Genomic DNA, 51474 nt, shown 5'->3' with positions numbered 1-51474 from the left:
GGATCGGGCACTTCACGCACACCCCGTGGGCCTCCACGGAGTTCATGGACATGCTCCCGGACGACATCCGGACCCAGCTGGTCTGGGGCGGCTTCGCCGCCGGAGGAGGAGGGGGCGGGGGCGGAGGTTACGCCGATTCGGCGGAAGAAGGCTGCGGGGGCGGGAGCGGGTGCGGCTGCGCCGAAGGCGGTGGGCGGGAAGAAGTCGACTGCGTCGGGGGCGGGGGCCGCCGGGGCCGGTACCGGTGCCGGGGCTGCGAAGAAGTCGACGGCTGCCGCCGCCGCGAAGAAGAAGGCCGCTACGGCGGCCGCGAAGAAAACGGCCTCGGCCAAGGCCGCGGAGGCGAAGCCGGCGCGGGGCGCCGCGAAGAAGGCGGTGACGCCGCGCAAGCGGAGCTCCGCTTGAGGGGTTCCGTGCGCCTGGGTGCAGGGCTCCGTGGCCCTGCGGCCCTGCGGGGCAAGTCCCCTACCCGCCCTTCCACCGTTCCCCGGGCACCGCCCGGACCCGCACCTCACACGCCGGCGGGGCTGGGAGATGCCCGGGCGGGCTGGAAAGGGTACCGGGCTGTGCCCGGACCGGCCCTGGGGCTCAGATGCCCGATCGGTGAAGTGGCCCCGCTCCTCGGAGGTCGGCCGGCTGGGCCGGGACCGAGGTGTCCCAGGCGCCGGGCGCCGGGGCTGGACGGCGTCCGCGCCTCGGGCCTCCGGCTCCCGGATCCGGCGCCGGGACCTCCCGCGGCTGTGGAGGGGCGCTAACGCCAGGTTCGGCGGTCTCTGGCCTTGGTGTGGAGGGCTTCCATGTCCGGGGGTTTGAGGGTCGTGGGGGTGCTCGTCAGGAAGGTCGCGGTGGTGGGCGGGGTGAGGATGCGGACGTCCCGGAGGGTGGGGGCGATTTCCAGGCGGGTCGCGTCCACGACGGCGAGGACCGGGGTCACCTGCGTGGAGAGGGCTCTGGTCGCGTGGGCCGCCGCGCGGCGGGCCTCGCGGGGGTCCGGGGTGGGGGCCGCGCGGCCCACCGTGAGGAGGAGGTCCCCGATCACCACGCGCTGGCGGCGGCCCTGGACCGTGCGGATGCAGAAGACGCCGGGCGGGCCGAGGAGCAGGTGGTCCGCGATGCCGTGGATCGAGTGCAGGACCTGCCAGTCCTCCGACTCCGCCAGGGCGTCCAGTACGTCGCCCATCCGCTGTCTCACCGTGAGCTCCTGACGGAGCCGGTGCCGGGCGCGGGCGCCCGCGGTGCCGTACGTGAGGGCGCCGAGCAGGGCCTCCCCCGGGCGGTTCGGGGCCAGGTCCTCGTCGGGCGGGAGGGACAGGCGCAGGAGGTCCTCGGCCGTGGGGACGGGGGGCGGGCCGATGGCCACGGTTCCGGTGAGGTAGGGGCGTAACGCCGTGAGGATCTCCTCGCGGCGCTCGTCCGCCAGCACGCTGATCCGGTTCGCCCGCCGGTCGTACCAGGCCACCGCCCGGCCGTCGGGCAGGTTCACATACAGCCGGCCGCGGCCCGGTCGGCCGCTCGGCAGTACCTTCAGTCCCCGCGAAGCCGAAGCCATCGCCCTCACCCCCGGCGTCCATGGGAGCAGCCCGCGCGCCCCGCGGCAATCCCCCGGCGGGGTCACGTGGCCCGTATGGCGTGTAACGACTCCGCCGGGTCGCCGAGGCACGGCTGTTACAGAAGCAACGGCTTACCGCAACGGCCGGTGCATACGTTTATCCCACCTGGACGGCCCAGGGCCTGACCAGCACCGAAGGACCTCCCGTGAACACCATCAGCCGCAGCCGACGCCCGCTCGTACGCGCCGCCGCCGTGGCCGTGGGTGCCGGCACCCTGCTGGCGCTCCCCGCGGCGGCCGCGCTCGCCGACGGGGTGCCGCCGGCCACCACCGCGCAGGGCGTGAGCGCCCCGCGGACCCTGGTCAAGACCCTGTCCCTGGCCGACGGCGTCTCCACCGCGCACGTGTACCGCGTGGCCAAGGACGCCTACCAGGCCGATGTCCTCAACCCCGACGGCTCCACGGCCGCCACCCTGACCAGCCGCGACGGCAGCACCGGCTTCGGCGATGCCGGGCAGATGCACCTCGCGCTGCGGTCCGACGGCCGGCTCACCTCCTGGGCCGGGGGTGAGGGCGGGAGTGGAAGTGGAAGTGGGAGGCTCGCTGAGGACTCCGTGTACAAGACCGCGCACCGTGACGGGCGGGTCCTGCCCGCCGCGGCCCCGCGCGGGGGTGCGGGGACCGTCGAGGCACTGGGGCTGAGCACCCTGGCCGACGGCCCGGGTGACGGCGTACTGCTGCTCGCCGCGGGCGGCGGCATCGCAGCGGTCGGCGCCGCCGGGCTGGGCTTCGCGATGCTGCGCCGCGGGCGTACCGACGCGTAGGCGTACCGACGCGTAGGCGTACCGATGTGTAGGTGCCCTGGCGCGTGGACCCCCGGGCGAGCTCATGGGCGGAAACCGTGCGGCTCTGCCTACTGTGGACGGGCACATGCTCATGGGAGAGGAGGGTCGACGGGTGATCCGGTCCGTTCCCTCCGGCGGCCCCCGGCGACGGCGTGTCCGGGCCGGTCTGCTGGCCGTGCTGGTGCTGCCGCTGGCGAGCGCCTGCGGTGACACCGGCGGGCTGACCAGCGCCGGGTCGACCCCGACCGCGAGCGGGCCCGTACATCTGTGGCCGGGGCGCGCGGGGGCCGTCGTACCGCCGGCCGATCCGGGGGGTGCGCCGCCCGAGTACGTACCCGGGATCGCGCCCGTCCCCGACCAGAACGTGCACGCGATCGACCCCGTCGACCTGGTGCAGGCGGAGCTCCGGGCGCACCCGAACGTGGCGACCGGTCCCGACGGGATGCCGCCCGAGACCGTCGCCGCGATCCGGGCATGCGGGGCGGAGAGGTCCGATCCGAAGAAGTGTCCGGTGCTGACGCCGTACTACCGGGACCTCACCGGCAACGGCATGGACGAGCTGATCGTCGGCATCGAGTATCCGGAGCGGCAGATGTCCGTACGCGTCTACACGGCGGACGCCCAGGGCCGGCTCAACCGGATCATGGCGACGACCGACACCGTCATCAGCGTCGAGCTCGCCGGACGGGACGTGATCCTGCGCGTCCCGAGCGCCAACGCCGGCTACGAGGTGAACACCACCTGGTCCTGGGACGCGACGCAGCGCTCGATGCTCCCGACGTGGGAGCAGATCGTACGGGTGCCCGGCAGCACCGGCCGCGGCAAGACCCCGGGGCCCTCGCCCGGCTCCGGCTCCGGCTCCGGCTTCGGCTCCGGCTTCGGCTCGCCGGGAGCGGCGCGGTGAGGCCCCGGCTGCCCTCGTGGACGGCGACGCTGACCTGGAAGTCGGCGTGCTTCATCGTGCTCATGTGCTGCTCGCTCGCGGCGGTGCTGGGTGTGCTCGTGCACGTGGAGGTGACCCGGCAGACCGTCGCGACGGCCCGCGAGAAGGCGCTGGGCAAGCTGACCGAGGCCTCGCGCGCCTACGAGGCGGGCGAGGTGCTGCCGCCGGAGTCCGGGCTGGATCCGGCCGGGCTGCCGGACCGGCTGCGCGCGCTGGCCCTGTCCGGGCAGCGCGGGACGCTGGTGGCGGAGTACGGGGGCCGGCAGCTGATGTGGGCGGCGGCCCCGGCGGACGGCAAGGCGCTGGCCACGGCCGTGGACTACGGGCAGAGCGCACGCACCATCAGCGGGCTGGACAACGCGATCATCGGCTCGTCGGTGCTGGCCATCGGCGGGACGCTGCTGGTGGGCGCCTTCGCCGTGACGCGGGTGACGCGGCGGCTGCACCAGACGGCGACGGTGGCCCGCCGGATCACCCAGGGCGACCTGGACGCACGGGTCGGGGATCCCCGTACGAAGGACCCCTCGCGGCACCAGGACGAGGTGGCGACGGTCGCGGCGGCCCTGGACACGATGGCGGGCAGCCTGCAGACGAAGCTCCAGCGGGAGCAGCGGTTCACGGCGGACGTGGCGCACGAGCTGCGCACCCCGCTGACCGGTCTGCAGGCGGCGTCGGAGCTGCTGCCGCAGGGGCGGGCGACGGAGCTGGTCCAGGAGCGGGTCCGCACGATGCGGACGCTGACGGAGGACCTGCTGGAGATCTCCCGGCTCGACTCGGGCAGCGAGGTGGTGGAGAGCGACCTGCACCAGCTCGGGCGCCTCGCGCGGCGGGTGGTGCGGGCGTCGGGGACGGACACCGAGGTGGTCGTGGTCCGGGACGCGCACGTGGAGACGGACCGGCGGCGCCTGGAGCGGGTGCTGGGGAACCTGGTCGCCAATGCCCACAAGCACGGGCGGGAGCCGGTGGTGGTGACGGTGGACGGGCCGGTGGTGACCGTACGGGACCACGGCGACGGCTATCCCGAGTACCTCGTGACCCACGGGCCCCAGCGGTTCCGCACCGGGGGCGGGAGCAAGGGGCACGGGCTGGGGCTGACGATCGCGGCGGGACAGGCGGAGGTCATCGGGGCCCGGCTGGTGTTCCGGCAGGCGGCGGGCGCCGGCGGCGGTGCCGAGGCCGTACTGACCCTGGTGGAGGCCCGGCTGCCGTGAGGGGACGCCCGGCCGCCGTGAGGTGACGCCCGGCGGCCGTCACTCCCCCGGTGGGGTCTGCGGTGGGGTCTGCGGGGTCGGCTTCGTCCAGGGCCAGCGGAGCTTCGGCTTCTGGCCGCCCGGGGCGTAGACGTACTTCCACCCCCGCTGGAGGCCCAGGCGCTTGGAGTACCCCGCGGGGACCCGCTCGTAGAGCAGCACGGTGGGGGCGCCGCCGTCCGGGGCGGGGACCGGGATCTCGTACCACTTCGAGGGGTGGCCGGTCGGGCCGAGGAGGATCGGGAGGGTCCGGCCGTCCATCGGGCCGCCCTCGAAGGGGGTGGGTTGGCTTCTCACCCCTCCAGTCTCACAGCAGGTGGGCCGCCTCGGAGACCACGGGGATCACCCGGCGTGCCAGCACCCCCACCGGGCCGTCCGCCGATTCGAGGGCGAGGGCGGCGCGGGCCGCCGCGGCCGTCTCCGGGTCGGTGGCGGCCGTGGCCGTCAGGAGGGCGATGAACTGGTCCACCAGCCAGTCCCGGAGCGAGTCGGTCCCCGGCTGCTTGCCCTCGTCGATCCAGATCAGCGAGGCCGCCTCGACCGCCGTGATCCACGTGCGCACCATCATGCGCAGGCGCGGTCCGGGGGCCGGCACGCCGAGGTGGAAGAGGATCGCCTCGGCGGCGGCCCGGCGGATGCCGTCGACGGTGGCGGTGGTGCGGGAGGTCTCCACCACGCTGCCGCCCTGGAGGAGGGCGGAGAAACCGGCGTCGTGCTCGTCGACGAAGGCGAGGTACCGGTCCAGGGCCCGGGAGAGCCGCTGGGTCAGGGGGCCGGCCTGGGCTTCGGCGAAGCAGAGCCGCAGGACGTCGGCGGCCGAGCCGAGGGCGGCCTCGTAGAGCTGCTGCTTCCCGCCGGGGAAGTAGCGGTAGACCAGGGGGCGCGAGACGCCGGCGGCCTCGGCCACGTCGTCGAGGGAGACGTCCTCCGGCGCCCGGTGTGCGAACAACGTCAGGGCCGCGTCGAGCAGCTGGGCCCGGCGCTCCTCGACGCTCATCCTGCGGTACGCCCGTACGGCTGTCATGTCCGCAGGGTAACCCCACCCCGTGGCCCTGGGGTGGGGGTGACCGGACATGGCTCGGACGAGATCCGGGCAGAGTCAGGGCTATGCCCGGGCGGAGTCAGGGCCGGGCCCGGGCAGAGTCAGGGCTGGGCCCGGTTGGGGCTCAGGCGAGGAGGCCCGAGCTCTTCCACAGCCTGCGGCCGGCTCCGCGCAGCACGCCTATGTCGTCCAGGAAGTCGGTGAGCCGCTTGGCTCCGGTCTGCATGACCTCCCGGCGGTGGCCGCTCGCCTTGACCTGGGCGAGCGCCTCACGGCGGTCGAGGCCGATGTTGTCGTAGACCTGGGGGTTCACGAAGGCCTGCGAGAAGACGCGGGCGGCCTGGCCGCAGCTCACGCGGGTGAGTTCCTGCTCCCAGCGCGGGGCGGTGAGCATCTGGCGGCGCAACTCCTCGCGGGCGTACCGGACGTGGCGCGCCTCTTCGATGACGTGGATGCGGGTGACTCCGCGCACGAGGGGCTGGATGCGCTCGTCCGGGAAGGTCAGGCGCTGCATCCAGTCGAGGACCTCCTCGCCGAGGAGGGTGCAGGCGAAGGAGCCGGGGGTGGTGGAGACGGTCTTCAGGATCCGGGCGAGGTTGTGGTTGGTCCGGGAGACCGGGTACTCGGGGGCGCCACCCGTCGTGATCATGCGGGCGAACATCATCGAGTGGCGGCACTCGTCGGCGATCTCGGTGAGCGCGTACCGGACGTGATTGCTGGTCAGGGACTTGTCGTAGACGTGCCGGGTGAGCAGCTGCATCAGGATGATCTCGAACCAGATGCCGAGCGAGCTGAGGGCCGCCGCCTCGTGGCGGGAGAGTTCGATGCGCTGCTCCTCGCCCATCTTCTTCCAGAGCGGGGTGTCGAAGAGGGAGAGCAGCTCGGGCGGCCAGTAGTACTTGCCGTCGATGGGCGGGGCGTCCCAGTCGAGTTCCTTGTCGGGGTCGAAGGAGTGCTTCGCCGAGGATTCGAGCAGCCGCTCGGCGATCTGCTCGCGGTCCTTGAGCAGGCCGAGGGCGTCGCGGAGCTCGGCTCGTTCGGTCACGGTGGTCATGGCTTCGGACACCTCGTCGTCGAGTTACCGGCGGTCACCACTTATGAGACTGCTTGTCAGCAAGGCCGTCAATCCCCCGCACGCGACTTGTTGACCGCGCGTCTACCAACGTGTGACGCTGCCAACTGTTCGGTCCCGTACGGAAGTACGCGCAAGTACGCGGCTACGTGAGACGAGGGGGCGTCAGTGTCGACGCACGAGCTCTACACCAACGATCCGGGTGAGACCGTCTGGCCGGTCCCCGCAACCGGCAACGCCCGTTTCAGCTGGGAGTACGACGGCGGCCGCGAGCGGCTGCTGGCCCTGTACCAGAAGGGCAAGGACAAGCAGTGGGACGGTGCCAAGCGCATCGACTGGGGCATCGAGGTGGACCCGTACGATCCCCTGGGCACCCCGGACGAGGCGCTTCCGCTGCACGGCACCCGGCACTGGGCCAAGCTCACGGAGCGGGACCGCGGCGAGCTGCGCCGGCACTACAGCGCATGGAACTTCAGCCAGTTCCTGCACGGCGAGCAGGGCGCGATGGTGTGCGCGGCGCGCATCGTCGAGTCGGTGCCGGACCTGGACGCGAAGTTCTACTCCGCCACCCAGACCATGGACGAGGCCCGGCACGCGGAGATATTCGGGCGGTTCCTGCACGAGAAGATCGGGATGCTCTACCCGATCAACGACAGCCTCCAGGGACTGCTCGGCGACACCCTGCGCGACTCCCGCTGGGACATGCCGTACCTGGGCATGCAGGTGCTCATCGAAGGGCTGGCGCTGGCCGCCTTCGGGATGATCCGCGACACCACGAACAAGGCGCTGCCCAAGCAGATCCTGGCCTACGTGATGCAGGACGAGGCACGGCACGTGGCGTTCGGGCGGATGGCCCTGCGCGACTACTACAAGCAGTTGTCGGACTCCGAGCTGCGCGAACGCGAGGAGTTCGTGATCGAGGGCTGCTACCTGATGCGGGACCGGCTGCGCGGGGTGGAGGTGCTGGAGAACTTCGGCATCGCGCGCGCCGAGGCCGAGGATCTCAGCGAGCGCTCCGAGTTCCTGGCGCTCTTCCGCAAGCTGCTGTTCAGCCGGATCGTGCCGTGCGTGAAGGACATCGGGCTGTGGGGCGAGCGGCTGCAGAAGGCGTACCTGGACATGGGCGTCTTCGAGATGGGCAACTCCAACCTGGACCTGCTGATGAGCCAGGACGAGGAGATCGCCGAGGCCCTCGACCGGGAACGGTTCGCGGCCGAGGAGGAGCAGCGGGTGGCGGAGGTGGCCGAGGCCGTCGCGGAGGGCACGGAGGGCGCGGCAGGATAGGCCGCGCCCAGCGGGGCCGCCACTGGCAGCGGGGGGCCGGTGGGACGGCACGCACCCCGCGCCCGCTTCACCGGGTGGCCAGCGCGGCCTCCATCACGGCCCGGGCGATCGGCGCGGCCGCGAGGTTGCCGCTGATGTCCCCGCGGACGGCCGACGCGTCCTCGACGACCACCGCGACCGCGACGGCCGGGGGGCGGCCGCCCTGCGGCTTGGCCCAGGAGATGAACCAGGCGTACGGGGTGCCCGCGTTGCCGACGCCGTGCTGGGCCGTGCCGGTCTTGCCGCCGACGACGGCGCCGGGAATCGCCGCGTTGCGGCCGGTGCCGTTCTCCACCACCTTCACCATGAGTTCCTGCATCCGCATCGCGGTCAGCGGGGTCATGGCCCGGCCGAGGCTGTGCTGGTCGGCCCGGCGGACCGGGTCGCCGTCATCCTGGGTCGTACGGTCCACCAGGTAGGGGGCCTTGAGCTCCCCGCCGTTGGCGACGGCCGCCGCCACCATCGCCATCTGCAGCGGGGTGGCCTTGGTGTTGAACTGCCCGATCGAGGACAGGGCCAGCTGGTCGGGGCTCATGTCGGTGTCGAAGTTCGACCGGGACACCCAGGCCGGCACGCGCAGCCCGGCGTCGTTGAACCCGAACCGCCGGGCCGCCTCGGTCATCCCGCGCAGCCCGACCTGTACGCCGATCTTCGCCATCACCGTGTTGCACGACCACTGCACCGCGTCCGCCATCGAGGCGTCGGCGCAGCCCGTGCCGGCGTTCGGCAGCAGGGTGCTGGTGCCCGGCAGCGGGTACGGGTCCGGGGTCTCGGTCGGCGCGTCCACGTCGGTGACCACGCCGGCGTCGAGGGCGGCGGCGGCCGTCACGATCTTGAAGGTGGAGCCGGGCGGGTACGTCTCGCGCAGCGCGCGGTTCAGCATCGGCTTGGCGGGGTCCGCATTGAGCCTCTCCCAGGCCTCCTTGACCTTCGGCCCGGTGCCGGAGAGCACCGCCGGGTCGTAGGAGGGGCTGCTGACCAGCGCGAGGATCCGGCCCGTGGCCGGCTCCACGGCGGCGACCGCGCCCCGCTTGCCCGCGAGCCCGGTGTACGCGGCGAGCTGCATGTTCGCCCGGATCGTGGTGGCGGCGTTGCCGCCGCCGGGGCGGCCGCGCGAGAGCTCGTACCAGAGCGGGAAGGCCGAGAGCCCGGGATCGGTGCCGGAGAGGACCGGGTCCTCGGCGCGTTCCAGGAAGCTGGTCCCGTAGGTCTGGGAGGCGAAGCCGGTCACGGGAGCGTAGAGCGGGCCGTTCTTGTACGTGCGCTCGTAGCGCAGGAGTTGGCGGCTGTCCCGGGAGCCGGTGACGGGACGGCCGTCGACGGTGATGTCCCCGCGCGGTTCGGCGTACCGCGCGATGGCGGGGCGCTTGTTGGCCGGGTTCGCGCCGTAGCCCGCGGCCTCCCAGACCTGCACGCGGGCGACGTTGACGAGCAGGGCCACGAGCAGCAGCGCGCAGAAGTACGCGCACCAGCGGATGTAGCGGATCACGCGCCGGCCTCCTCGGCCGGTCCGGGCCTGCGGGCGCTGTCGCTGAGCCGGACGAGGAGGGCGACGATGATCCAGTTGGTGACCACGGAGGAACCGCCCTGGGCGAGGAAGGGCATGGCCATGCCGGTCAGCGGGATGAGGCCGGTGACTCCGCCGGCGATGACGAACACCTGGAGCGCGAGGATCGAGGCGAGTCCGGTGGCGAGGAGCCGCCCGAAGGGGTCGCGCAGCGCCAGCCCGGCCCGGAAACCGCGGGCGACGAGGAGCCCGTAGAGGAGCAGGATCGCGGTGAGGCCGACGAGGCCGAGCTCCTCCCCGGCGGTGGCGAGGATGAAGTCGGACTTGGCGGCGAATCCGATGAGGAAGGACTGGCCGTGGCCGAGCCCGGCGCCGAGCAGTCCACCGGCCCCGAAGGAGAAGAGGGACTGGGCGAGCTGGCCGGGCCCCTCGCCGCGCTCGATGGAGGCGAAAGGATTCAGCCAGTCGTCCACCCGGCTGTTCACGTGCGGCTCGAACGTCCCGACGGCGTACGCGCCCACGGCCGCGAGGAGCAGCCCGATGGCGATCCAGCCGATCCGGCCGGTGGCCGTGAACAGCATGATCACGAAGAGGCCGAAGAAGAGCAGCGAGGTGCCGAGGTCGCGCTCCAGGACGAGCACGCCGACCGAGAGCAGCCAGATCGCCAGGATCGGGCCGAGCACCCGGCCGGGAAGCAGCCTCAGCTTCCAGAAGAGGGTGCGCCCGGTGAGGGCCAGGGCGGTGCGGTTCGCCGCGAGGTAGGAGGCGAAGAAGACCGCGAGCAGGATCTTGGCGAACTCCCCCGGCTGGAAGGAGAGCCCGGCGAACCGGATCCAGATGTGCGCGCCGTTCACGGCCGGGAAGAAGACGGGCACCAGCATGAGCGCCAGCGCGGCGGCCACGGACAGGTACGCGTACTTCTGCAGCCCCCGGTGATCGCGCAGCAGCGCGACGGCGAGCACGAAGAGCACCACCCCGAGGGCGGACCAGCGCAGTTGCTCACCGGCGGTGGCGTTGCCGGGGGTGGTGGCGTCGAGGCGCTGGATGAGGACGAGGCCGAGGCCGTTGAGCAGGACGGCGATCGGGAGCAGCAGCGGATCGGCGTACGGGGCGAACAGGCGGACGGCGAGATGGGCGACGAGCGCGGCCACGGCGAGGCCGGCGGCGTAGTGGGCGGCGGGTGCGGGGACCCTGCCGGTGGTGGCGAGTCCCACGTAGAGGTGACCGAGGACGGCGATGAGCACGGCGCCGAAGAGCAGCGACAGCTCGACTCCGCGACGCTTGGGTGCGAGGGCGTCGGGTGGCGGTGGCGGGGCGGGTTCCGTCACCTTCGCCGTCAGAGCGGTCATACGGGGAAACGTAGCAAGGAGGCGGGCCGTATGTCCGCTTATGTCATAGTGTGCCGAAGAGTCGTCAGAACTGGTCGGAAATGAAGTAACGGATCAGGAGCCTCCTCGCATGGGACCTGCGGAGTTCATCGTCCTGGCCTTTCCGGAAGAACAGCTGCGGGTCGCGGCGGTCGAGGCGGTGATGGGGCTGCGCAAGGCCGGGGTCGTGCGCCTGATCGACGGGCTGGTGGCCACCAAGACCGCGGGCGGCGAGGTGCTGTCGGCGGAGTTCGACGAGTTCGTAGAACTCCGGGGCCTGCTCGCCCACCGGGAGGCGGCCCCGCTGATCGGCCCGGAGGACGTACGGGAATCGGCCGAACTGATGGACCGCGGCAGCTGCGCCCTCCTCCTGGTCGTCGAACACGTCTGGGCCGAGGACGCCGCCATCGCCGTCCGCGCGGCGGGCGGCCGGATCGCCGGAGCCGTCCGCCTCCCGGCCGACCGGCTGGGGGCGGCCTGATGTTCATCCGCCCCATCGGTTCCGTGGTGAACCCCTCCCAGCGCCCCTCGGGCCACCCCCTGCTGCGCGGCATCCTGGCGCGCGGGGCCTACGTCTGGGACGCGGCCCAGCACCCGGCGGCCACCGCGGCCCCCCAACCCCAGGCCGGCCCGGTACCGGCCACGGCACCGGGCGCCACATCGGGCACAGCACCCGGCACGGCATCGGGCGCAGCACCCGGCACGGCCCCGGCCCCGGCACCCGGCGCGACCCCGAGCACACCTCCCGGCCCGGCCCCCTCGCCCCCGGCGGCCCCCTCGCCCCCGGCGGCCCCCTCCTCCCGCCGGGAGCCCGCAGCCGGCCGCCCGGCTCCCCACACCGGCCAGGGCACCGCGGAGCCGGCCTCCCCCGGGGCCGATCTGACGGACCGCCTGACCCAGCTGGCCGCCCTGGCCCGCGAAGGGCTGCTCACCCCGGAGGAGTTCTCCGCGGCCAAGGCACGCCTCCTGGCCGGCTGACCGGCCCGGTCACCCCGTCGGCCCGGGCCGCGCGGGGGACATCCGGCCGCCTACTCCTGGGGAAGGCCCTTCAGTGCCCCCGGCTTCCGCGGCGCGATCAGCCCCACGGCCGCCCTCACCCGCTTCGCCGCCCTCGCCCGCTTCGCCACTCTCGCCCGCTTCGCCACCGGCGCCGCCTTTGCCACCGTCACCGCCGCCACCACCTGCGCCGCCGACCCGACGGCGGTCCGTATTCGTGGTCGCCGGGCAGACCGGCCGGCGAGGAGGTCCACCCCTCCCCCGGAGTCGGCCCGGTCGGCGGCTATCGCCACGAGCTCCGTCCTCAGACGCTCCTCGAACGCGGTGGGCCTGGTGCTCATCGTGCTACCTCCAAGTTGTGCCCCGCAGCGGGAACGGTGGGATCGGCCGGGGTGCGCAGCGCACGCCGGGCACGGTGCAGGCGGACCCTGACGGTGGCCTGGGTGACGCCGAGGGCCTGGGCGGCCTCGGCGGGGGTGAGGCCGTCGATCACGACCAGGTCGAGCGCGGCCCGCAGCGGCTCCGACAGGGCGGCGTGCCGCTCGGCCAGGTCGCGGAAGGCCCGCTGTGCGTCTATGCGCTCCTCCAGGGCCGCCACGTCCTGGTCGTCGAGCAGCCTTCGGCCGCTGAGCCGTTGCATCGCACCGCGCTCGCGGGCTCCCGCACGGGCGTGGCTCGCCAGGACGTTGCGCGCGATGCCGTAGAGCCACGCGATCGGCACCCCCTTGTCGGGGCGATAGCCGGCCGCGTCCTTCAACGCGGCGAGGAAGATGTCGGCCGTGAGGTCCGCCGCCAGGTGGGGGTCGCAGACCCGCCGGGTGACGAACCCGAGCACGGCATCGATGTGCTCCTCGTAGAACGCACCGAACCCCTCCGGCGTCCGGAGATCCCGTGGCCGTTGGTCCCGTGGGCGCTGATCCCGTGGGTGCTGATCCCGTGGGTGCTGATCCCGTGGGCGTTGATCCCGTGGGTGTTGATCCCGTGGGTGTTGATCTAGTTGGCGTTGATGTCGTGGGCGTTGATCCAGTTGGCGTTGATGTCCGGGACTTTGATCCCGTGGGCGCGGCTCCGGTGGCCGCAGGTCCGGTGGCCCTGCCCCCGCCCACCCGGAGCCCTTCCCCCTGCTCGCCGCCCGCGAGCCGCCCGCCCCCGCGCCGTCCTCGTATGCGCCGCTCATCCGGTGCCTCCCCTGGTCTGCGGGACCCCGTCGGCCCCTCACCCGGTACTTGGCGAAAGCCGCGCCAAGCGTTTCATCGGGTGCGGCCGGCGGACGTACGCCGACCGGGTGAGCGGTGCGGCAGGGCCGCCCCGGGTGGGTGATTTGTCATACCGCGCGTGGCAGCATCGGCCGCCTGGAGGTGATCCCATGTCACGACGACGCCAACGTCGGCTGCTTCGCGCCGCGTGCCTCGCCGCAGCCCTCGTCACGGCCGGCCCGCTCCCCCTCACCCACGCCGAACCCGCCGCCCCGGTGGCCCCCGAGACGCCCGCGACACCGGAGGCACCCACGGCACCGGAGACGCCCACAGCACCCGGCACCCCGGACGCCCCCGGCACCCCCGCAGCACCCGGCACCCCGAACGCCCCGGACGCCCCGGAGGTCCCCACCTCCCCCACCGCCCCCACAGAGCCGGTCGGAGTGCTCCTCACCCGCCTCCAGGGCCTCTACCAGCGCGCCGAGCAGGCCACCGAGGCCTACAACGCCGCCGAGACCGCCCTCACCTCCCGCCAGCGCGAGGAGAGCCGGCTCAGCACCGAGCTCGGCAAGGCCCGTACCGCCGTCACCGCCGCCCAGACCACCACGGGCCGGCTGGCGCGCGAGCAGTACAAGGGGGCCCGCGGCTTCTCCCCGTACGCCCGGATGCTGTTCGCCGGCGACCCCCAGGGCGCCCTGGAGCAGCGCCGGGTCGCGAAGCGCGAAGGGGCCCGGCGGGCCGCCGCGCTGGAACGGCTCGTCCAGGGCGAGAAGCGGGCCGACGGCCTGGCCACCGCCGCCCGCAAGGCCCTGGACTCCGAGCTGAAGCTGGCCACCGACACCAAGGCGCGCAAGGAAGAGGCGGCCAAGCAGCTCAAGGAGGTGGAGCGGATGCTGGCCTCGCTCACTCCCGCCCAGCTCACCGAGCTCGGCACCCGCGAGGCCGAGGAGACCGCCACCGCGCAGCGGGAGCTGATCGGTTCGGGGAAGCTGGGCAGCGCCGGCCCGCAGTCGCGCAACCCCACCGCGGCCGGCGGCACGGCCCTCACGTACGCGACCGCCCAGATCGGGAAGCCGTACGTCTGGGGCGCGGAGGGGCCGGCCTCCTTCGACTGTTCCGGGCTGACCTCGCAGGCCTGGGCGCACGCCGGCCGGGAGATCCCCCGGACCAGTCAGGAGCAGTGGGCCCGGCTGCCCCGGGTGCCGCTGGACGAACTGCGCCCCGGCGACCTGGTGGTGTACTTCCCGACCGCCACCCACGTGGCCCTGTACGTCGGCGACGGCAAGGTCATCCAGGCGCCCCGCCCGGGCGCGAAGGTGAAGGTCTCGCCGATCGCCGCGAATCCGCTGCTGGGCGCGGTACGGCCGGACCCCGACGGGTCGCCGCTGCGCGCCTTCACCCCGCCGCCGCTGCCCGGGGGCGCGACGGCGGGGGACGACACGGGCTACTCGGAGGCCGAGGCGCCCGACGCTTCGGCGACGTCGGAGAGATAGTCCGCGGCGTCCTCGGGGTCGTAGAAGTACGCGTCGAAGTCGGCCGGGTTGTCGAAGCCGTTGGCGAAACGATCCGCCACCGGCTGGAGCTGCCCGGCCGCGCCGATCAGGTTCAGCACGTGCTCCGGCGGGACGCCGAGCATGGCGTTGGTCCACTGGGTGGCGGGCTTGCCGCTGGTGAACCAGTACTTGTCGAAGGTCGCCTTCATCCACGCCTCGTCGAACGGGTTGTCCCCGTGCATGAGGATCGACGAGAGGTACGAGGCCGCGCACTTGGCGGCGGAGTTCGAACCCTGCCCGGTGATGGGGTCGTTGGCGACGACCACGTCCGCGACACCCAGCACCAGCCCGCCGCCGGGCAGCCGGCCGACGGGGTTGCGCACGACGGGGGCGTAGCGCCCGGCGAGCGTGGCGCCCGCGTCCGTCAGCTCCACCTTCGTCGCCCGCGCGTGCTCCCAGGGAGTGAACTTCTCCATCAGGTCCAGCGTCAGGGCGAGGTGGTCCGCCGGGTTCTTCACTCCGCCGAAGACGTCCAGCGGTCCGCCCGGGATGCCCTCCCAGAACAGGATGTCGGCCCGCCCGGAGGTGGTCAGCGTCGGCATCACGAACAGCTCGCCGACGCCCGGGACCAGATTGCAGCGCACGGCCTCCGTCTCCGGGTGCTCGGGGCGCGGAGCCAGCCCGTGCACGTACGACACGGCCAGCGCGCGCTGCGGGGCGTCGTACGGGGAGCGGGCCGCGTCCCGGGCGAACAGCGAGACCAGCTCGCCCTTGCCGGCCGCGACGAGCACCAGGTCGTACGTCCGGGAGAAGAAGTCCAGGTCGGAGACGGACGCGCCGTGGATGACGAGCTGGCCGCCGCGCTGCGCGAAGGTGTCGAGCCAGCCGGCCATCTTCACACGCTGGTCGACGGACTGGGCGAAGCCCTTCAGCCTGCCGAGCCAGTCGATGGCGCGGCTGCCGTCGGGGGCGGGGACCGAGACGCCCAGGCCCTCGATCCTCGGGGCCTGCCGCTCCCAGAAGTTCAGCTGGAGGTCCCGCTCGTGCTGGAGCGCCGTGTCGAACATGACCTGCGTCGACATGACCCGGCCGGTGCGGATCTCGTCCGCCGTCCGGTTGGACATGAGGGTGACCTCGTACCCCTTCGCCTGGAGTCCGAGGGCGAGCTGGAGACCGGACTGGCCGGCTCCGACGACGAGTATCTTGCGCATGGGCACGTTCTCTATTCCGGGGTCGAGTCGAGGGCGTGGCCCACGAGGGTCATCAGGGATTCCAGGACCGTCGCCCGGCGCCGCGCGTCCATGATCACGACGGGTACGTGCGCCGGTATGGTCAGCGCCTCCCGCACGTCCTCCGGTTCGTACGCGCGCGTGCCCTCGAAGTGGTTGACGGCGACGGCGTACGGCAGCCCGCAGCTCTCGAAGTAGTCGAGCGCCGGGAAGCAGTCGCGCAGCCGCCGCGTGTCGGCGAGGACGATGCCGCCGACGGCGCCGCGCACCAGGTCGTCCCACATGAACCAGAAGCGCTCCTGGCCGGGGGTCCCGTACACGTACAGGACGAGGTCGTCGTCGAGCGTGACGCGCCCGAAGTCCATGGCGACGGTGGTGCTGTGCTTGTCCGGGGTGGCGGACAGGTCGTCGGTCGGAGCGGCGGCCTCGGTCATCACCGCTTCGGTGCGCAGCGGCCGGATCTCGGAGACGGAACCGACGAACGTGGTCTTGCCCACCCCGAAACCGCCCGCCACCAGCACCTTCACGGCGACGGGAGCGCGCGAGCGGTCGTACTGCCAGGGCTGTACGGACTCGTCCGGTTCGACGTCCGGGCCGGAGGCCAGGCCGGAGTCCGGGCTGGCGGAGAAGAGACCGGATTCAGAGACGGCGGAGCCCACTGAGCACCCTTTCGAGCAGAGCGCGGTCGGGACGGCCGCTGCCGTGGCCGGTCCCGTAGACACGGATCCTGCCCTGGTCGGCGAGGTCGCTGACCAGGACGCGGACCACGCCGAGCGGCAGCTTCAGCAGGGCGGCGATCTCGGCGATCGTCCGCATGCGGCGGCAGACCTCGACGATCGCCGGCATCTCCGGCATGCGGTCGGCCTTGCGCGGCCCGGACACCTTGGTGTCGAGGGCCGCGACGAAGGTCTCGACGTGCAGGACCTGCGTGAAGCGGGTGCGGCCGCCCGTCAGGGAGTACGGGCGTACACGGGCGGGGCGGCGGTCGGCGCCGCGTATCGGCAGCCGGTCGGAGGCCGGACTCCTCACGGGGTGTTCTCCATCGACTGGCGCAGCTCACTGCGGACTTCGGGGGTCAGGACGTGGCCGGCGCGGCCCACGAACAAGGCCATGTGGTACGCGACGACGCTCATGTCGCAGTCCGGCGTGGCGTGCACGCCGAGGAGCGAGCCGTCGCTGATGGCCATGACGAACACGGAACCGTGCTCCATGGCCACCATCGTCTGCTTGACCGAGCCGCCGTCCATGAGGGCGGCGGCGCCCGTGGTGAGCGAGCCGAGGCCGGAGACGATCGTCGCGAGATCGGCGGAGGCTCCGCGGGGGCCGCTGGGCCGGGAGGGGGCGGCCGGCGTATCGGGTGCCACCGGATCGGAGGACAGCAGGAGGAGCCCGTCCGAGGACACGACGGCCACCGAGTTGACCCCGGGTACCTCCTCGACGAGGTCGGTCAGCAGCCACTGAAGGTTGCGGGCCTGGGTGCTCAGTCCGTACGTACTGGACGCGTTCATGTGCGTGCCTCCTGTGCGGTGTCCCCCCGGTCGGTCTGCCCCTGGTCGTGCGACGGGTCCTGCCGGTAGTCCTGCTCGGAGTCCTGCGCGAGCTCGGCCTCCGCGACGCGGCGCCCGTCCTGGGCGCCGCGGTAGAACCCGCCGAGACGGCGGCGCAGCTCGTCGGCGTCCACCCGGCCCGGCGCCGGACGCGCTTCCTCCCCGCGCCCGGCGGTCACCGTGCGCGGGCTCCGCTTGGGCAGCCCCTTGTCGGTGAGGACCTCCCGCGGCTCGCTCCCCTGCGGGGCGGCCGCCCCGGCGGGGGCCCGGTCCCGGCGCGGCAGCCCGGCGGGAGCCTCGGCCTGCGGCGGTACGCGGAACACCTGCTCGGCGGGTACGTCCCCGGGCGCCTCGGCGGGAGCCGGGGCCTCGGCGGGAGCCGGGGCCTCGGCGGGAGCCGGCGCCTCGGCGGGAGCCGGGGCCTCGGCGGGAGCCTCGGCGGCTTCCTGGGCCTGCGGTCGTACGCGGAACACCTGCTCGGCCGGCACCCCGGCCGGCGCCTCGACCGGCACCTCGACCGGTGCCGGTACCCGGAACACCTGCTCCGTGGGCGGCAACTGCCCGGCCGGAGGCGCGAACGCCGCCGGAGCGGGCTCCGCAGCCACCCGGACGGGCGGCTCCGCGGCGCCATGCGCGGGCTCCGGCTCGGGGAAGCCGGCGGGCGCCGGGTCCACGGCCGGGGCCGGCTCCGCCGGGAGCCCCGGCTCCGCAACCACTTCAGCGACCGGCTCCGGGCCCGACTCCGCGTCGAAGCCCGACTGCGCGTCGAAGCCCGCCTCCGGCCGGGCCGGGGCCTGCGGGGCCGCTGTCGGCTCCGGCGCCTCCGGGCGCTGCGGCGCGGGCGCGGCAGGGCCCCGTAGGCGCGAGGGGAGGGTGTTCTCGTTGGCCTCCGCGATCACCCCGGGCAGGTGCAGCGCGGGGGCGCCCGGTGCGCCCAGGCTGTGGACCGGCGAAGCCGGCGGGGTGGCGGGCAGCAGCGCCGCCGGTACGACGACCAGGGCCTCCGTGCCGCCGTGCCGCTGGACGCGCAGCTCCGCGCCGACCCCGTGCCGGGCCGCGAGCCGGCCCGCGACGTACAGGCCGAGGCCCAGGCCGTGTTCGGACTCGGGCTCCTCGTCGTACGCGTCGGGCGTGGCCAGCCGCGCGTTCAGGGTGGCCAGCCGGTCGCCGGTGATCCCGATGCCCTCGTCGACGACGGAGAGCACCACGTCGCCGGATTCCAGCAGCCGGCCGGACACCTTGACCTTGGCGTCGGGCGGCGAGAAGGTCGTCGCGTTCTCCAGCAGTTCCGCCAGGACGTGCGAGATGTCGTCGGCGGCGTGCCCGGCGACCTGCGTGTACGAGGGCAGCGCCCCGAGGTCGACGCGCTCGTAGCGCTCGATCTCGCTGACCGCGGCCCGCATGACGTCGACCAGCGGCACCGGCAGGCCCTGCCCGTGGCCGTGTTCCTGGCCGGCGAGGACGAGCAGGTTCTCGTTGTGGCGGCGCATCACGGTCGCCAGGTGGTCGAGCTTGAAGAGGGTGGAGAGGCGGTCCGGATCCGGCTCCTCGGACTCCAGCTCCTCGATGACGGCGAGCTGGCGCTCGACGAGCCCCAGGGTCCGCAGGGACAGCGACACGGACGTGGTCGACATGATGCGGCGGTGCTCCTCCAGCCCCGCCCGCAGCTCCGCGAGCTCTGCCTCCAGCGCCTCCCGGCCGGCCGAGAGCGCCTCGTTGCGGCCGATGAGGCGGCGCCGGTCGGCGTCGAGCCCGGCGATCCGGGTGTGCAGGGAGACCGTCTGGTCGCGTACCGCGTTGAGGTGGCGCACCACTTCGGCGAACTCGTCGTTGCGGCCCGTGAACCGGACCGGTTCCACCGAGCCCTCCGGCGTGGCCAGCCGGGCCGCGCCGCGCCGCAGGACCGACAGCGGGCGGGTGAGGGAGCGCGCGATGGCGGTGGAGATGCCGACGGTGACGAGGAACAGCACGCCGAGGAAGGCGACCATGAGCTCCAGCGCGGTCACGTCGTCGTCGCGCAGTGCGGCGAGCGCGGTGGCGCGCTGGCCGGCGAGGGTGGCTTCGACCGAGCGCATCCGGTCGACGCGGGCGGTGAGGGCCGGTCCGACGGCGCCGGGATCGAGCTTGCGGTCGGCCGGAGAAAGGGTCGGCCGGTCGGTGAGCCGCTTGAGGTAGTCGTCGGCCGACTTGACCTCGGGTCCGGTGACGGTGGCGGTCAGGCTCTGGCGCACGTCGGGACGCGCGGCCCGCGCGAAGTCGTCGAGCGCGCCCTGCTCCCGTACGCGCGAGCGCTGGGCGGCGGCGGTGAGTTCGTCCACGAAGGCGCTGCCCGGCTGCCGGTCGGCGCCGGGCACGGACAGGGCGGCGAGCAGCAGTCCGCGGGTGGCGGCGGCCTGCTCCACGGCCTGGCCGAGGGCGGCCAGCGGGCGGGTGGTGACGAGGGCGTCTGCTGCGCGCGGCGGGGTCAGCTCGGTGAGCCGGCTGCCCGGTGCGAGGAGTTCGGCGATGACCCCGGAGTAGGCCTGGTGGGCGGTGAGGGCGCTGTCCTTGCCGTCGATGGCCTCGGTGCGGACGGCGCCGACCCGGCCCAGGGCCTCGGCGAGTTCCTCGTCGGCCTCGGCCTGCACCTCGGCGAGCTGGCGGTCGGTGCCCGCGGCGCGTTCCCGGACCGCGGCGGCCTGCTTGCCCCGGGCGCCGCCGGGGCGGCCCTTGGCCACGTAGGCGGTGACGGCGTCGCGCTCGTCCCCCAGCAGGTGGGCCAGGGTGAGGGTCTGCCGGCTCCGGTCGGCGAGGGTGACCAGCTGCTGGGAGTCCTTCAGGTCCGCGGAGGCGGACAGGACTGCGGGCGCTCCCGCCACGAGCACGGCGAGCCCGGCCACGGCGACCCCGATGACCAGCCTGCGGCGCACGCGGACGCGGCGTCCCGCGGGAGCGGGAGCGGCCGCGGCGACCGGGCCGCCCGGGGCCCGCCGGCCGGGTGCGGTGCCGTCGGGTGCGGTGCCGTTCGCGACGGTGCCGTTCTTCCGAGGCCGCTTCTTCTGCACCGGTGCTCGCAATCCTGTTTACGTGTGCTGCTCGTGCTCGTTGCCTGATGCCCGTACGTGCCACCGGATACGCGCTGCTCGCACGCGTCCGCCGCCGTACCGCCTCAGACCCTCGCAGTGAGTTGGGAAGAGGGCCGCACATCGCCCGCCCGGCCACACGAAGGAGTGAACAGCACGGAGGAGTGGGCGACCAACTCGGCGATCGGCTGTCAGAGCCCCGCCGTGGACGGGTGGTTGAAAGATCGATGCGGCTTTTGGCAGGATGCCCGCCCACATCGCCCGGGGCCGCCCGGCGGATCCCGGGAGACCCTCCCCTCCCCGCCCGCCCCGCCCTGGTCCGGACCTTCCCCGGCTTTTCCCGTCCCTACGGAGTCCCGTGCGGGCAGAATGTCCGCATGCGCATCGATCTCTCCTCCGCCCCCGGCCATCCGGAACGCCCCAACGAGGACTGGCTGTCGGCCGCGATCCCCGCTTCCGGAGGCGGAGTTCTGGTCGCCCTCGACGGGGTCACCCCGCCCGCGGGCGAGGTCGGGTGCGCGCACGGAGTGCCGTGGTTCGCAGCCCGATTGGGCGGCCGATTGACCGAACTGTCCGGATCGCGCCGGGACATGCCCCTCGACCGCGTTCTGGCGGAGGCCATCCGCGTCACCGCGGACGCCCATCGCGACACGTGTGACCTTTCTCACGTCCGGACGCCGCAGGCGACGGTGGTCGTGGTCCGCTGGGACGCCTCCTGGGTCGAACACCTGGTGCTCTCGGACTCCGTGCTCCTCCTCCAGGCACCCGGGGGCGAGGTGCGCGCCGTCCTCGACGACCGGCTCGACCGGATCCCGCGCGAACGGCTGCGTACGGAGGCCTCCGCCGACCTGCTGCGCAATGCGGAGGGCGGCTTCTACACCGCGGCCGCGGACCCGGAGGTGGCGGCGCGGGCGGTGACCGGGCGGACGCCGCGCGCGGAGGTGCGGGCGGTGGCGGCGCTCACGGACGGGGCCAGCCGGTGGACGGACACGTTCGGGGAGGGCGACTGGGCCGAATGCCTGGCGGTGCTGCGCAAGGAAGGGGCGCAGTCCCTGATCGACCGGGTCCGCGCGCTGGAATCGGACCCGGACCGGGCGCACCGCCGCGACAAGCGCCACGACGACGCGTCGGCGGTGTACGCGGAGCTCTAGGCGGGCCGGGGGTTCGGGGGGCCCGGGGATTCGGGGGGGCGGGGGGCTCGGGGATTCGGGGGCCGCGGGACCCCGGACCCCATGCACCCCGGAACGCCCCGGGTGCTATTCGCCGCCCGCGTTCAACTGGTTCAGGAGCCGGGCCAGTTCCGCGACTTCCCCGCGGTCCCAGTCCGCGAGCTTGCGCATGTACTGCTCGCGCCGGGCGCCCCGGACCCGCAGGAAGCGCTCCCGGCCCTCCTCCGTGAGCCCGACCAGGAAGGCCCGCCCGTCCGCCGGGTCCGGCTCGCGGGCCAGTAGGCCCAGCACCTCCAGGGCCCGCAGCTGCCGGCTCATCGTGGCCTTGCCGACCCCGAAGTACGCGGCGAGCTCGGTCGCGCGCTGCCGCCCGGCGGCTTCCAGCCGTACGAGGAGCCCGTACGCGGCCGGTTCCAGCTCCGGGTGCAGCTCGCGCGCCATCTCCCCGGAGGAGGCGCGGGCCCGCCGGAGGAAGACGGACAGCTCCCGCTCCAGGGCAAGGAACTCCTGGTCTTCGGTCCCGTGCACGGCCCGCTCCTTCGCTGGTGGGTGGGCCACCAGTATTTCGCAGGGGGTGCGCCGGGGGCCCGGGGCCCCGCCGGAGCGGGAAACCCCGGGGCCCCAGGCCGTCTCTTTCGGATCTTGCGGGCCCGGCAAGATCCGAAAGAGCCGGCCTGGCCCGCGCGGAGGCCGCACTGCCGGCCGCTCCGTCGGCCCGCGCCCGGATCAGGCGGCGGCGACCGCCGGGACCCCGTCCGCGGCCAGGGCCAGCTCCAGGACCTGCCGTACGTCCGTCACCGGGTGCACCGACAGCCCGGCCAGCACCTCCGCGGGAACGTCGTCCAGGTCGGCCTCGTTGCGCTTGGGGATGATGACGGTGGTCAGCCCGGCCCGGTGCGCGGCCAGCAGCTTCTGCTTGACCCCGCCGATCGGCAGGACCCGCCCGGTCAGCGAGACCTCGCCGGTCATGGCCACGTCCGTGCGGACCTGGCGGCCCGACAGCAGCGAGGCCAGCGCCGTCGTCATCGTGATGCCCGCGCTCGGGCCGTCCTTGGGGACCGCGCCCGCCGGGAAGTGGATGTGCACGCCCCGGTCCTTCAGGTCGGCGACGGGGAGTTCCAGCTCGGCGCCGTGGGAGCGCAGGAAGCTGAGCGCGATCTGCGCCGACTCCTTCATCACGTCTCCGAGCTGGCCCGTCAGGGTGAGCCCGGCCGCGCCCGTCTCGGGATCGGCCAGCGAGGCCTCGACGAACAGGACGTCGCCGCCCGCCCCGGTCACGGCGAGGCCGGTGGCCACGCCCGGTACCGCGGTGCGCCGCTCGGCCGGGTCCTGGGCGGACTCCGGTACGTGGTGCGGCCGCCCGATGAGCCCGCGCAGGTCCTCCGCGCCGATCCGCAGCGGCAGCTCCCGCTCCCCCAGCTCGTGCTGGGAGGCCACCTTGCGCAGCAGCCGGGCGAGGGAGCGCTCCAGGGTTCGCACGCCCGCCTCGCGGGTGTACTCCCCGGCCAGCTTGCGCAGCGCGTCCTCCTCCAGGACCACTTCCTCCACGGCCAGGCCGGCGCGCTCCAGCTGCCGGGGCAGCAGGTGGTCGCGGGCGATGACGACCTTCTCGTCCTCGGTGTAGCCGTCGAGGCGGACCAGTTCCATCCGGTCGGCGAGGGCCTCGGGGATGGCTTCGAGCACGTTGGCGGTGGCGAGGAACACCACGTCGCTCAGGTCCAGTTCCACCTCCAGGTAGTGGTCCCGGAAGGTGTGGTTCTGGGCCGGGTCGAGGACTTCGAGCAGCGCCGCCGCCGGGTCGCCCCGGAAGTCGGAGCCCACCTTGTCGATCTCGTCGAGCAGGACGACCGGGTTCATGGACCCGGCCTCCTTGATCGCCCGGACGATCCGGCCGGGCAGCGCGCCCACGTACGTACGCCGGTGTCCGCGGATCTCGGCCTCGTCGCGGACTCCGCCCAGGGCGACGCGGACGAACTTGCGCCCCATGGCGTGGGCCACGGACTCGCCGAGGGAGGTCTTTCCGACGCCGGGAGGACCCACGAGCGCCAGCACGGCCCCGCCCCTGCGTCCGCCGACGACGCCCATCCCGCGCTCGGAGCGGCGCTTGCGCACCGCCAGGTACTCGGTGATCCGGTCCTTCACGTCGCTCAGCCCGGCGTGCTCCGCGTCCAGGACGGCGCGGGCTCCCCGGATGTCGTACTCGTCCTCGGTCCGCTCGTTCCAGGGCAGTTCGAGCACGGTGTCGAGCCAGGTGCGGATCCAGGAGCCCTCCGGGGACTGGTCGCTGGAACGCTCCAGCTTGTCGACCTCCTTGAGGGCGGCCTCCCGTACCTTCTCGGGCAGGTCGGCGGCCTCGACGCGGGCGCGGTAGTCGTCGGACTCCTCGCCCTCCTTCTCCCCGCTGAGCTCGCGCAGTTCCTTGCGCACGGCGTCGAGCTGCCGCTTGAGCAGGAACTCGCGCTGCACCTTGTCGACGCCGTCCTGGACGTCCTTGGCGATGGACTCGGCGACGTCCTGCTCGGCGAGGTGGTCGCTGAGGGCCTTGACCGCGAGCTTCAGCCGGGCGACGGGGTCGGCCGTCTCCAGCAGTTCCACCTTCTGCTCGACGGTCAGGAACGGGGAGTACCCGGAGTTGTCCGCGAGGGCCCCGACCCCTTCGATCTGCTGCACCCGGTCCACGACCTGCCAGGCCCCGCGCTTCTTGAGCCAGCTGGTGGCGAGCGCCTTGTACTCCTTGACGAGCTCGGCGACGGCCCCGGGCAGCGGATCGGGGACGACCTCGTCCACCGTCTCGCCCTCGACCCAGAGCGCGGCTCCGGGCCCGGTCGTCCCCGCCCCGATACGCACCCTTCCGCGCCCGCGGATCAGCGCCCCGGGATCCCCGTCGGACAGCCGCCCCACCTGCTCGACGGTCCCGAGCACGCCGGTGCCGGCGTACGTCCCGTCGATCCGGGGCACGAGCAGCACCTTCGGTTTACCGCCCCCGGCCGCGGCCTGAGCGGCCTCCACGGCACCGCGCACCTCGGCGTCGGACAGGTCCAGCGGAACGACCATCCCGGGCAGCACGACCTCGTCGTCGAGCGGCAGCACGGGCAGGGTGAGCGTTACGGACGTCGAAGCCATGATGTTCCCTCCGGCAGTGAAGTTGAGCTATGCCGACTCAATGCACGTGAGCCCACCAATGTTCCCCAACGCCCGTTCGCCGGGGGCGAACAAGGGGCGGGGTGGTTCCGGGGCGCAACTGGGGCGCATCACCGGCCAGGCGACGGCATCACCGGAAATGCCCAGGTCACGAGGGGCGAAGACCGGCTCCGGGGAGGGCCTCGGGGAGGGTTCCGGGGAACTCGCGGAGTACGGGCCCGGCGGGCCCCGTGCCGACCTGCCCGACGTACCGGGGGATGTTCCGTACGAGGCCGTTCGAGGACTGGCAGGTCGCCGAAGCCCCGCATCCGGACGGGCGCCGGCCCGCGGGACGCGGCGGCTCACGCCTCCGAGACGGTGATGTCGCCTGAGGATGTCCGTACGGCGAGCCGGGCGGTCGCGGACGGGTCCGCGGGGACGGTGATGCTGCGCTCTCCGGACGTGCTGGAGACGTCGAGGGCGTACGGGGCCGCGGGAACCTTCACCCTGGCGTCGCCCGAGCTGGTCTCCACGGCGACCGAGGACGGTGTCTTCGCGAAGGCCAGGCGGATGTCGCCGGAGTCGGATCGGGCGTCCGCGTCAGGGCCGGCGAGGTTCTCGGCCGCGATCGAGCCCGAGGACGTACGGATCTTCAGCGGGCCGGCGATCCGGTCCGCCCGGACCGAGCCGGAGGACGTCCTGACGTCGGCGGCGGCCACCCCCGCCACCGTGACGCGGCCACTGCTGCTCCCGGCGGTGACCGTGGCGGAGGCGGGCACCTCCAGCCGGTAGTCGATGGAACAGCGGCCGGAGCAACTGCCGTGGGAGAGCGTCAGCACGCCGCCGGACAGCCGCTGGGCGGGCTCGGGCACGGTGTCGCCGTGGTAGTGGACCGTACGGCGGACGGTGACGCCCGGGCCGGAACCGGCGACCACCTCGATGGATCCGCTGCCCGCGTCCGCCACGTCGACCGCGGTGACGGCGCCGCCCACCGTGGCATCGGCGCTCGCGGTCTTCTCCGGACCCCCGCGGGTGACGAGCGCGCCGACGGAACAGCCCGTCAGCAGCAGCCCCGCGGCGAGGGCCGCGGCGGCGTACCTGGCGGTGGTGGTGGAGGTGAAGGTGACGGTGGCCCTGGTGCCGCGCGTACGCGTCTTCGTGGTCATACCGCCGATCGTGCCCGCGCGGTGGCTGCGGGGGCATGGGGCGTGTGCCCGGATCGGGGGTGGGGTTACCCCCCGGCGGCGGACGGGGGCGGGGGCCTGCTGGGGGGGCAGGCCCGGGTGGCGATGGCCCGCGTGACGGTACTCCAGGTCCCCGCGGCCCGGGTACTGGGCGTCCGGGGCCGGGGTCCGGGGCCGGCTCCAGGCCCATACCAGGCCAGGATCCGGTGCCGGTGCCGGTGCCAGGGGCCGGTGCCAGGGGCCGGGGCCGGGGCCGGGATCCAGGGTCCGGGGCCAGGGCAGGGGCAGGGGTCGCTGCCAGGGGCCGGGCCGGGGTCCGGGGCCGGCTCCAGGCCCAGACCAGGCCAGGGGCCGGGGCCGGGGCCGGGGTCGGTACCAGGGTCGGGTGCGAGGGTCGGGTGCCGATGCCGATGCCAGGGGCCGGGACCAGGGCCAGGGCCGGGATCCCGAGTCCGGGTCCGGGGCCGGACCCAGGGGTCGAGACCAGGGCCACGGGCGGGATCCAGGGCCAGGGGCCGGGTCCGGGGCAGGGGCCAGGGGCCGGGGTCCAGGGTCCGGGGCTGGGTCCGGGGCAGGGGCCAGGGGCCAGGGCCGGGGCCGGGGCCACGCCAGGGCCAGGGGCTGAGGTCCAGGGCCAGGCCAGAGCCAGGGCCAGGGTCCGGGGCCGGTGCCAGGGGCAGGGCCAGGGGCCGGTGCCAGCGCCAGGGGCCAGGGGCGGGGTTCGGGGCGGGGCCGCCGCTCCTCAAACGCCGGCGGGGCTGAATCGAGCCGGTGCCGCCGGACGTGACCGCCGCCGGCGAGAATCCGGCACCGAGCCGCATCCAGCCCCTCCGGCGTTTGAGGAGCGGGGGCCCGGGGGCCGGCCCCCCGGCAACGGCGCCGCACGCGGCAACGGGTCCGGGCAGCGCCCGGGGAACGGTGGAAGGGCGGTTAGGGGACCCAGCCCCGCGCAGCAGCGCGGCACCGGCCAGCGGCTCCACGGGGGGGCGGAGCCCCGGATCTCGGGCGGGGCGTGCGGCCCGCCGGGGCGCCGGGCTCCAGAACTCGCGCCCGGCGCCGGAAGGGGGCGGCCGGGCTAGCTGCCCTGCACCACCGGCCTGTCCGGGGACGGCACGCCCCACTCGCTCCAGGAGCCGTCGTACACGGCGAGGTTCTCGTACCCCGCGAGGTCCGCACCGAGCGCGAGCACGCAGGCCGTGACCCCGGAGCCACAGCTGAAGTACAGCCGCTCCCGCTCCCCCGCCACCGCCCCGAAGGCGGTACGGAGTTCGGCGACGGGCCGCATCAGGCCGTCGGATGACTGGAGTTCGCCGAAGGGGAGGCTGACCGCGCCCGGCATGTGCCCGCCGCGCAGACCCGGGCGGGGTTCGGGGGCGGTGCCGGCGAAGCGTTCGCGGGTCCGGGCGTCGAGCACCGCGGCGGCCGGATCGGCCAGCGCCGCCGACACGGTGGCCGCGTCGACCACCAGCCCGGCGCGGGGCCGGGCCGCGAAGGAGCCGCGCGGGCCCTCGTACCCCGGCGGGCGCTCCTCCACCGGCAAGCCCGCGCCGATCCACGCGGGCAGTCCGCCGTCGAGGACGGCGACCCGGTCGAAGCCCATGCTGCGCAGCATCCACCAGGCGCGGGCGCTGGAGTAGATCCCGGCGCCGTCGTACGCGACGACCGTGCTGCCGTCGTCCACGCCGAGCGCACGCATCGCCTCGGCGAAGGCGGCGGGGCCGGGCATGGTGTGCGGGGCGGTGGCGGTGTGGTCGGACAGGGCGCCGTCGAGGTCGAAGGGGCGGGCCCCCGGAATCCGCCGGCCCGCGTCGCGGTGCGCTCCGACGGAGGCGTCGAAGACGACGAGTCCGGGCGTCCCGAGCCGCTCCGCGAGCCAGTCCCCACCGACGAGCGGACCGGGCGGCACCAGGCCGTGCGGGTGGGGGTGTTGGCGGGCTGCGTCCATACGGCACCTCCGGCAGAAGTAGGCGGGCCCGGCGTGGTCGGCGGCCCGCCGCCCATCCTCCCTCCCCCGCCCCGCCTCCCGAGACCGCACCCACCCCGAAGGCCCGCAGCCCCCGGCAGACCCAGCCCACCCCGGAGCCCGGCCCGACCAGCCAACACGGGCCACACGGGCCACACGGACACGAACACCGAAGCCCTGGCTGAGCAGCCCGCCGCCCATCACCTTCCCGCCCAAGCATTCACTCCGAGGCAGGCGGACCCGCGGGCAGGCAGCCCCCGGCAGACCCACCCCGGAGCGCGGCCCCCACCAGCCAACACGGGCCACACGGGCTTGGACACCGAAGCCCCGATCGGGCTGCCCGCCGCCCATCCCCACTCCCGCGCACGCATCCACCCCGAGGCAGGTAGCCCCCGGGCGCGGCCCGCCCGGTCGGCGCGGGCCACACGGGTGCAGATACCGAAGCCCCGGCCGTGCAGCCCGCCGCCCATCCCCACTCCCGCCCACGCATGCACCTCAATGCACGCAGCCCCGGGGCAAGCAGCCCCTGGCAGGCCCACCCCCGGAGCCCGGCCCGACCAGCCAACGCGGGCCACGCGGACACGCACACCGGAGCCCGGGCCGGGCAGCCCGCCGCCCATCGCCTCCCGCCCACGCATCCACCCCGGAGGCACGCGGCCCCCGGCAGGTCCACCCGGGCCGCGGCCCGACCAGCCGACGCGGGCCACGGGTGTGGACACGGACGCGCGCTACGGGCAGGAGCCCGGCCTGGCGAAGAGGGCCACGCGGGCGCCGCGTACCTCCGTCACGGAGCACAGGTCGAAGTGGGAGACCAGCGTCTGGCGTTTCACCGCCTCCGCCGGGTAGCCGTCCAGCGGCTGCCCCGCCGGGTCGAGCAGGGCGATCACCCGGTCGACGGCCGGGTCCAGCAGGGCCGCCCGGATCTCCTCCGGGCTCCGCTCCACGCCCTGGAGGCTCCGCGAAGCCGCCGGGCCGCGGGACAGGGCGAGGTCGCGCAGGGAGCCGTAGACCTCCGGCGAGGACAGCAGCCATTCGCGCCGCCGCGAGGGGAGGAACAGCACCTCGTCGCCCGGGCGCGCGATCTCGCGTACGGCCGCCGCCACGGCCCGCGCGTCGTCCTTGCGGCTCTCGGGGGTACGCAGCCACGCGGACCAGAACCCGACGGGCACGAGCAGGGCCCCGACCAGCGGCCAGACCCACCACGCCCGCGCCGTGGCGAGCCGCGCCCCCACGAGGAGGGCGAGGCCGGCGAGTGCGTAGAGGACGTACCGGTCCACGTACCAGGGGTGCACCAGCGAGACCGCGAGCAGCAGCCCGGGCGGCAGCAGTGCCAGCGGCAGGGCGACCCGTACGAGTTCCCGCGCGGCCCCCCGGGCCAGGAGCAGAGAGGCCGCCACGAGGACCCCGTACGCCGCCCAGTCCTGCCAGCTCGGCCGCCCGAGCCAGCCCAGCTGCTGCTGCGCCTGCCGCGCGCTGACCAGGGCGAGCGGCAGCAGCGCGGCCACCACGCCCCCGGCGGCGAGCCGCCAGCCGCGCGAGCGCCACGCGGCGAACGCGTGCGCGGGCAGCGCCAGTACGGCGAACTCGTGCAGCCAGCACCCCAGCACGAGCACCACGGCGTAGGCGACCCAGCGCCGGCGCAGCATCAGGTACGTGGCCCAGACGACGGCCGCGGCGACGAACGCGTAGGACCGGCCCTCCTGGGCGTACATCTGCACGGGCGGCAGCACCGCATACGCGACCCCGGCCAACAGGGCGACCCGCCCGGGGGCGGCTGAGCAGTCAGTACGGTCTTGCCGGCCACGGCCACCGAACTGCCCGGGGCGGCCAGGGACGCCGGAGCCGTCGGACCCGTCGGATCCGTCGGAGCCACCCATGTGGTCGGGCCCTCTCGACCCGTCCGACATGTCGGGGCGTTCGGAGCCCTCGGACCCGCCCGACGGCTCGGGGCGGCCGGGGCGGTCGAGACGGCCAAGGCCGCCGGGCCGCTCGGTGCGGCCGGAACCGCTCAGCCCGTCGGTGCGGCCGGACTGGGCGAAGCCGCCGGACCGGCCCGGGCCGCCCGGGCCGCCGGAGCCGTCGAGGGGGGCGGGAGCGCTCGCCCCCTCCGACATGTCGGGGCGTTCGGAGCCCCCGGACCCGCCCGACGGCTCGGGGCGGCCCGCGCGGTCGAGACGGCCAAGGTCGCTGGACCGGCCGGTGCGGTCGGAACCGCTCAGCCCGTCGGCGCGGCCGGACTGGGCGAAGCCGCCGGACCGGCCCCGGCCGCCCCGGCCGCCGGAGCCGCCGCGGGGGGCGGGAGCGGTCGACCCGTCGGGCCCCGCCGCGCGGCCGGGGTGGTCAGGGGTCTCGGGGTGGCCGGGGCCGGCGGGGGGTGCGGGGTGGCGGTCCGGGGGCGCGGTTCCGGTGCGTTGGGCGCTCGCCAGGTGGTGGGCCACCGCCGCCACTCCGGATGCGGCGAGGGCCGTGGCGGCCACCGAGGGGAGGCGCAGGGCCCACAGGGTGGCGAGGTCGCCGGTGGCGCCCGTCGCCGCGAGCAGGGCGAACACCCCGTGCATCAGCAGGTAGTAGAGGCCGTGGACGGCGTCCACCTGGCCCAGCAGTTCCCAGAGTTCCCCGAGCGGGCGGTGCGCGACCTGCCATGTGACGGACTCGTCGCGCCACAGGGAGCCGCCGCGCGAGAGGCCCCAGAGGCCGAGTGCGAGGGCGGTGAGCGGCGGCAGCCAGCGCCAGGGGGCGAAGCGGCGGATGTCGGCCTCCGGGTGCTATCCGTGCGGGTGGTGCTGACTCCATACTCGGGGTTCGAGCCGGATACCTGCGGGGGTGGGGCGTGCGAGCACGTGGTGGGCGAGTGGGCTGGGCGACGGCGGCTGTGGTGCTGGCCGTGGCGGCGGCCCTGGGCGGATGTTCCTCCGACGGGTCGAAGGACGGGGCCTCACCGAAGCCGGGCACGAGCACGGGCGCGAGCACCGGCAGCGGCAGCGGCACCAGCAGCGCCACGAGCGCGCCCTCCGGGACGGCGGCGGACGGCGGACCGGGGACTGCGTCCCCCGGTCAGAGCGCCGGCCAGAGCCCGGGCACGGGTACCACCGGTCCCGCACCGCAGCCGGCGCCCAGCACCTCCGCGCCCGCCCCCGCGCCCAGCGCCTCGCCGCCCGGCGCCGGCGAGACCCTCGTCACGGTCACCCGCAGCGGGGGCATGGCCGGAAAGACCAGCACCTTGATCATCAAGGGTGACGGATCGTTCCTGCGGCTGAACGCCAAGGCCGAGACGGTCGATCACGACAAGCTCTCCGCGGCCGCCCTCGCGAAACTGCGCACCGCACTCCAGCAAGCGGACTTCCCCCGGCTGCCCCGCATCTCGATGCCCGCCCAACCGGTCTTCGACGCGTTCACGTACGCCTTCCGGCACGCCGGCTACGAGGTCGCCGCCGACCAGACCACGCTGCCGCGGCCCCTGGAGGGGGTGCTCGGCGCCCTGCCGTCGTTCGAACCGCGCTGAGCAGGAAGCCCCGCTGAGGCGCTCGTCGAGGCGCTCTTCGGGGCGCCCGTCGAGGCGCTCTTCGGGGCGCCCGTCGGGGCGTCGTTCCAGGCATCCCCCGAAGCGCCGCCGAGGCGCCGCGCCGCCGCCACCGACGCGGTCACCGCCCCGTTCCGGCCACCGCGATCTCCCGCAGCCGCCGGTCCAGGTAGCCGCGGAGCAGGAGCGCCATGTCCACGCCCTCCGGGTCCAGCACCCACTGGATCTGGAACCCGTCCATCACCGCGATGATCTCGCGGCCGACGGCCTCGCAGTCCGTGTCCGGCCGCACCTCTCCGCGCGCGACGCCCGCCCGCAGCAGGCCGACGCTGTAGCCGAGGACCCTTTCGTAGCGCTGCCGGAAGTAGGCGTGCGCGGGGTGGCCCGGGTTCGCGGACTCCCCGACCAGCGTGTTGTACATGCGGACGAGCCCGGGCCGGCGGGCGTTGTCCTCGGCGAGGGCGACCACCGCGGCGAAGTGCGTGGCGACCGGAGGGACGTCCTCGCCGGGGCCGGTGAAGAGCCGCTCCACATCGTGCTGCTCGCTCTGCGCCAGGACCGAGAGGAGCAGGTCCTCCTTGCCGCGGAAGTGGTGGAGCAGGCCGCCCTGGGTGATCCCGCAGTCGTTGGCGATCCGGGCGAGCGAGGAGGCGTGGAAGCCCCACTGCGCGAAGTGCTCCACGGCGGTGTCGAGGATCTTCTGGCGACGGGCGTCGCCCACCGCGTACCCGCCCCGGGCGGCCGCCGCCTTGGGGGCCGTTCGGCCCTTGTCCTGTGCCATGCGGACCACCCTAAACCCGAGCGTTTCCGGCCATCCCGAGGGAGTGATCCAGGTCACTCCGTGAAAACCTAGTGGGTGCATGGTTTTCACGCCTACGGTGAAACCGCCCGGTCGGCGACGAGGCCGACGCGGAGACGTTGGAGCCCCCATGCCGCTCACGCAGGACCCCGGAAGCGCACTCGACGCCACCGACCGCCCCGATCCGGCCACCCCGCCCGCCCTACCGGCCGCCGCCCCGGCCACCGCCCCGGCCACCGCCCCGGCCGGCATACCCGCCGACGCCCCCGCCAAGCTGATCTTCGGCCTGGTCGCCGCCCAGCTCGGCGTCTGCATCGCCGTCTTCACACCGATCGTCGTGACCCTCGCCCTGCGCGTGGCCCAGATCGTCCCGGAGGCGGAGCGCGGCGCCGCCCTCGGCAAGGTGCTGTCCGTCGGAGCGCTGCTCGCCCTCGTCGGCAACCCGCTCTTCGGCGCCCTGTCCGACCGCACGACCAGCCGGTTCGGCCGCCGGCGCCCCTGGCTCGTGGGCGGCATGGTGGTGGCCGCCGTGGGGCTGACCGTCGTCGGCCTCGGCTCCAGTGTCGGCACGCTGCTCATCGGCTGGGCCATCGCGCAGCTCGGCTGCAACGCCGCGCTGTGCATGGTCACCGCCTGCATCCCGGACCTGATCCCGGACCACCAGCGCGGCCGCGTCTCCGGCATGGTCGGCATGATGCTGTCCGTCTCGATGGTGGCGGGCAGCTTCCTCGCGCAGCTCTTCACGGACAACATGGCGCTGGCCTTCGTCGTCCCGGCCCTCGTCGGCGTCCTCGGGGTGTGCGTCCTGGCCGCCGTGATGCCCGACCGGCCGGCCCGCGCCGAGTCCGTGGCCCCGTACGGCTGGCGGGAGTTCCTCCACAGCTTCTGGGTGAACCCGCGCAGGAACCCCGACTACGCGTGGAACTTCGCGAGCCGGTTCCTGGTGTTCATCGGCATCGCCTGCGTGACCAGCTACCAGGTGTACTTCCTGATGGACCGCCTCGGGGTCGCCGAGGGCGAGGTCGCCTCGAAGATGTTCACCACCACCCTCGTCACCGTCGGCGGCGTCGTGGCCGGCTCCCTCGCCGGCGGCTGGCTGTCCGACGCCACCGGCCGCCGCAAGCCCTTCGTCCTCGCCTCCGCCTTCGTCATCGGCGTCGGGCTGCTGCTGATCGCCACCGCGGGCACCTTCGGGATGTTCCTCTTCGCCGTGGCCGTCTTCGGCTTCGGCGAAGGCCTGTACCTCGCGGTCGACGTGGCGCTCGCCGCCGCCGTCCTGCCCGACCCGGAGACCGCCGCGAAGGACATGGGCGTGCTCAACATCGCCAACGCCCTCCCGCAGTCCCTCGTCCCGATGCTCGCGCCGTTCGTCCTCGCCCTCGGCGGAGGAGGCAACTACGGCGCCCTCTTCCTCGTCGGCGGCCTCGCGGCGGCGACCGGCGCCGCCCTCGTCCAGCTGGTCCGCTCGGTGAAATGACGGCCGGCCCGACGGCCCGCCCCACACCCCACCCGACGGCCCGCCCCACAACCCGCCCCGCCTCACCCCCCGCACAGGCCCCCGCCCCCGCGTCCTCCCGCGCGCCGACCTCCCCAGGAGCCCCGCCATGAACGCCACCCCGGCCACCCCGGCCACCCCGAAGCCCCCGGCCACCCCGGCCACCCCCGCCGGCACCCCCACCCCCCTCCCCTACCGCGACGCCACCCTCCCCGTCGACGACCGCGTCGAGGACCTGCTCTCCCGCATGACCCTGGAGGAGAAGGCCGGCCAGCTCTTCCACTCGATGCTGATGATGAACCCGGACGGCACTGCGGTCACCGAGACCGACGGCTCGATCCTCCCGTTCACCACCCCCGAGCTGATCGAGGGCCGCCACCTCACCCACTTCAACCTCCTCGGCAGCTACGGCGCCCGCGAGATGGCGACCTGGCAGAACGCCGTCCAGGAGATGGCCGCCGGCACCCGCCTCGGCATCCCGGTGACCCTGTCGACCGACCCCCGGCACTCCTTCACCGACAACGTCGGCGCCTCCTTCAACGCCGGCGCGTTCTCGGCCTGGCCCGAGGCCATCGGCCTCGCCGCGATCGGCGACCCGGAGCTGGTCTTCGAGTTCGCCGACATCATGCGGCGCGAGTACCTCTCCGTCGGCTTCCGCGTCGCCCTGCACCCGCAGATCGACCTGGCCACGGAGCCGCGCTGGGCCCGCCAGTCGGGCACCTTCGGCTCGGACGCGAAGCTGACGGGCGAGCTGGTCCAGGCGTACGTACGGGGCCTGCAGGGCGAGGCGCTCGGCGCGTCCTCGGTCTCCGCGATGGTCAAGCACTTCCCCGGCGGCGGCCCGCAGAAGGACGGCGAGGACCCGCACTTCGCGCACGGCAAGGAGCAGGTCTACCCGGGCGGGATGCGCGAGCACCACCTGGAGCCCTTCAAGGCGGCCATCGCGGCCGGCTGCTCGCAGATGATGCCGTACTACGGCCAGCCCATCGGCACCGACTGGGAAGAGGTCGGCTTCGGCTTCAACAAGGGCGTCGTCACCGGCCTGCTCCGCGAGGAGCTCGGCTTCCAGGGCATCGTGTGCACCGACTGGGGCCTGCTCACCGAGTCGGTGATCTTCGGCGAGCCGCACCCGGCCCGCGCCTGGGGTCTGGAGCACCTGAGCGTCTCCGAGCGGGCGGCCCGCGCGCTGGAGGCGGGCTCGGACCAGTTCGGCGGCGAGCAGTGCCCCGCGGTCATCGTGGAGATGGTCCGCTCGGGCCGGGTCACCGAGGCCCGCATCGACGCCTCCGTACGCCGGCTGCTGCGCGAGAAGTTCGTCCTCGGCCTGTTCGAGAACCCGTACGTGGACCCGGACGCGGCCGCCGAGACGGTCGGCCGCGCCGACTTCGCGGCGGCCGGCGCGGCGGCCCAGCGGCGCTCGCTGACGGTGCTCACCAACACCGGGGGGACCCTGCCGGTGTCCGGCCGGCCGAAGCTGTACGTCAAGGACGTGGACGCGGACGTCGCGGCGGCGTACGGGGACGTCGTGTCCGACCCGGCCGAGGCGGACCTGGCGGTGCTGCGGCTGCGCACCCCGCACGAGCCCCGCACGAACGTCTTCGAGTCCTTCTTCCACTCGGGTTCGCTGGCTTTCCCCGAGGCGGAACTCGACCGGATCCTCTCCCTCCTGGACTCCGTCCCGACCCTGGTCTGCATCAATCTGGAGCGGGCCGCAGTGATCCCCGAGATCGCGGAGCGGGCGGCCGCGCTGATCGCGGACTACGGGGCGTCCGACGCCGCCCTCCTGGACGTGGCCTTCGGCCGGGCGGCCGCCGGGGGGCGGCTGCCCTTCGAACTCCCGCGCTCCATGGAGGCGGTGGCGGCCTCCCGCCCGGACGTCCCGAACGACACGGAGAACCCGGTGTTCCCGTACGGCCACGGTCTGACCCTGTAGCCCGCCCGGAGCCCCGCGCCCCCAGCGCCGGCGAGGCTGGATTCTCCAGCCCGCCGGCGTTTGAACCGCAGGCCCGGGGGCAGAGGCACCCCCAACGAGCCCGCGCAGCGAACCCGTCATAGCCGGAGCCCAACGGCTCCTCTACGCTGCACCCCTATCACGCGGGATCTTCAGGGGCGGGACATGGAACAGACACACACCAGCACCCACAACGGCGCCGCGGCCACCCCGGGCGCGCAACGCCGTGTCCTCGTCGTCGAGGACGACCACACCATCGCGGAGGCGATCGCGGCCCGGCTGCGCGCCGAGGGCTTCCAGGTGCAGACGGCCGCGGACGGGCCGGCGGCCGTCGCCGCGGCCGAGAGCTGGCTGCCGGAGCTGCTGGTCCTGGACGTCATGCTGCCGGGCTTCGACGGCCTGGAGGTCTGCCGCCGGGTCCAGGCGCAGCGGCCCGTCCCGGTGCTGATGCTCACCGCCCGGGACGACGAGACCGACATGCTCGTCGGCCTCGGGGTCGGCGCCGACGACTACATGACGAAGCCCTTCTCGATGCGCGAGTTGGCCGCGCGGGTCCACGTACTGCTGCGGCGCGTGGAGCGGGCCACGCTGGCCGCGCACGCCCCGCGCGGGGCCACGCTGCGGCTGGGCGATCTGGAGATCGACCACGCGCAGCGCCGGGTCCGGGTGCACACCGAGGACGTGCACCTGACGCCGACGGAGTTCGACCTGCTGGTGTGCCTGGCCGGGACCCCGCGGGCGGTGCTCTCGCGGGAGCAGCTGCTCGCCGAGGTGTGGGACTGGGCCGACGCGTCGGGGACCCGTACGGTCGACAGCCACATCAAGGCGCTGCGCCGGAAGATCGGCGCCGAGCGGATCCGTACGGTCCACGGCGTCGGGTACGCCCTGGAGACCCCGGCGCAGCCGTGAGCGGATACCGGTCGCCGGGACAGCGGCCGCCCGGGGTGCTGCGCCCCTTCTCCCCGTTCTCGATCAAGACCAAGCTGGGCACGCTCGTGGTGGTGTCGGTCTTCATCACCACGGGCCTGCTGATGGTGGCCCTGCGCACGGCGACCGAGGTGCGCTTCATCACGGTGTTCTCGGTGATCGCCTCGATGCTGATCACCCAGTTCGTGGCGCACAGCCTGACGGCGCCGCTGGACGACATGACCACCGTGGCCCGTGCGATATCCCACGGGGACTACACGCGCCGGGTGCGCGGGGCGGGCCGCCGCGACGAGCTGGGCGACCTGGCCTCCACCATCAATCTGATGGCGGACGACCTGGAGGCGGTGGACCGGCACCGCAAGGAGCTCGTGGCGAACGTCTCGCACGAGCTGCGCACCCCGATCGCGGCCCTGCGGGCGGTGCTGGAGAACGTGGTGGACGGGGTCTCGGCCGCCGATCCGGAGACCATGCGCACGGCCCTGAAGCAGACCGAGCGGCTCGGCCGGCTGGTGGAGACCCTGCTGGACCTCTCCCGCGTGGACAACGGGGTGGTGCCGCTGCGGGCCCGCCGCTTCGAGGTGTGGCCGTACCTGTCGGGGGTACTGAAGGAGTCGGGTCTGGCGGCCGCCGGCCGGCCGGGGCTGACCTCCGGCTCGGGCGGGCACACCCGCAACGACGTCCACCTCCGCCTGGACGTGTCCCCGCCGGAGCTGACGGCGTACGCGGACGCCGAGCGGCTGCACCAGGTGGTGGCGAACCTGATCGACAACGCGGTCAAGCACAGCCCCCCGCACGGCCGGGTCACGGTGCACGCCCGGGCGGGCGACGCGCCCGGAAGCCTGGAGCTGGAGGTGAGGGACGAAGGTCCCGGCATCCCGGAGTCGGAGCGCCACCGGGTCTTCGAGCGGTTCAACCGGGGCAGCGCGAGGGGCGGCGACGGCGGTACGGGGCTGGGCCTGGCCATCGCCCGCTGGGCGGTCGGCCTGCACGGGGGTCACATCGGAGTGGCCGAATCCTCGCGGGGCTGCCGCATCCTCGTCACGCTTCCGGGCAGCTCGCAGGCGCCCGGTTGACGTAGGGTTCGAGTGGGAAGGACATGATCTCGGCCACACGGGCCGGGGTCCGTCAGGGGTGCGAAGCCAGGGGGCCGCAACCGCGGTGCCTCCTGCCCGAACCACGCTTGTTTCCCGCCATTCCTGGTGGTGAAACCCGCCGTTCGATGTGACCTACGCGACGTAAGTCCCGCCCGGTCTGCATCACACGGCCCGGGAGGCGTAGCCTTTATTCCCGCTGTCCATACCTTGTGAAGCGGAAGAGGGCGGTTGCCGCCGTGTCGCCACAGTCCCCCAGTAACCCGAGCACCACGACCGAAGCAGGAGAAGGCGGGAAGAACCCTGCCCCAGGCTTCGGCGCGAACGAGTGGCTCGTCGACGAGATCTATCAGCAGTACCTCCAGGACCCGAACTCGGTCGACCGGGCCTGGTGGGACTTCTTCGCCGACTACAAGCCGGGGGGCGCTGTCGCTCCGGCGAAGCCGGATAAATCGATTGAGCCCACGGACCGGCCCGCCACCCCTGCCGCGACGACGACGGACGGCGCCTCCGCACAGGCCGCCGCCCCCGTCACCGCCGTGGCACCGCAGGCTTCCGACGCCGCCGCCCCAGGGACGGCGAGCCCCGCGCCCGCCACCCCCGTCGCCGCGGCCACGACGCCCGTGTCAGCACCTGCCCCTGTACCTGCCACCCCCTCTGGTGCCCCTGCTGTGACTGTCACCTCCCAGGCCCCGGCCGCCGCCGCACCGGCTGCCTCCGCCCCCCAGGCCGCTCCGGCCGCCACCCCCTCCGTAGCCCCCCAAAAGGCCGCGCCCGCCACCGAGGCCCCTGCCGGCCCCGATCTGGTGACGCTCCGCGGCCCGGCGGCTGCCGTGGTCAAGAACATGAACGCCTCGCTGGAAGTGCCGACGGCCACGTCCGTCCGCGCCGTCCCGGTGAAGCTGCTGTTCGACAACCGCATCGTGATCAACAACCACCTGAAGCGCGCCCGGGGCGGGAAGATCTCCTTCACCCACCTCATCGGCTACGCGATGGTGCAGGCCATCAAGGCCATGCCGTCGATGAACTACTCCTTCGCGGAGAAGGACGGCAAGCCGACCCTGGTCAAGCCGGAGCACATCAACTTCGGCCTCGCGATCGACCTGGTGAAGCCCAACGGCGACCGCCAGCTCGTCGTCGCCGGCATCAAGAAGGCCGAGACCCTCAACTTCTTCGAGTTCTGGCAGGCCTACGAGGACATCGTCCGCCGGGCCCGCGTCGGCAAGCTGACGATGGACGACTTCACCGGGGTGACGGTCTCCCTCACCAACCCCGGCGGCCTGGGCACCGTCCACTCCGTGCCCCGCCTGATGCCCGGACAGTCGGTCATCATGGGCGTCGGCTCCATGGACTACCCCGCCGAGTTCCAGGGCACCTCGCAGGACACCCTGAACAAGCTGGGCATCTCCAAGGTCATGACCCTGACGTCGACCTACGACCACCGGGTCATCCAGGGCGCTGCCTCCGGCGAGTTCCTGCGCATCGTCGCGAACATGCTGCTCGGTGAGAGCGGCTTCTACGACGACGTCTTCGAGGCGCTGCGCATCCCGTACGAGCCGGTCCGCTGGCTCCGGGACATCGACGCCTCGCACGACGACGACGTCACGAAGGCCGCCCGCGTCTTCGAGCTGATCCACTCCTACCGGGTCCGCGGCCACGTCATGGCCGACACCGACCCGCTGGAGTACAAGCAGCGCAAGCACCCCGACCTCGACATCACCGAGCACGGCCTCACCCTGTGGGACCTGGAGCGCGAGTTCGCGGTCGGCGGCTTCTCCGGCAAGTCGATGATGAAGCTGCGCGACATCCTCGGCGTGCTGCGCGACTCGTACTGCCGCACCACCGGCGTCGAGTTCATGCACATCCAGGACCCGAAGCAGCGCCGCTGGATCCAGGACCGCATCGAGCGCCCGCACTCCAAGCCGGAGCGCGAGGAGCAGCTGCGGATCCTGCGCCGGCTGAACGCGGCGGAGGCCTTCGAGACCTTCCTGCAGACGAAGTACGTCGGCCAGAAGCGCTTCTCCCTGGAGGGCGGCGAGTCCGTCATCCCGCTGCTCGACGCCGTCATCGACTCGGCCGCCGAGGCCCGCCTCGAAGAGGTCGCGATCGGCATGGCCCACCGCGGCCGGCTGAACGTGCTCGCGAACATCGTCGGCAAGTCGTACGCGCAGATCTTCCGCGAGTTCGAGGGCAACCTCGACCCGAAGTCCATGCACGGCTCCGGCGACGTCAAGTACCACCTGGGCGCCAACGGCACCTTCACGGGCCTGGACGGGGAGCAGATCAAGGTCTCCCTCGTCGCGAACCCCTCGCACCTGGAGGCGGTGGACCCGGTCCTGGAGGGCGTGGTCCGCGCCAAGCAGGACATCATCAACAAGGGCGGCACGGACTTCACGGTCCTGCCCGTCGCCCTGCACGGCGACGCGGCCTTCGCGGGCCAGGGCGTCGTCGCCGAGACGCTGAACATGTCGCAGCTGCGCGGCTACCGCACCGGCGGCACCGTGCACGTGGTCATCAACAACCAGGTCGGCTTCACCGCCGCCCCGGAGTCCTCGCGTTCCTCGATGTACGCGACGGACGTGGCCCGCATGATCGAGGCGCCGATCTTCCACGTGAACGGCGACGACCCGGAGGCCGTGGTCCGCATCGCGCGCCTGGCCTTCGAGTTCCGTCAGGCGTTCAACAAGGACGTGGTCATCGACCTCATCTGCTACCGCCGCCGCGGGCACAACGAGTCGGACAACCCGGCGTTCACGCAGCCGCTGATGTACGACCTGATCGACAAGAAGCGCTCGGTGCGCAAGCTGTACACCGAGTCCCTGATCGGTCGCGGCGACATCACGCTGGAAGAGGCGGAGCAGGCGCTCCAGGACTTCCAGGGCCAGCTGGAGAAGGTCTTCGCGGAGGTCCGCGAGGCCGCCACGCAGCCCGCGACCGCCACGGTGGCGCCCGCGCAGGTCGCGCAGGAGTTCCCGGTCGCCGTGAACACCGCGATCTCCCAGGAGGTCGTCAAGCGGATCGCCGAGGCCCAGGTCAACATCCCGGACACGGTCACCGTCCACCCGCGCCTGCTGCCGCAGCTGCAGCGCCGCGCCGCGATGATCGACGACGGCACGATCGACTGGGGCATGGGCGAGACCCTGGCCTTCGGCTCGCTGCTGATGGAGGGCACCCCGGTGCGGCTGTCCGGCCAGGACTCCCGCCGCGGCACCTTCGGCCAGCGCCACGCGGTCCTGATCGACCGGGAGACCGGCGAGGACTACACCCCGCTGCTCTACCTGTCGGACGAGCAGGCCCGCTACAACGTCTACGACTCGCTGCTCTCCGAGTACGCGGCCATGGGCTTCGAGTACGGCTACTCGCTGGCCCGCCCGGACGCGCTGGTCCTCTGGGAGGCCCAGTTCGGTGACTTCGTCAACGGCGCGCAGACCGTCGTCGACGAGTTCATCTCCTCGGCCGAGCAGAAGTGGGGCCAGACGTCCGGCGTCACGCTCCTCCTGCCGCACGGCTACGAGGGCCAGGGCCCGGACCACTCCTCCGCCCGCCCGGAGCGCTTCCTGCAGATGTGCGCGCAGGACAACATGACGGTCGCGATGCCGACGCTCCCGTCGAACTACTTCCACCTCCTGCGCTGGCAGGTCCACAACCCGCACCACAAGCCGCTCATCGTCTTCACCCCGAAGTCGATGCTGCGTCTGAAGGCTGCGGCGTCGAAGGCGGAGGAGTTCACGACCGGTTCGTTCCGTCCGGTCATCGGCGACTCCACCGTGGACCCCCATGCCGTCCGCAAGGTGGTCTTCTGCGCGGGCAAGGTCTACTACGACCTGGAGGCCGAGCGCGAGAAGCGCGGCATCACGGACACCGCGATCATCCGCATCGAGCGCCTGTACCCGCTCCCGGGTGCGGAGCTCCAGGCGGAGATCGCCAAGTTCCCGAACGCCGCGAAGTACATCTGGGCCCAGGAGGAGCCGGCGAACCAGGGTGCGTGGCCCTTCATCGCCCTCAACCTGATCGACCACCTCGACCTGGCGGTCGGCGCGGACGTCCCGGCCGGCGAGCGCCTGCGGCGCATCTCCCGCCCGCACGGCTCGTCCCCGGCGGTCGGCTCGGCCAAGCGCCACCAGGCGGAGCAGCAGCTCCTCCTGAACGAGGTCTTCGAGGCCTAGGCCTCACACCTCGAGGAAGGCCCGGCCCCCGACGGGGGCCGGGCCTTCCGGCGTCGCCGGCCCGTCAGCCGGTCGCGTACGGGGCCAGGTTCGGGTGCGCCTCGCACCAGGCGAGCCGGTCCCGGTCCACCGCCCCGCGGGCCACCGCGTACCGCGCGCCCGGCGCGGGCACGCCGTCCATGGCCCGTTCGGCCGCGGCCATCGCTCCGACGAACACCCGCCCGCCCGCGGTGAGTTCCGGGCAGGCGTCCAGGACGGGCAGCACCGCCGCCACCTGCGCCCGCACCCGCGCGTGCTGCGCCCACGCCCCCCTGGCCCCGTAGAGCGCCGCGCGCTGCCAGTAACCCGCCAGCCCCAGATGCGCGTACGCGCCCCTCAGAAGCCCCTCCAGCGGCCGCGGATCGTCCCTCCAGGGGGCCCAGTACCGTGCGGTGCGGTCGGCGGTGTGCAGCGGGAGCGCCTCCGCGAGGGCCGCCAGCTTCCCGTGCTGCACCTCGAAGACGAGCATCGCGGCCAGCGCGGGCGGCGGCTGCGCCCGCGCCAGGACGGAGCCCGCGGCCGCGGGCAGGGTCGCGCCGTAGGAGCGGGAGCTGCCGGAGAGCGGGACCAGGCAGCGCAGCAGCCGCCCGGTCTCCTCCGCGCGGGCGGTGTCGTAGCGCCGCAGCAGCGAGAGGGCTCCGGACCACTGGGTGTCCCAGCGCTTGTGCCCCTTGGAGGTGAGCCGGCGGGCGGCGGGCACCGTCCCCGGGGCGCGGTACGGGTCCAAGTCGTCCAGCGCGGTCCGCCCGTCGGGCAGTGCGTGCAGGGCCAGCGCCTCCGGGTTGCCGGGGTCCCAGGACCCGTCGGTCAGGGCGACCGGGCCGGGCCGGTCCGGGCGCAGCAGTCCGAGGGTCGGCAGGACGAGGCGTCCGTGCGCGGGCCGCAGCGTGATCTTGAACCCGATCCCGGCGCGCAGCGCCGCTGCGGCGGCCAGTGCCCCGAGGTGCTGGAGGTCGGCGGGCGGCCCGTGCCGGGTGCGCAGCCGGCCCAGCGTCTCCTCGGCCCACACCCCGGTGGCCGGATAGTGCACCACGTCGCCCGCCGCACGGGGGTCGCGCCGTCCGGCCTCCTCCAGCAGGGCCCACCGCTCGGCCGCCTCCCCGGCCCGGGCGCCGGGCAGTTCCGCGAGCTCCCGCAGCAGCCGCAGCCGCCGGGCCCGCCGTACGCCGCGCACCAGCGCGGTCCCCTCGGCGGACGGCTCGGTGGAACCGAGGGCCCTCAGCACGCCGTCGCTCGGCTCGGGGTGATCCATGCATACCTCCCGCCGCGGACCCTCCATCCCTGCCCTGGGGAGGGGCTCCGCGAACGGCGGAAAGCGGTCAGGTCCGGCCCCGGCGGCCGGCGGATTATCCTGACGGGACACACCGAACACCCGACCACCGCACGGAGCCCGACTTGTACTTCACCGATCGCGGCATCGAGGAGCTGGAGAAGCGGCGAGGCGAGGAGGAGGTCACCTTCGAGTGGCTCGCCGAGCAGCTGCGCACCTTCGTCGACCTGAACCCGGACTTCGAGGTCCCGGTCGAACGCCTCGCCACCTGGCTGGCCCGCCTGGACGACGAGGACGACGAGGACGAGTGACGGCGCGGGGGCGCAGAGACGCGGGGACGCAGACGCGCGCACGACGAAGGGGCCCGGCCGCAGTGCGGCCGGGCCCCTTCGTCATCGTCCCGCGGGACAAGGCCGATCAGGCTGGAGGGCCTGATCAGGCGGCCTTGGTCTCCCAGAAGATGCGGTCGATCTCGGCGATGAGCTCCAGCGCCTTGGCGCCGGTCGCCGGGTCGTTCGACGCCTTGGCGGCCGAGAGGGCCTTCAGGGTGTCGTTGACCAGGGTGTGCAGCTGCGGGTACTTCTCGAAGTGCGGCGGCTTGAAGTAGTCGCTCCACAGCACGGAAACGTGGTGCTTCGCGAGCTCGGCGCGCTGCTCCTTGATGGTGATGGCGCGCGCACGGAAGTCGGCGTCGTCGTTGGCCTGGTACTTCTCCTGCACGGCCTTGACGGACTCGGCCTCGATGCGGGCCTGGGCAGGGTCGTACACGCCGCACGGAAGATCGCAGTGGGCGGAGACCTTCGCCTTGGGGGCGAAGAGGCGGGAAAGCATGGAGTTTGTCCTCCTCGTGATCGTCTTCTCAAGGGGGAGATTACTCCGTGAGAAAGACGATTTCGCGGGCGCCCCCGTGCGGTTGGGACAAAACTCCAGAGGCTCACCCGGGCCGGTGACCGAATGTACGGAAGAGTGCGGCAGCATGCGGGATGGCACGAAGAGCGGACGAGCACGGTTACGGAGGCCATGGATGGCGGGGAGCGCGCGCTCGCGCGGCGGGACGCGGGAGTGGGAGTCGCCATTGAAGCGGATCGGCACGGTGGAGGTGGGCGGCCCCTCGATGGCGCCGACCCTGGAGAACGGGGACCAGGTGCTGGTCCGCTACGGGGCCCCCGTGCGGCCGGGCCACGTGGTGGTGCTGCGCCACCCGTTCCAGCAGGACCTGCTGGTCGTGAAGCGGGTGGCGGAGCGGCGGCCGGGCGGCTGGTGGGTGCTGGGCGACAACCCGTACAACGCGACGGGCGACAGCACGGACTACGGGGTGGTCCCCGACGAGCTCGTGCTGGCGACCGCTCTGGCCCGCTTCCGGCCGCGTCCCCGGCCGGAGCACGCGGCGGGGGATCAGCGCTCGCTGAGGGCGTGGCTCTCCTGGGCTTCCTCGGCGCTGCGCCCGCTGCGGGCGGACTCCTCGGCCTCCAGGCGCTTGCGGGCGCGGTAGGCGGCGACGTTGGCGCGCGTGGCGCACCGGTCGGAGCAGTAGCGCCGGGAGCGGTTGGTGGAGGTGTCGAGGTAGGCGTTGCGGCAGGGCGGGGCCTGGCACAGGCCGAGCCGGTCGGGGCCGTGCGAGGTGAGGTGGAAGGCCAGCCCGAAGCACGCGATCGCGGCGTAGCCCGCGGAGGCGTTGGAGGGGTGGTCGGCCAGGTGGATGTGCCAGTCCGGGCCGCCGTGCTCGCCGATGGTCTCGTGCCCGGAGACCTGCGGGCTCACCGGGAACTCCATGAGCAGGGAGTTGAGCAGGTCGACGGCGAGGACGTGGTCGCCGCCGTCGGCGGCCTCGAAGACGGTGCGCAGCCGGCCGCGGACGTTGCGGAAGCGGGTGACGTCGCCGTCGGTGACCCGGCGGGCCATCTGCACGCTGGGGCCGAAGAGGGCGCGGACGGCGTCCACGGAGGTCAGCGAGTCCTTGTTGCGGGCCGGCTCCTCGGTGTTGACCAGGCGCACGGCGTAGTCCGAGTAATGGGCCAGTTCCACTTGTAGTCCTTACGGCTGCGGATTAGTGTCTCCGGTAACGGCTGAGACATGTTCGAGGGTATTACGCATGGAGGCGTTCGTGGCGGATACAGCCCACCCCGATACCGCTGCACGATCCGGCTGGCAGGCCTGGCAGGACAGCTGGGACCGGCAGCAGGAGTGGTACATGCCGGACCGCGAGGAGCGGTTCCGGGTGATGCTGGACATGGTGGAGGCGCTGGTCGGCACCGCCCCCCGGGTCCTCGATCTCGCGTGCGGTACGGGAAGTATCACGGACCGCGTCCTCAAGAGGTTCCCGCGGTCCACCTGTACGGGCGTCGATCTCGATCCCGCGCTGTTGACGATCGCCCGCGGCCACTTCGCGGGCGATCCCCGCGCCACCTTCGTGACGGCCGACCTCAAGGACCCCGGCTGGCCCGCGGCCCTCCCCCACGGCACCTTCGACGCCGTCCTGACGGCCACCGCCCTGCACTGGCTGCACAGTGACGACCTCGCCGTCCTCTACGGACAGCTCGCGCCCCTGCTGCGCACCGGCGGGGTGTTCATGAACGCCGACCACATGCCCGACCCCGCGACCCCCCGGATCAACGCCGCCGAGCGCGCCCACCGGCACGGCGGCATGGACCGGGCGAAGTCGGCCGGGGCGCTGGACTGGCGCGAGTGGTGGGAGCTCGCGGCCGCCGACCCGGCGCTCGCCGAGCCCACGAAGGCCCGTTTCGAGATCTACGGGGAGCACGCCGACGGCGACACCCCGCCGGAGTCCTGGCACACGGCGACGCTGCGCGACTCCGGCTTCGCGGAGGCCCGTACGGTCTGGCGCTCGCCCTCCGACGCACTGGTGCTGGCCCTGAAGTAGGCCCCGGCCCTGCAACGGAGCGCGGTACGGGCCGGGCGTGCGTGAGGGGCGGTACGGAGATCCGTACCGCCCCTCACGCGTGGAACGCCGCCGTCCTACAGGACCTTCGAGAGGAAGGCCTTCGTCCGGTCGTGCTGCGGGTTGCCCAGCACCTCGCGCGGGTGGCCGGATTCGACCACGACACCGCCGTCCATGAAGACGAGGTTGTCGCCGACCTCGCGGGCGAAGCCCATCTCGTGGGTGACCACGATCATGGTCATGCCCGATTCGGCCAGGTCCCGCATGACGTCGAGGACGTCACCGACGAGTTCCGGGTCGAGCGCCGAGGTGGGCTCGTCGAAGAGCATCAGCTTCGGCTCCATCGCCAGCGCGCGGGCGATGGCCACGCGCTGCTGCTGGCCGCCGGAGAGCTGGGTGGGGTAGTTCCCGCCCTTGTCGCCGAGGCCGACCCGGTCCAGGAGCTTGATGGCGCGGGCCCGGGCCACGGACTTGGACTCGCCCTTGACCATGACCGGGGCTTCCATGACGTTCTCTATGGCCGTCATGTGCGGGAAGAGGTTGAAGCGCTGGAAGACCATGCCGATGTCCCGGCGCTGGGCCGCGACCTCGGAGTCCTTCAGCTCGTAGAGCTTGTCGCCCTTCTGCCGGTAGCCCACCAGGTTGCCGTCGACGTACAGCCGTCCGGCGTTGACCTGCTCCAGGTGGTTGATGCACCGCAGGAACGTCGACTTGCCGGAGCCGGACGGGCCGACCAGGCAGAACACCTCACGCGGGGCGACCTCCAGGTCGATGCCCTTGAGGATGTGCGCGGGTCCGTAGGACTTGTGGACGCCTTCGGCCTTCACCATGGCAGTCGAAGTCATCAGGCCACCGCCTTGCGGTTGGAGAAGCGGGAGAGGTTCGCCTTGATCTTCTGCAGCGGGGTGGGCGGCAGGGACCGCAGCGAACCGCGCGCGTAGCGGCGCTCCAGGTAGTACTGGCCGACGCTGAACACACTGGTCAGGGCGAGGTACCAGATCGACGCGACGAAGAACATCTCCATCACCGCGAACGAGGTCGAGGCGATGTCCTGGGCGGCGCGCAGCAGCTCCGGATACTGCACGGCGACCACCAGCGAGGAGGTCTTCAGCATGTTGATGAACTCGTTGCCCGAGGGCGGCACGATCACCCGCATGGCCTGCGGCAGCACGATCCGGCGCATGGTCTGCGTCCGGGTCATGCCCAGCGCGTGCGAGGCCTCGGTCTGGCCCTCGTCGACCGACTGGATGCCGGCGCGGACGATCTCCGCCATGTACGCGCCCTCGTTCAGGCCGAGGCCCAGCAGGGCGGCCAGGAACGGGGTCATGACCTGGGTCATCTCGTCCTTGTAGAACCCCAGGTTCAGGACCGGGAAGATCAGGGCGAGGTTGAACCAGATGAGGAGCTGCACGTACACCGGGGTGCCGCGGAAGAACCAGATGTAGAACCAGGCGATGGTGCTGGTCACCGGGTTCTTCGAGAGCCGCATCACCGCGAACAGGACACCGAGCACCAGGCCCAGGGCCATGGAGGCGACGCTGATCCAGATCGTGTTGAGCATGCCGCGCAGGATGCTCGGGTCGAACAGCTTCTCCGGCACGGTCGCCCAGCGGACGTTGCCCTGGGAGAAGGCGACGGCGAGCAACGCGACCAGAGCGATGACGACCACGGCGCTGACCCAGCGGCCGAAATGACGAACCGGAATGGCCTTGATCGCCTCGGGGGGGACGGACCCGGCCGGCGGGGTGTCCGCCGGGCCCGGGACCTTGTCGAGCTTGTCAGTCACAGTGACTGCCCTTCAGTGTGCTGCGGTGGTGCGCGGAGATCAGGAGCCTGCGTTGATCTTGGCCTCGGTCACGGCACCGGAGCCCGCGTTCCACTTGTCGAGGGCCGCCTTGTACGAGCCGTCCTTGATGATCGCGTCGAGGGCGGCCTTCAGCGCGTCGCGCAGCTCGGCGTTCTTCTTGTCCACGGCGATGCCGAACAGACCGGCGTCGGTCGGGTTGGCGATGGCCTCGAAGTCCTTGCCGCCACCGGCGGTCTGCGCGATGTACGCGGCGACCGGGGAGTCGTTGAGGTCGGCGACGGCGCCGCCGGCCTTCACACGGGTCTGGGCCTCGGCGTCGGTCGGGAAGGCCTCGATGGAGATCTCGCCCTTGCCGTCCGTCTTGCACTTGGCGGACTGGTCCTTGGCGGACTGCTCGTACGTGGTGCCGCGCTGGACGGCGACCTTCTTGCCGCAGAGGTCGTCGAGGGTCTTGATCCCGTCCGGGTTCCCCTTCTTGACCAGGATGCCGGTGGAGGCGCTGAAGTAGTCGACGAAGTCGACGCCGGCACCGGTCTTGGCGCCCTTGTCGTCCAGGCCCTCCTGACGGGCCTTGGTGTCGGTGAGCGAGGACATGACCACGTCGCTGCGGCCCGTCTGCATGCTGCCGATCAGGGTGTCGAAGGTGCCCGACTCGAACTTGAAGGTGACGCCGAGCTGCTTGCCGAGGGCCTCCGCGATGCCCGGGTCGACGCCGACGATCTTGCCGCCCTCGGTGAATTCCATCGGGGCGTAGGTGGCGTCCGTGCCGACCTTGACGACACCCGCGTCCTGGATCTTCTTCGGAAGCTTCGAGAAGAGCGGGGCGGCGTTCGCCTTGCCCGACGGCGTCGCGGCGGAACCCTTGTCCGTCTGGTCTCCACAGCCGGTGAGGATCAGGGCGCCGGCGACCGCGATCGCGCCGACCGCGGCGATCCGGGACCGGGCGGCGGTCGTACGGCGGGTGGTGCTTGCGGTCATGAGCTGGTTCCTCCGGCAGGTGGAAAGCATCGAAAAGCGGTCCGGCACGCCTCATCGAGTGTCGCGACCTTGTGTGATTAGGGGCATCTTGCCATTCGGACTGAGTCATTCAGGCAGCCCGTCAGGTCAAAATCGGATAACGGCAGCCCCTTCGTACCCAACAGGACTGCGGACAAGGCCCCTCAGAGCCGCACGAACAGCCGTGACCTGGTCCTTTTGCCGCACTATTTGCGGCGCGTCTCGCCCATCGGACAGAGAGGTTTGGACTTTTCGCCAAAACCGGGACAAGGGGCTTATGGTCGAGCGGGAATCGACTCGTCTGGGTGAGTGTTCTTCGGGTAGAACAGATCCTTACACCCCTCATCCGGGGCTCAGGGCGCGCGTGCGGCGCGCCCGCGCGTACGAACCTCCCCTTCGCGGAGACGGGCCTACAACCGTCGCCGTGAAGACGGACGCGGTGCCCGCCCACCCCTTAACCAGGAGTGGCCACCCTCAACGATTCAAAGACATAAGGGGTTAAGACAGTGGCAGCGGAGATCGTCAATCCTCGCAGCGACAGCGTGACGGACAACAACCCGGATGCGGTGTTCGCGCTGCACCGGGGCGGCAAGATGGCCATCGTGGCCACCGTGCCGGTCCACAACAAGGACGACCTGTCCCTGGCGTACACGCCCGGCGTTGCGAAGGTCTGCAGCGCCATTGCCGAGCAGCCCGAGCTCGTGAACGAGTACACCTGGAAGTCCAACGTGGTCGCCGTCGTCACCGACGGTACGGCCGTGCTCGGACTCGGTGACATCGGGCCCGAGGCCTCCCTCCCCGTGATGGAGGGCAAGGCCATTCTCTTCAAGCAGTTCGGCGGCGTCGACGCGGTTCCGATCGCGCTCGCCACCAAGGACACGGACGAGATCATCGAGACCGTGATCCGCCTCGCGCCGTCCTTCGGCGGGGTGAACCTGGAGGACATCTCGGCGCCCCGCTGCTTCGAGATCGAGCGCCGGCTCCAGGAAGCCCTGGACATCCCGATCTTCCACGACGACCAGCACGGCACGGCCATCGTGACGCTGGCCGCGATGCGCAACGCCGCGAAGCTCACCGGTCGCACCCTCGCCGACCTGCGCGCCGTGATCTCCGGTGCGGGCGCCGCGGGCATCGCGATCGCCAAGATCCTCGTGGACGCGGGCATCGGCGACGTCTGCGTCACCGACCGCAAGGGCGTCGTCTCCGCCGACCGCTCCGACCTGACGGACGTCAAGGCGGAGATCGCGGGCCTGACGAACAAGACCGGCCAGACCGGTTCCCTGGAGAGCGCCCTGGTGGGCGCGGACGTCTTCATCGGCGTCTCCGGCGGTACGGTCCCCGAGGCCGCGGTGGCGACGATGGCGAAGGACTGCTTCGTCTTCGCCATGGCCAACCCGAACCCGGAGGTCCACCCCGACGTCGCGCACAAGTACGCGGCGGTCGTGGCCACGGGCCGCTCGGACTTCCCGAACCAGATCAACAACGTGCTGGCGTTCCCCGGCATCTTCGCGGGTGCGCTGAAGGTCCGCGCGACCCGGATCACCGAGGGCATGAAGATCGCCGCCGCCGACGCCATCGCCGGTGTCGTGGGTGACGAGCTCGCCGCCGACTACGTGATCCCCTCGCCGTTCGACGCCCGCGTCGCCGAGGCCGTCACGGCCGCGGTCGCCGCGGCCGCCAAGGCCGACGGCGTGGCCCGCCTGGCCTGATCGCCGCGCCGAGCCGTACGAAACGGGGCCCGTCCGATCGATTCGGACGGGCCCCGTCGTGCTGGGCGGGGCGGGGCCTGGATCCCGGGGCTACCGACCGGTAGCCTCGCGGCCATGTTCGCTGCCTACGCCGCCCGAATCGACCGTGACCAGCCGCTGAACGGCCTCGTACTGGGCGAACGCCCAGCTCCCGAGGCCCGCCCCGGCTGGGTGACCGTGAACGTCAGGGCCGCCTCCCTCAACCACCACGACCTGTGGTCGCTGCGCGGGGTCGGCCTCGGGGAGGAGAAGCTCCCCATGATCCTCGGCTGTGACGCTGCCGGGACCGACCAGGACGGCAACGAGGTCGTCCTGCACTCCGTCATCGGCCAGACCGGCCACGGGGTCGGCCCCCGGGAGCCCCGCTCGATCCTGACCGAGCACTACCAGGGCACCTTCGCCGAGCAGGTCACCGTCCCCGCCTGGAACGTCCTGCGCAAGCCCGCCGAGCTCTCCTTCGAACAGGCCGCCTGCCTGCCCACCGCCTGGCTCACCGCGTACCGCATGCTCTTCACCAACGCCGGCGTCCGTCCCGGCGACTCCGTCCTGGTCCAGGGCGCGGGCGGCGGAGTCGCCACCGCAGCCATCGTCCTCGGCAAGGCGGCCGGCCTGCGGGTCTTCGCGACCAGCCGCGACGAGGCCAAGCGCAAGCGGGCCGTCGAACTGGGCGCCGTGGAGGCCTACGAGCCCGGCGCGCGGCTCCCCCAGCGGGTCGACGCGGTCATCGAGACGGTCGGCGCCGCCACCTGGTCGCACTCGGTCAAATCACTGCGCCCCGGCGGCACCCTGGTCATCTCCGGCGCCACCAGCGGGGACCGCCCGGCGCACGCCGAGCTGACCCGGATCTTCTTCCTGGAACTCAAGGTGGTCGGCTCGACGATGGGCTCGAAGGACGAGCTGGAGGACCTG

Annotated in this window: 44 protein-coding genes and 1 pseudogene (1 of these 45 cut by a window edge); 19 read left to right on the top strand and 26 right to left on the bottom strand. The window is 73.2% G+C overall.

Annotated elements, in window-relative coordinates:
- Together ACWCP2_RS22345 and ACWCP2_RS22340 are read right to left on the bottom strand one after the other, a co-directional pair.
- Positions 1 to 389: pseudogene (locus ACWCP2_RS22345) on the bottom strand (hypothetical protein); the annotation flags it as partial.
- A 362-nt stretch (positions 390 to 751) separates the two neighbouring features.
- Positions 752 to 1549 (bottom strand): nuclease-related domain-containing protein, encoded by a 798-nt coding sequence (locus tag ACWCP2_RS22340; protein WP_450910325.1) that lies wholly within the window; start codon positions 1547 to 1549, stop codon positions 752 to 754.
- A gap of 206 nt (positions 1550 to 1755) precedes the next feature.
- On the opposite strand from ACWCP2_RS22340, the gene ACWCP2_RS22335 reads away from it, so the two are divergent.
- The 3 genes from ACWCP2_RS22335 (at position 1756) to ACWCP2_RS22325 (ending at position 4548) form a co-directional block, all read left to right on the top strand.
- Positions 1756 to 2373, top strand: a complete 618-nt coding sequence (locus tag ACWCP2_RS22335; protein WP_450910324.1) for a hypothetical protein — start codon at positions 1756 to 1758, stop codon at positions 2371 to 2373.
- Between the two features lie 133 nt (positions 2374 to 2506).
- Positions 2507 to 3298, top strand: a complete 792-nt coding sequence (locus tag ACWCP2_RS22330) for a hypothetical protein (RefSeq protein WP_450910323.1) — start codon at positions 2507 to 2509, stop codon at positions 3296 to 3298.
- Positions 3295 to 4548, top strand: coding sequence for a histidine kinase dimerization/phospho-acceptor domain-containing protein (locus tag ACWCP2_RS22325; protein WP_450910322.1), 1254 nt, complete (start codon positions 3295 to 3297; stop codon positions 4546 to 4548). The genes ACWCP2_RS22330 and ACWCP2_RS22325 overlap by 4 nt, the downstream gene beginning before the upstream one ends.
- Before the next feature lie 39 nt (positions 4549 to 4587).
- Here the strand turns inward: ACWCP2_RS22325 and ACWCP2_RS22320 are convergent, their stop codons facing one another.
- The 3 genes from ACWCP2_RS22320 to ACWCP2_RS22310 form a co-directional block, all read right to left on the bottom strand.
- Positions 4588 to 4884, bottom strand: a complete 297-nt coding sequence (locus tag ACWCP2_RS22320) for a hypothetical protein (protein ID WP_450910321.1) — start codon at positions 4882 to 4884, stop codon at positions 4588 to 4590.
- A gap of 10 nt (positions 4885 to 4894) precedes the next feature.
- The gene (locus ACWCP2_RS22315) at positions 4895 to 5611 is read right to left on the bottom strand and encodes a TetR/AcrR family transcriptional regulator (RefSeq protein ID WP_450910320.1); all 717 of its coding nucleotides are present in this window, start codon (positions 5609 to 5611) and stop codon (positions 4895 to 4897) included.
- Between the two features lie 142 nt (positions 5612 to 5753).
- The gene (locus ACWCP2_RS22310) at positions 5754 to 6683 is read right to left on the bottom strand and encodes an AurF N-oxygenase family protein (RefSeq protein WP_450910319.1); all 930 of its coding nucleotides are present in this window, start codon (positions 6681 to 6683) and stop codon (positions 5754 to 5756) included.
- A 186-nt stretch (positions 6684 to 6869) separates the two neighbouring features.
- On the opposite strand from ACWCP2_RS22310, the gene ACWCP2_RS22305 reads away from it, so the two are divergent.
- Complete coding sequence (locus ACWCP2_RS22305; RefSeq protein WP_450910318.1) at positions 6870 to 7985, top strand: ferritin-like domain-containing protein; 1116 nt, start codon at positions 6870 to 6872, stop codon at positions 7983 to 7985.
- A 67-nt stretch (positions 7986 to 8052) separates the two neighbouring features.
- Here ACWCP2_RS22305 and ACWCP2_RS22300 read toward each other — a convergent pair whose 3' ends face one another.
- Together ACWCP2_RS22300 and ACWCP2_RS22295 are read right to left on the bottom strand one after the other, a co-directional pair.
- Positions 8053 to 9513, bottom strand: a complete 1461-nt coding sequence (locus ACWCP2_RS22300; protein WP_450910317.1) for a penicillin-binding transpeptidase domain-containing protein — start codon at positions 9511 to 9513, stop codon at positions 8053 to 8055.
- Positions 9510 to 10880, bottom strand: coding sequence for an FtsW/RodA/SpoVE family cell cycle protein (locus tag ACWCP2_RS22295; protein ID WP_450910316.1), 1371 nt, complete (start codon positions 10878 to 10880; stop codon positions 9510 to 9512). Before ACWCP2_RS22295 ends, ACWCP2_RS22300 begins: the two co-directional genes overlap by 4 nt.
- Before the next feature lie 109 nt (positions 10881 to 10989).
- On the opposite strand from ACWCP2_RS22295, the gene ACWCP2_RS22290 reads away from it, so the two are divergent.
- Together ACWCP2_RS22290 and ACWCP2_RS22285 are read left to right on the top strand one after the other, a co-directional pair.
- Positions 10990 to 11379 carry a DUF6325 family protein gene (locus ACWCP2_RS22290; RefSeq protein ID WP_407837231.1) on the top strand — a complete coding sequence of 130 codons (390 nt, stop codon included), beginning with the start codon at positions 10990 to 10992 and terminating at the stop codon, positions 11377 to 11379.
- On the top strand, positions 11379 to 11876 hold the full coding sequence (locus tag ACWCP2_RS22285) for an SHOCT domain-containing protein (RefSeq protein ID WP_450910315.1): 498 nt from the start codon (positions 11379 to 11381) through the stop codon (positions 11874 to 11876). Before ACWCP2_RS22290 ends, ACWCP2_RS22285 begins: the two co-directional genes overlap by 1 nt.
- 50 nt (positions 11877 to 11926) lie before the next feature.
- Here the strand turns inward: ACWCP2_RS22285 and ACWCP2_RS22280 are convergent, their stop codons facing one another.
- Together ACWCP2_RS22280 and ACWCP2_RS22275 are read right to left on the bottom strand one after the other, a co-directional pair.
- On the bottom strand, positions 11927 to 12235 hold the full coding sequence (locus tag ACWCP2_RS22280; protein WP_450910314.1) for a hypothetical protein: 309 nt from the start codon (positions 12233 to 12235) through the stop codon (positions 11927 to 11929).
- Entirely contained in the window at positions 12232 to 13071 is an 840-nt protein-coding gene (locus ACWCP2_RS22275) for a sigma-70 family RNA polymerase sigma factor (protein ID WP_450910313.1), read from the bottom strand. The genes ACWCP2_RS22280 and ACWCP2_RS22275 overlap by 4 nt, the downstream gene beginning before the upstream one ends.
- A 189-nt stretch (positions 13072 to 13260) precedes the next feature.
- Here ACWCP2_RS22275 and ACWCP2_RS22270 point away from each other — a divergent pair, with 189 nt between their 5' ends.
- Positions 13261 to 14583, top strand: a complete 1323-nt coding sequence (locus ACWCP2_RS22270) for an NlpC/P60 family protein (RefSeq protein WP_450910312.1) — start codon at positions 13261 to 13263, stop codon at positions 14581 to 14583.
- On the opposite strand, the gene ACWCP2_RS22265 is transcribed toward ACWCP2_RS22270, so the two are convergent.
- From ACWCP2_RS22265 to ACWCP2_RS22245, 5 genes are read right to left on the bottom strand one after another with little or no spacing between them, the layout of a single operon-like run.
- Complete coding sequence (locus tag ACWCP2_RS22265; protein ID WP_450910311.1) at positions 14535 to 15794, bottom strand: styrene monooxygenase/indole monooxygenase family protein; 1260 nt, start codon at positions 15792 to 15794, stop codon at positions 14535 to 14537. The two genes, ACWCP2_RS22270 and ACWCP2_RS22265, sit on opposite strands and share 49 nt — an antisense overlap.
- A gap of 11 nt (positions 15795 to 15805) precedes the next feature.
- The gene (locus ACWCP2_RS22260; protein ID WP_450910310.1) at positions 15806 to 16471 is read right to left on the bottom strand and encodes a GTP-binding protein; all 666 of its coding nucleotides are present in this window, start codon (positions 16469 to 16471) and stop codon (positions 15806 to 15808) included.
- Entirely contained in the window at positions 16452 to 16841 is a 390-nt protein-coding gene (locus ACWCP2_RS22255) for a DUF742 domain-containing protein (protein WP_254384127.1), read from the bottom strand. Before ACWCP2_RS22255 ends, ACWCP2_RS22260 begins: the two co-directional genes overlap by 20 nt.
- The gene (locus ACWCP2_RS22250) at positions 16838 to 17320 is read right to left on the bottom strand and encodes a roadblock/LC7 domain-containing protein (RefSeq protein ID WP_450910309.1); all 483 of its coding nucleotides are present in this window, start codon (positions 17318 to 17320) and stop codon (positions 16838 to 16840) included. The genes ACWCP2_RS22255 and ACWCP2_RS22250 overlap by 4 nt, the downstream gene beginning before the upstream one ends.
- The gene (locus ACWCP2_RS22245; protein WP_450910308.1) at positions 17317 to 20403 is read right to left on the bottom strand and encodes a sensor histidine kinase; all 3087 of its coding nucleotides are present in this window, start codon (positions 20401 to 20403) and stop codon (positions 17317 to 17319) included. The genes ACWCP2_RS22250 and ACWCP2_RS22245 overlap by 4 nt, the downstream gene beginning before the upstream one ends.
- A gap of 395 nt (positions 20404 to 20798) precedes the next feature.
- Here ACWCP2_RS22245 and ACWCP2_RS22240 point away from each other — a divergent pair, with 395 nt between their 5' ends.
- Positions 20799 to 21572 (top strand): protein phosphatase 2C domain-containing protein, encoded by a 774-nt coding sequence (locus ACWCP2_RS22240; protein ID WP_450910307.1) that lies wholly within the window; start codon positions 20799 to 20801, stop codon positions 21570 to 21572.
- Between the two features lie 105 nt (positions 21573 to 21677).
- Here the strand turns inward: ACWCP2_RS22240 and ACWCP2_RS22235 are convergent, their stop codons facing one another.
- The 5 genes from ACWCP2_RS22235 to ACWCP2_RS22215 form a co-directional block, all read right to left on the bottom strand.
- Entirely contained in the window at positions 21678 to 22118 is a 441-nt protein-coding gene (locus tag ACWCP2_RS22235) for a MarR family winged helix-turn-helix transcriptional regulator (protein WP_243336175.1), read from the bottom strand.
- 198 nt (positions 22119 to 22316) lie between these two features.
- Entirely contained in the window at positions 22317 to 24713 is a 2397-nt protein-coding gene (gene lon, locus ACWCP2_RS22230; RefSeq protein ID WP_450910306.1) for an endopeptidase La, read from the bottom strand.
- 359 nt (positions 24714 to 25072) lie between these two features.
- A complete protein-coding gene (locus tag ACWCP2_RS22225) occupies positions 25073 to 25876 on the bottom strand; it encodes a DUF4097 family beta strand repeat-containing protein (protein WP_450910305.1) in 804 nt (267 codons plus the stop codon).
- A 1093-nt stretch (positions 25877 to 26969) separates the two neighbouring features.
- Positions 26970 to 27839, bottom strand: a complete 870-nt coding sequence (locus ACWCP2_RS22220) for a sulfurtransferase (protein ID WP_450910304.1) — start codon at positions 27837 to 27839, stop codon at positions 26970 to 26972.
- Positions 27840 to 28585: 746 nt separating this feature from the next.
- Positions 28586 to 30448 (bottom strand): hypothetical protein, encoded by a 1863-nt coding sequence (locus tag ACWCP2_RS22215; RefSeq protein ID WP_450910303.1) that lies wholly within the window; start codon positions 30446 to 30448, stop codon positions 28586 to 28588.
- Between the two features lie 260 nt (positions 30449 to 30708).
- Between ACWCP2_RS22215 and ACWCP2_RS22210 the strand changes: the two genes are divergently transcribed.
- Entirely contained in the window at positions 30709 to 31359 is a 651-nt protein-coding gene (locus ACWCP2_RS22210; protein WP_450910302.1) for a hypothetical protein, read from the top strand.
- A gap of 139 nt (positions 31360 to 31498) precedes the next feature.
- Here the strand turns inward: ACWCP2_RS22210 and ACWCP2_RS22205 are convergent, their stop codons facing one another.
- Positions 31499 to 32158, bottom strand: coding sequence for a TetR/AcrR family transcriptional regulator (locus ACWCP2_RS22205; RefSeq protein ID WP_450910301.1), 660 nt, complete (start codon positions 32156 to 32158; stop codon positions 31499 to 31501).
- Between the two features lie 148 nt (positions 32159 to 32306).
- On the opposite strand from ACWCP2_RS22205, the gene ACWCP2_RS22200 reads away from it, so the two are divergent.
- The 5 genes from ACWCP2_RS22200 (at position 32307) to ACWCP2_RS22180 (ending at position 41806) form a co-directional block, all read left to right on the top strand.
- Positions 32307 to 33653 carry an MFS transporter gene (locus ACWCP2_RS22200; RefSeq protein WP_450910300.1) on the top strand — a complete coding sequence of 449 codons (1347 nt, stop codon included), beginning with the start codon at positions 32307 to 32309 and terminating at the stop codon, positions 33651 to 33653.
- Between the two features lie 127 nt (positions 33654 to 33780).
- The gene (locus ACWCP2_RS22195; protein WP_450910299.1) at positions 33781 to 35604 is read left to right on the top strand and encodes a glycoside hydrolase family 3 protein; all 1824 of its coding nucleotides are present in this window, start codon (positions 33781 to 33783) and stop codon (positions 35602 to 35604) included.
- Between the two features lie 183 nt (positions 35605 to 35787).
- The gene (locus tag ACWCP2_RS22190; protein WP_450910298.1) at positions 35788 to 36531 is read left to right on the top strand and encodes a response regulator transcription factor; all 744 of its coding nucleotides are present in this window, start codon (positions 35788 to 35790) and stop codon (positions 36529 to 36531) included.
- A gap of 35 nt (positions 36532 to 36566) precedes the next feature.
- Positions 36567 to 37622, top strand: coding sequence for a HAMP domain-containing sensor histidine kinase (locus tag ACWCP2_RS22185; protein ID WP_450910330.1), 1056 nt, complete (start codon positions 36567 to 36569; stop codon positions 37620 to 37622).
- Between the two features lie 257 nt (positions 37623 to 37879).
- Entirely contained in the window at positions 37880 to 41806 is a 3927-nt protein-coding gene (locus tag ACWCP2_RS22180) for a multifunctional oxoglutarate decarboxylase/oxoglutarate dehydrogenase thiamine pyrophosphate-binding subunit/dihydrolipoyllysine-residue succinyltransferase subunit (protein WP_450910297.1), read from the top strand.
- A 64-nt stretch (positions 41807 to 41870) separates the two neighbouring features.
- On the opposite strand, the gene ACWCP2_RS22175 is transcribed toward ACWCP2_RS22180, so the two are convergent.
- Positions 41871 to 43097 (bottom strand): aKG-HExxH-type peptide beta-hydroxylase, encoded by a 1227-nt coding sequence (locus ACWCP2_RS22175; RefSeq protein ID WP_450910296.1) that lies wholly within the window; start codon positions 43095 to 43097, stop codon positions 41871 to 41873.
- A 143-nt stretch (positions 43098 to 43240) separates the two neighbouring features.
- On the opposite strand from ACWCP2_RS22175, the gene ACWCP2_RS22170 reads away from it, so the two are divergent.
- Entirely contained in the window at positions 43241 to 43426 is a 186-nt protein-coding gene (locus tag ACWCP2_RS22170; protein WP_010061466.1) for a DUF6104 family protein, read from the top strand.
- Between the two features lie 124 nt (positions 43427 to 43550).
- Here ACWCP2_RS22170 and sodN read toward each other — a convergent pair whose 3' ends face one another.
- Positions 43551 to 43946 carry a superoxide dismutase, Ni gene (gene sodN, locus ACWCP2_RS22165; RefSeq protein ID WP_030709803.1) on the bottom strand — a complete coding sequence of 132 codons (396 nt, stop codon included), beginning with the start codon at positions 43944 to 43946 and terminating at the stop codon, positions 43551 to 43553.
- A gap of 193 nt (positions 43947 to 44139) precedes the next feature.
- On the opposite strand from sodN, the gene sodX reads away from it, so the two are divergent.
- Positions 44140 to 44607, top strand: coding sequence for a nickel-type superoxide dismutase maturation protease (sodX, locus tag ACWCP2_RS22160; RefSeq protein WP_450910295.1), 468 nt, complete (start codon positions 44140 to 44142; stop codon positions 44605 to 44607).
- Here the strand turns inward: sodX and ACWCP2_RS22155 are convergent.
- Entirely contained in the window at positions 44511 to 45140 is a 630-nt protein-coding gene (locus tag ACWCP2_RS22155) for a CGNR zinc finger domain-containing protein (RefSeq protein WP_450910294.1), read from the bottom strand. The genes sodX and ACWCP2_RS22155 overlap by 97 nt on opposite strands.
- 67 nt (positions 45141 to 45207) lie before the next feature.
- Here ACWCP2_RS22155 and ACWCP2_RS22150 point away from each other — a divergent pair, with 67 nt between their 5' ends.
- A complete protein-coding gene (locus ACWCP2_RS22150; protein ID WP_450910293.1) occupies positions 45208 to 45996 on the top strand; it encodes a class I SAM-dependent methyltransferase in 789 nt (262 codons plus the stop codon).
- A 95-nt stretch (positions 45997 to 46091) separates the two neighbouring features.
- Here the strand turns inward: ACWCP2_RS22150 and ACWCP2_RS22145 are convergent, their stop codons facing one another.
- From ACWCP2_RS22145 to ACWCP2_RS22135, 3 genes are read right to left on the bottom strand one after another with little or no spacing between them, the layout of a single operon-like run.
- Positions 46092 to 46859, bottom strand: a complete 768-nt coding sequence (locus tag ACWCP2_RS22145) for an amino acid ABC transporter ATP-binding protein (RefSeq protein ID WP_450910292.1) — start codon at positions 46857 to 46859, stop codon at positions 46092 to 46094.
- On the bottom strand, positions 46859 to 47800 hold the full coding sequence (locus ACWCP2_RS22140; protein ID WP_450910291.1) for an ABC transporter permease subunit: 942 nt from the start codon (positions 47798 to 47800) through the stop codon (positions 46859 to 46861). Before ACWCP2_RS22140 ends, ACWCP2_RS22145 begins: the two co-directional genes overlap by 1 nt.
- Before the next feature lie 39 nt (positions 47801 to 47839).
- On the bottom strand, positions 47840 to 48799 hold the full coding sequence (locus ACWCP2_RS22135) for an ABC transporter substrate-binding protein (RefSeq protein WP_450910290.1): 960 nt from the start codon (positions 48797 to 48799) through the stop codon (positions 47840 to 47842).
- Positions 48800 to 49323: 524 nt separating this feature from the next.
- On the opposite strand from ACWCP2_RS22135, the gene ACWCP2_RS22130 reads away from it, so the two are divergent.
- Together ACWCP2_RS22130 and ACWCP2_RS22125 are read left to right on the top strand one after the other, a co-directional pair.
- Entirely contained in the window at positions 49324 to 50526 is a 1203-nt protein-coding gene (locus ACWCP2_RS22130) for an NAD(P)-dependent malic enzyme (protein WP_389435543.1), read from the top strand.
- Between the two features lie 114 nt (positions 50527 to 50640).
- Positions 50641 to 51474, top strand: the 5' portion of a protein-coding gene (locus ACWCP2_RS22125) for a zinc-binding dehydrogenase (protein ID WP_450910289.1). 129 nt of this gene lie beyond the right edge of the window; 834 of the gene's 963 nt are visible here — the first part of the coding sequence; its start codon is at positions 50641 to 50643; the stop codon falls past the right edge of the window.

The organism is Streptomyces sp. NPDC002104 (assembly GCF_053593795.1).
This window is presented reverse-complemented; position numbering and strand designations above follow the sequence as displayed.

What these genes read in the sequence shown, in the direction of transcription:
- ACWCP2_RS22150 (WP_450910293.1), top strand. Translation starts at nt 45,208, where the DNA reads ATGGAGGCGTTCGTGGCGGATACAGCCCACCCCGATACCGCTGCACGA.
- ACWCP2_RS22285 (WP_450910315.1), top strand. Translation starts at nt 11,379, where the DNA reads ATGTTCATCCGCCCCATCGGTTCCGTGGTGAACCCCTCCCAGCGCCCC.
- ACWCP2_RS22280 (WP_450910314.1), bottom strand. Translation starts at nt 12,235, where the DNA reads ATGAGCACCAGGCCCACCGCGTTCGAGGAGCGTCTGAGGACGGAGCTC.
- ACWCP2_RS22270 (WP_450910312.1), top strand. Translation starts at nt 13,261, where the DNA reads ATGTCACGACGACGCCAACGTCGGCTGCTTCGCGCCGCGTGCCTCGCC.
- ACWCP2_RS22220 (WP_450910304.1), bottom strand. Translation starts at nt 27,839, where the DNA reads ATGGACGCAGCCCGCCAACACCCCCACCCGCACGGCCTGGTGCCGCCC.
- ACWCP2_RS22195 (WP_450910299.1), top strand. Translation starts at nt 33,781, where the DNA reads ATGAACGCCACCCCGGCCACCCCGGCCACCCCGAAGCCCCCGGCCACC.
- ACWCP2_RS22295 (WP_450910316.1), bottom strand. Translation starts at nt 10,880, where the DNA reads ATGACCGCTCTGACGGCGAAGGTGACGGAACCCGCCCCGCCACCGCCA.
- ACWCP2_RS22205 (WP_450910301.1), bottom strand. Translation starts at nt 32,158, where the DNA reads ATGGCACAGGACAAGGGCCGAACGGCCCCCAAGGCGGCGGCCGCCCGG.
- ACWCP2_RS22225 (WP_450910305.1), bottom strand. Translation starts at nt 25,876, where the DNA reads ATGACCACGAAGACGCGTACGCGCGGCACCAGGGCCACCGTCACCTTC.
- lon (WP_450910306.1), bottom strand. Translation starts at nt 24,713, where the DNA reads ATGGCTTCGACGTCCGTAACGCTCACCCTGCCCGTGCTGCCGCTCGAC.
- ACWCP2_RS22250 (WP_450910309.1), bottom strand. Translation starts at nt 17,320, where the DNA reads ATGAACGCGTCCAGTACGTACGGACTGAGCACCCAGGCCCGCAACCTT.
- ACWCP2_RS22290 (WP_407837231.1), top strand. Translation starts at nt 10,990, where the DNA reads ATGGGACCTGCGGAGTTCATCGTCCTGGCCTTTCCGGAAGAACAGCTG.
- ACWCP2_RS22240 (WP_450910307.1), top strand. Translation starts at nt 20,799, where the DNA reads ATGCGCATCGATCTCTCCTCCGCCCCCGGCCATCCGGAACGCCCCAAC.
- ACWCP2_RS22275 (WP_450910313.1), bottom strand. Translation starts at nt 13,071, where the DNA reads ATGAGCGGCGCATACGAGGACGGCGCGGGGGCGGGCGGCTCGCGGGCG.
- ACWCP2_RS22190 (WP_450910298.1), top strand. Translation starts at nt 35,788, where the DNA reads ATGGAACAGACACACACCAGCACCCACAACGGCGCCGCGGCCACCCCG.
- sodX (WP_450910295.1), top strand. Translation starts at nt 44,140, where the DNA reads ATGGCGGGGAGCGCGCGCTCGCGCGGCGGGACGCGGGAGTGGGAGTCG.
- ACWCP2_RS22200 (WP_450910300.1), top strand. Translation starts at nt 32,307, where the DNA reads ATGCCGCTCACGCAGGACCCCGGAAGCGCACTCGACGCCACCGACCGC.
- ACWCP2_RS22265 (WP_450910311.1), bottom strand. Translation starts at nt 15,794, where the DNA reads ATGCGCAAGATACTCGTCGTCGGAGCCGGCCAGTCCGGTCTCCAGCTC.
- sodN (WP_030709803.1), bottom strand. Translation starts at nt 43,946, where the DNA reads ATGCTTTCCCGCCTCTTCGCCCCCAAGGCGAAGGTCTCCGCCCACTGC.
- ACWCP2_RS22135 (WP_450910290.1), bottom strand. Translation starts at nt 48,799, where the DNA reads ATGACCGCAAGCACCACCCGCCGTACGACCGCCGCCCGGTCCCGGATC.
- ACWCP2_RS22315 (WP_450910320.1), bottom strand. Translation starts at nt 5,611, where the DNA reads ATGACAGCCGTACGGGCGTACCGCAGGATGAGCGTCGAGGAGCGCCGG.
- ACWCP2_RS22310 (WP_450910319.1), bottom strand. Translation starts at nt 6,683, where the DNA reads ATGACCACCGTGACCGAACGAGCCGAGCTCCGCGACGCCCTCGGCCTG.
- ACWCP2_RS22145 (WP_450910292.1), bottom strand. Translation starts at nt 46,859, where the DNA reads ATGACTTCGACTGCCATGGTGAAGGCCGAAGGCGTCCACAAGTCCTAC.
- ACWCP2_RS22175 (WP_450910296.1), bottom strand. Translation starts at nt 43,097, where the DNA reads ATGGATCACCCCGAGCCGAGCGACGGCGTGCTGAGGGCCCTCGGTTCC.
- ACWCP2_RS22340 (WP_450910325.1), bottom strand. Translation starts at nt 1,549, where the DNA reads ATGGCTTCGGCTTCGCGGGGACTGAAGGTACTGCCGAGCGGCCGACCG.